Source organism: Paenibacillus sp. GM2FR, from assembly GCF_002803325.1.
Lineage (GTDB): Bacteria > Bacillota > Bacilli > Paenibacillales > Paenibacillaceae > Paenibacillus_AQ > Paenibacillus_AQ lautus.
On sequence record NZ_MKZM01000008.1, the window covers coordinates 1 to 57,671 of the forward strand.

Here is a 57,671-nt window from a genome sequence, read left to right on the forward strand (position 1 = left end):
AGCCCCCCTCAAGATGAGATTTCCCAACTAGTAAGACCCCTTGAAGACGACGAGGTAGATAGGTTGGAGGTGGAAGTGCAGCAATGCATGGAGCTGACCAATACTAATCGGTCGAGGGCTTATCCAAAACACCCCAAAAAGTGAAGCGAAGCTTTGAAGCAACGCGGAATACTTTCCGGGGATCCCGATAATACATTGGGGAAATGCTACGGATTCTAAAACACGCAAATTTCGTTTCGTATCTAGTTTTCAGGTGATCAAAACTGATTTGTAAGTGTACAAGCTATACTTGCAAGGAGGATGATCACGGCATTTGGCGATGCCGGATCCTGAATATACGTTTGGTGGCGATAGCGGAAGGGTTCCACGCGTACCCATACCGAACACGACCGTTAAGCCTTCCAGCGCCGATGGTACTTGGACCGAAGGGTCCCGGGAGAGTAGGACGTCGCCAAGCGAATACATATTCCCTGATAGCTCAGTTGGTAGAGCACTCGACTGTTAATCGAGTTGTCACAGGTTCGAGTCCTGTTCGGGGAGCCACTTATGGAGAGGTGTCCGAGTTGGCCGAAGGAGCACGATTGGAAATCGTGTAGGCGCCATAAGCGTCTCGAGGGTTCGAATCCCTCTCTCTCCGCCAGCAAGGACTTCATATATGGCCCGTTGGTCAAGGGGTTAAGACACCTCCCTTTCACGGAGGTAACAGGGGTTCGAATCCCCTACGGGTCACCACTAACATTATTCCAGACGGAGGCTTAGCTCAGCTGGGAGAGCATCTGCCTTACAAGCAGAGGGTCGGGGGTTCGATCCCCTCAGCCTCCACCATAATTATCCCCAAAAAGTGAAGCTCATGCTTCGCAGGTAATTCCGATTGCTTTTCGGGGAACTCATACAGGAAATTTTTATAATGACGCGGGGTGGAGCAGTTCGGTAGCTCGTCGGGCTCATAACCCGAAGGTCGTAGGTTCAAATCCTGCCCCCGCAACCAATTTATATCGCGGTAGCGATAATGCCTCATGGAACTGTGGTGTAGAGGCCTAACATGCCTGCCTGTCACGCAGGAGATCGCGGGTTCGAATCCCGTCAGTTCCGCCATTCTTATAAGCTTCAGGGATGAGAATCCATTACGGGTTCGTCGAAGCATCATCTTCGTTAGTCTAGACTTCGCAGTCTCGACCGAAGAGAGAGTATCCCGTCAGTTCCGCCATTCTTTACTCTTAGTAATAAGAGCCATTAGCTCAGTTGGTAGAGCACCTGACTTTTAATCAGGGTGTCGAAGGTTCGAGTCCTTCATGGCTCACCATCTTTACCAAGAGAACTTGAGACGGAATACATATTTCATTGCGGACGTGGCTCAGCGGTAGAGCATCGCCTTGCCAAGGCGAGGGTCGCGGGTTCGATTCCCGTCGTCCGCTCCATTTTGCGCCCTTAGCTCAGCTGGATAGAGCGTTTGACTACGAATCAAAAGGTCGGGAGTTCGAATCTCTCAGGGCGTGCCATTTTTCAATCAATTACTTACTCATTATGAAATTTCATTGTGCCGGTGTGGCGGAATTGGCAGACGCGCGCGACTCAAAATCGTGAGGGAAACCGTGGGGGTTCGAGTCCCTTCACCGGCATTAATTAACGGGATGTAGCTCAGCTTGGTAGAGCACCTGGTTTGGGACCAGGGGGTCGCATGTTCAAATCGTGTCATCCCGATTCGAATCGAAAGACTGCTTTCAGTGTAACTGAAGGCGGTCTTTCTTTGTTATGGTTTGAAAATGATGCTAATGGCAAAAGCGGAACTGAATAATTTGGCAGCTTCCCGGTCACAATATGAAAAACATTGAATAGAAGGGGATAACCTTGAGTGTTTTTCATTTCTTTAAGAAGCTGTTCAGAAAACGCTGGAGACGCTGGAGACGCGCGATTTGGTCCTGTGCGATCATTTTGATCGCAGGTATCATGATATGGTCCGGCCAGAATATAAAGGATCAGATGAAAAGGCTGCTCACTGCAGCATCCAACGAAACACCGCTGGCCGTAGAAACGATGCATTACTTGCAGATCGAGGATGAAAAGCAGGAAGAACGCAGACAGGATCAGAGGGAATTCATGCAGAAGCTGAATACCTCGAAGGGAAAGAAGCATGTTCATGTTCGCATCACTTATGTATGTGGCATCGAAGAGCAGGATATGGGAAAGCTTACGGCGGACGGTATTTATGAACTGATGAATAAAAATCCTTTATGGCAGGGACGATTGGATAACAAAGGCGAAGTCTGGCTGGAGCACGCCGTATCCGACCTTTCACCGACCTGTAAGAGGCAAGCCTATATGAGCATCGATTCCAACGGAAATTTAACGTTGTTTGATGGCCCGCCGGAGGAAGAGAAAGTGATGCGGACCTTCTTTCAGCTGGATGTCGGTTCGATGGAGTCCTCTTTGCCTAAAGATGTGATTCAACAGCTTGAAGAAGGTATTCGCATTCAAGATATGGAAGAGTATAACAGTGTTCTGTCAACTTTTAGCGACTATGCACGGGATATGGCTGAGAATGTCATGAGCCCGACCCCTTAGATCGTCCCATACTTGTCGCTTCGTGACCGAAGATGCTGCTGCCCGGAAATTGTCCGGGCAGTTTTTTTGCGTTCTACGGGTATGTCAGGGGTCTCAATATAGAGGATACGCAACTGGTGCTTAAAGGATCAAAGTTTTTCCTCAACAGAGGTCGATCTTTTGTTATAATGGGAGAACGATACATATGTTCGCTTCATCAGAGGAGAGATTGGTTTGCGTATTTTAGGGATCGACCCCGGGATCGCGATTGTAGGTTTCGGGTTTGTAGATAAGGTTGGAAGTAAAGTCACGCCTGTACAGTATGGCTGCATCCAGACGGAAGCCCATACACCGGATGAAGAGAGGCTGCAACACGTGTACGAAGGCATGCTGCAGCTCATTGATAAATATGAGCCTGAGGCCGTTGCTTTCGAGAAATTGTTTTTTAACCGCAACGTAACCACGGCGATGTCCGTATCCCAGGCCAGAGGGGTTCTCATCCTGGCTGCGGTCCAGCGCGGGCTCCCGATTGCAGAATATACGCCGATGCAGGTGAAGCAGGCGATTGTCGGCTATGGCAAGGCCGAGAAGAAACAGGTACAGGAGATGGTCAGGATGTTCCTGAAGCTGCAGAGCATTCCCAAACCGGACGATGTGGCGGATGCATTGGCTGTTGCGATTTGTCACGCTCATTCCTATACACTGAATTCCAAGTTAAATGAGGTATTGCGAAAATGATCGATTTTTTACGGGGACAGGTTGTCCACTTAGAGAGTGAATATATTGTATTGGATGTTCAAGGGGTAGGATATCGGGTGTTCTGCCCGAATCCGTATGCCTTTGCCAAAACTGAAGGAACCATCACGGTGTTTACCCATCATCATGTTCGGGAGGATGCCATCCTGTTGTTTGGATTTCCGACACGGGAGGAACAGAAGCTGTTCCGTAAACTGATCGAAGTCTCAGGAATCGGTCCGCGTGTGGCGCTCGGCATATTGGGCGGCGGATCTCCGGATCATGTAGTTTCCGCGATCTACCAGGAGAATGTATCCTTCTTAATCAAACTTCCCGGAATCGGTAAGAAAACGGCGCAGCGCATGATTCTGGACCTTAAGGACAAGCTTGAGGGATTCGGAAATGCAAGCATGATGACCGGTCTTTTTGCCATGCAGGAGCCTGAACCGGAAGCAGATGGCTCGGCGTGGTCTGAGGCACGTGAGGGATTGAAGGCTCTTGGTTATACGGATAGCGAGCTGGACAAGGTTTGGCTCAAGATTAAGGATTCTGCCGCAAGCGGTGAATCCGTCGATGTGCTGATGAAACGGGCACTGCAGCAGCTATACGCCGGTTAGAGGATCGCTGCAGGAGAGGAGTTTATTTAGATGGACGATCGAATTATTTCCGCCAATCTGATGATGGACGAACAGGCTGTCGAGCTTAGTCTGCGTCCACGCTATTTGGCTGAATATATAGGACAGAATCAAGTTAAGGAAAATCTCAAGGTATACATCGAAGCGGCAAAAATGCGAAACGAAGCGCTTGACCACGTGTTGTTGTACGGTCCTCCGGGACTTGGCAAAACGACGCTGGCGAATATTATCGCCAATGAGCTTGGCGTTAATCTCCGTACGACGTCCGGTCCGGCAATCGAGCGTCCGGGGGATCTGGCTGCGCTTCTCACCAATTTGCAGGAAGGAGATGTCCTGTTTATTGATGAGATCCATCGGCTGCACCGGACGGTAGAGGAAGTGATGTATCCAGCGATGGAGGATTTTGCGCTGGATATTATGATCGGGAAAGGGCCAAGCGCACGTTCGGTTCGTCTGGATCTGCCGCCGTTTACCTTAATTGGCGCCACTACCCGGGCTGGATTGCTCTCTGCGCCGCTAAGGGATCGTTTTGGTGTGGTAAGCCGCCTGGAGTTCTATACGGTCGACGAGCTGAGTTACATCGTGTCACGCAATGCCGATCTTTTGGGGATCGAGATCTTGGGAGAAGCAGCGGAAGAGATTGCCCTGAGATCGCGCGGGACGCCCCGCATTGCCAACCGCCTCTTGAAACGGGTGCGTGATTATGCCCAGGTTCGAGGAGATGGCATGATAACGCCAAGCATCGCTCAGGAAGCGCTGAAGATGCTGCAGATCGATCCGATGGGCCTGGACTTTATCGATCATAAAATGTTGAACGCCATGATCAAAAGCTTCCGCGGGGGACCTGTAGGCCTGGATACCATCGCGGCAACCATCGGAGAAGAAAGTCAAACCATTGAAGATGTATATGAACCGTATCTCCTGCAGATCGGTTTCTTGCAGCGTACACCCCGGGGACGGGTTGTGACGCCTACAGCTTATCAACATTTAGGTATTCCTTTCCCTGAGGATCGCCGTTAGATTATAGAATCATTACATTCATACCCAATCCTAATAGCTACAGGAGGAAAGACGTAAATGGATAGGAACTGGACGAAATCATTATTCGGTTGGACCACCAAGGGACTATTGTCACTGGCTGTTGCCGGGACCTTATGGAGCGCGCCTGCGGTACATGCGGCCGCTCCTTCATTAGACACGATTCGAGTTGCGATGTTTTTGGATTTGGGCAGTCAGTATAAATCGACAACCAATGCCGTTACGCTAAAATCCGCTGAGGCTCTGACGGCATCGCTGCTTGCATCCGGTGCTCAGCAGACTTTGATGAACATCCCTGCAAACCAGCAGGTCCGAATGAGTGTGGATACATACCGCGTCAAGGTGCTTGAGACCGCGGATTGGAAAACGGCTTCCGAAGCAGCGAAAAAACTGCAGGCGACGAATGACAAACCGATGCTGTTTGCGGACGGCAGTGTATACAAACTATATGCCGGTATGTACGGTACAGAGAAAGCGGCCGTGGAAGCGGCTGCGCGAACTGCGAAAACGGCGGCCGCTTATCTGAATGGTCAAAAGCCTTCCGTTAAAGGAGGACTGCATCTGTCTGCAGGATCATACGGATCGGAGGCCGAGGCGGAGTCTGTGCGTAAGACGTATGCAGATGCCGGTATGGATGCTTTCAATGTTGTGGTACCGAACGGAGGTGCATCCGCTTATGAGGTGTGGGTAGGCGAGGCTGCCAACACAGCCGATCTGACTGCAATCAAACTGGAAGCTGCTGCAATATCCGGTTCCCTCGTTGAACAGAATGGCACCACCCCGGGTCTGATTATGAGACGAGATGTAAGCCTGAACCTGGCGACTCCTCAAGAGTCACAGCATTATATGTTGTCGGGCGGTCAGTCCGTTCTGCGGGTGGAGGGGAGTTCAGGAGCCGGGACGAATGTGAAGGAACGATCGGATCGTTCGTATCGAGGCGCTTTGGAGATCGGACAAAAGAACGGTCAATTGTATCTTGTCAATGAACTGCCGTTCCAGCAGTACCTGTATTCCGTCGTTGGAGCCGAGGTGCCGTCTACTTGGGGGGCTGAAGCTCTGAAAGCCCAGGCTGTGGCAGCGCGCAGCTATGCGCTATTCCAAGGAAATAAGTTCGAAGTAGCTCATGTCGTGGACACAACGCTAAGCCAGGCCTATTACGGAACAGCCTATGAGTATCCGAGCATTATTCAGGCAGTGGATGCAACCGACGGCGAAGTGGTCATGAAGGACGGCAAAATCGTGGAAACCGTGTTTTCTTCCAATAGCGGAGGAATGACGGCAGACTCCACCGAGGTGTGGGGTAACCGTAACGATCTGTTTGCCGCGGTGGAAAGCCCTGGAGATTCCTCATCTCAAGCAGCGCTTAAATCCTGGTATCATGTACTTCTTCCGAGTGGCATTACAGGTTATGTACGTGAGGACAATGTGAAGGAAACCGGCAGCAAAACATCGGCAGGACTCCTGTATATGACCGTTACCGCCAAGGATACAAACGTACGTCCACTGCCATTGATCCAATCCAACGTTGAGCCTGTAGGCAAGATGAATCCGGGAGAAACAGCCGTCGTCCTTGAGAAAGTGGCGGAATCCAATAGCTATGACTGGGTTCGCGGTCCCTATACTTCGGATCAACTGCTGGCCTCTCTAAAAGGGAAAACCTCCAACAGTTTGCCTGCTTCCATTACTTCGCTGGATGTAACGGAGCGAGGCCCGTCTGGACGTGCCCTTACGGTGAAAGCCAACGGTCAAGTGCTGGACGTAAAATATCCGGATATGTTCCGCTCGGCTTTTAACGGTCTGCCAAGCACATTGTTTGATATTGAATCGACCGGAAGTTATACTGTATTGAGCGCGAATGGTGCGGTATCCACGGTTTCAAGCGGCCAAACGGTATCCGTCATCTCAGGGAGCGGTAACGGTAATGTCAAAGGTTCCGGTACCGTTGTGATGAATGGAACGGGAAAAGCCCGTGTGATTGAGAGCTCTTCCGGCTTTAAATTTACCGGTAAAGGCTTTGGTCACGGACTGGGCATGTCCCAATGGGGTGCCAAGGGAATGGCAGATGAAGGGTATGATTATAAGCAGATACTCCAACACTATTACCGCAACACGACTATTACGAAGGACTGACCGATATGAATGTGGATTTGTATGATTTTGAATTACCCGAACATTTAATTGCGCAGACACCGCTGCTGGATCGAAGTTCTTCCAGGCTTCTCACGCTTAACAAAGAGAGCGGACACATAAGCCACCAGACGTTTGCGGACATCATAGACAGCCTGAATCCGGGAGATACGCTCGTATTAAACGATACGAAGGTTATACCGGCCCGATTGTTTGGTGTAAAGGAAGACACCGGTGCGAAAGCAGAGGTCCTTCTGCTGAAAAATAGGGGACAAGACCGGTGGGAAGCACTTGTAAAACCCGGCAAGAAGCTGAAAAAAGGAAACATAATTTCCTTCGGTGACGGGAAATTAAAAGCTGTGATTGAGGAAGAAGGCGAGATGGGAGCTCGCACCTTATCCTTCTCGTATAAAGGGATTTTCCAAGAAATCCTGGATGAACTGGGGCAAATGCCACTCCCGCCATATATTAAGGAAAAGTTGGATGACCGTGATCGTTATCAGACGGTATACGCGAAGCATGAAGGGTCCGCAGCCGCCCCGACGGCGGGCCTGCACTTCACGGAAGCTCTCCTAGAACAGATCCGGGCCAAGGGAGTGGACATCGCCTTCATCACCCTGCACGTGGGATTGGGGACATTTCGTCCGATGTCCGTGGAACAGGTTGAGGATCATGTCATGCATGAAGAGTACTATTCCCTTTCCCAGGAAACCGCTGAGCTGCTGAATGAAACGAAGCGGCGCGGCGGCCGGGTTATCGCTGTAGGGACTACCTCTTGCAGAACGCTGGAGACGGTTGGATCGGAGCTGAACGGCGAGCCTCTGCGCGAGAGCAGCGGCTGGACAAGCATTTTCATATATCCCGGATATGCTTTTACCGTCGTGGATGCGCTGATTACGAATTTCCATCTGCCGAAATCCACGCTGGTTATGCTGGTCAGTGCGCTGGCCGGTCGCGAACACATTATGAAAGCGTACAAGGAAGCGGTTGATAAGGAATACCGATTCTTCAGCTTTGGCGACGCGATGTTTATCTATTAATTCGGAGGTTGGTTATCACAATGGCAGCAGCTGTTACTTATGAACATATTAAAACGTGTAAACAATCGGGCGCCAGGCTCGGCAGAGTGCACACTCCGCATGGCGTGATCGATACGCCGACATTCATGCCTGTGGGAACATTGGCAACCGTAAAAACCATGAGCCCGGAAGAGTTAAAAGCCATGGATGCCCATATTATTTTGAGCAACACCTATCACCTGTTCCTGCGTCCGGGACATGATATTGTGAAGGAAGCAGGCGGACTGCACAAATTCATGAACTGGGACCGGCCGATTTTGACCGATAGCGGCGGCTTCCAGGTATTCAGCTTGGCAGAAATGAGAAAAATATCGGAAGAAGGCGTACATTTCCGTTCCCACTTGAACGGAGATAAACTGTTTATTTCCCCGGAAGTTGCGATGGAGATTCAGAACGCGCTCGGATCTGATATTATGATGGCTTTTGATGAATGCCCGCCTTATCCTGCAGAGTATGAATACGTCAAACAATCCACCGAGCGGACCTCTCGCTGGGCTGAACGCTGCCTGAAGAGTCATGCCAGACCGGAAGACCAAGCGCTATTCGCCATCGTTCAGGGAGGCATGCATGAGGATCTGCGCCGTCAGAGCGCCCGTGATTTGACTTCCATGGATTTCCCGGGTTATGCTATTGGTGGACTTAGTGTGGGAGAATCGAAGCAGCTTATGTACGAAGTGCTGGATTACACGGTGCCCCTGCTGCCGAACAATAAACCTCGCTATTTGATGGGAGTCGGATCACCTGATGCGTTGATTGAGGGCTCGATTCGTGGTGTGGATATGTTCGATTGCGTGCTTCCGACGCGGATCGCTCGCAACGGGACAACGATGACAAGTCAAGGCCGTCTTGTCGTTCGAAATGCTCAATATGCCAGGGATTACGGACCGCTGGATCCGGAATGTGACTGCTACACTTGCCGTAACTACTCGCGTGCTTATCTGCGTCATCTGATTAAAAGTGATGAAACGTTTGGATTAAGATTGACGACGTATCATAACCTGCATTTCCTGCTCAATTTGATGCGTAACGTGCGTCAGAGTATTATGGAAGACCGTCTGCTTGATTTCCGCGATGAGTTTTTTGATAAGTACGGCCTTCATGATAATGAAAAAGGGTTCTAAAGCAAGTTCATGGCCATCATGATAAGTTGGTGAAAGGGGGGAAAGATATGTTTGGAACTTCATTTGATTTAGCAGCTGGTGCAGGTCAAGGCGGAGGCGGCATTTTAGGTTTGATTTTGCCGTTCGTTCTGATGTTTGTCATCTTTTATTTTCTGCTTATTCGTCCACAGCAGAAGAAACAGAAGACCAGGAACGCAATGCTTAGCGCCTTGTCAAAGGGCGATAAAGTGGTAACCATTGGAGGCCTTCACGGCACAATCGTGGAGATTACCGACGACATCGTGGTTTTGAAAGTGAACGATGTAACGAAGTTGACGTTCGATCGTAACTCTATCAGCCATAGTGTGAATGCGGATGCATCATGACGTTTCACCTACATATGGAATGTAATCGTCAAAACAAAGGCCGATTCCTTTTAGGAATCAGCCTTTGTTTTTTTTACATGATGTGAGATGCTCTGATGAGCATTAGAGCCTAAAATTATTTTTTTAAGTTGACCCCGAACATTCCCCCGATGGCGCCCCCAGCAAAAACCGTGGCAATCAACGTCAAATCTCCGAGAGATAAGGAACTATCCAAGGCAAGAAAGCCAATGACGAGCAGCGTAATGCCGTATATCAGCCCTGTCAGGCAGCCGTAATACCAACCTCTGTTTCCTGCACGCTTACCGCTGACACAACCACCGATAAAGGCTGCGATAGCATGTACGAGAAATGTGTAGAACGATAAATCATCTTCGGCCAGCCCGCTGCCCCATAGAAGCAGGGATAACGCCAACGCGCCAAGAAACATCCAGAAAAAAGAATACAATAATCCTGAAAGAATCGGATTGGTGATCCTGAAAGTGAATACTCGCCGGATCGGTTCCATGAATCATCCCCCTTAACTAATCTTGATCATTAAATTGTATGGCCAAGCCTGTACATATAGTACAAACTGAACATTTTGCTGCCGGTTTTGCATGATTTCCATTAATTAATCCGTTGTAATCGAATGGGAAAAGCTATAGCAGGTCAGAATAGCTGTACATGAGAATGTTCGACAAGCTAGGAGGGATTGTTTATGTCTCATATGACTATTCTGATTCTGCGGACCATTCTGATGTACGTGGTCATCTTTGTTACCATGAGAATCATGGGTAAACGGGAAATCGGAAAGCTGTCCATCTTCGATTTGGTCATATCCGTTATGATTGCAGAAATCGCCGTTTTTGTTCTTGAAGATGTCCATAAGCCGATTTGGGAGGGACTCGCTCCTATCGCCGTTTTGGTTGCCATACAGGTAGGTCTTGCTTACATCGGACTAAAAAATCGAAGTATACGGCTGTTTGCCGACGGAAAGCCAAGTGTATTGGTGTCCAGGGGCAGGCTGCACCGCAAAGAGATGGCAAGGCTTCGCTATAATCTGGATGATCTGATGCAGCAGCTCAGGGGCAAAGATATTGACAGTCTGGCGGATGTGGAATTTGCGATACTTGAAACATCTGGTCAGCTCACCGTGATTCCAAAAGATACGGGCAACAGCTCCAACAGCAGTTCGAATAGCTCTTCACGTTCTTCCAACACCTCAACTGCCAACAATTCTTCATCCACTTCATTCCAATCCGAAAATAACCCTACAGTCGTAGATATTCCTTACGATAAAATTACGTATGAAGGCCTGCCCATTCCGCTTATATTGGATGGAAAGGTGCAGGACGAGAATCTTGAGTTGATCCAAAAAACGCGGTTCTGGCTTAAGAACGAGATACAGAATTACGGTGCTAAGGATTTTAAAGATATTTTTCTATGCTCCATTGACCATAAAGGCCGGATTTACATTGATCGTAAAGACAGGATCTAACGGCGGCTGAATTTATTGAACCAGGGACCGATGACAGGCACACGCTCCAGATCCCGCGGCGTGACCAGCTTGGTCATAAAAATCATGATGAAATAGATCAGAATACCAACGGCGATGGAGGTCCAAAATTGCAGCCATGGCGCGGTCGAAAACGGAAGATGTTTGTACCCATAGAGGACGCAGGCACCCATAATGATCATAACGGCCCCGATTTTGACATAATCCAGCAGACGGAATCGAAAGCCGATCAGTCTCGATAGACTGAAACCGTGGAGTAATGTAACTGCAATGCTGTTTACGATAATGGCAATGACGGCCCCTTTTATGCCAAAGGCGGGATTGGATGCCAAATACACGATGAGGCTCATTTTGATGATCGCCCCGAATAACGTATTGAGCAGTGCCCGGCCCGGACGGTCCAGTGCTTGCAAAGCAGCTTGAAGCGGGGACTGCACATACAGGAACAAGGCAAACGGCGCCATGATTTTGAGCATATCGCTAATCTCCGCGTTGTCGTACAGGAGCAGGCATAATGGCTCAGCCAGAACAAACATAATGATGGCAAACGGAGCTCCGGAGACCAGAGCTAACCGAAGGGATTGATTCATACGTTTGTGGATCGTAGACCGATCATTACGGGCGGCTGCTTCCGAGAGTGAAGGTACCAGAGAGATGGCCAAAGAAACCGTCAATGCACCGGGCAGCAGCAGGAGGGGGATGATCATCCCTTGCAGTGCACCGTACTGGGCTGTGGCTACGGATGTCGCTATACCTGCCATGGCGAGACTGCGATTGGTCAGAATCGTCTCCAGCAGGTAGGAGAAGGAACCTACCATCTTGCCTCCCGTTACCGGCAATGCAATGCCGAGTAAACGTTTCAGGATGCCTTGATTCGATGGAGAGTCTTCTTTTGTTTTTTTTTCAGAAATGGGTTCTTGGGATTTGGGTAAAAGTTTGTTCGTTCGTCTTCCCTCGCCGGAATATTGCAGCAGCAGCGCGATCATGCCAATCAGTTCTCCTACGGCTGTTCCGAGCATGGCACCCGCCGCCCCATAAGCGATGCCTTTGGGCATCAGGAGATGCGCAAACCACAGCATGCAAATAATTCGGACAATCGTCTCGATCACGGAGGAGCTCGCGGAGGGAATCATGTTCTGTTTACCTTGGAAATATCCGCGGTAGACCGACGAAACGGCAATGATAATCATCATGGGTGTCATGCTGATAAAGGTTTGGTATACACGCTCGTCCGGCAAAAGCACGCCGGTTACCCAAGGGGCAAGGAGCAGACTGAGTCCCATAAAGAGGGTGCCTGCTGTAAGCGTCAGCATCAGGCTGACATGCAGAATTTGTTTGGAAGCATCCCTCTTCCCGGCACCTTCTGCTTCGGCAACCATTTTGGCGATGGCAAGCGGAATTCCTCCGGTAATGATCGTCACGAGCACGATAAAGAAGGGGTAGCCCAGTTGGTAAATTCCGACACCCTCGGGTCCAATGATCCGGGGGAGGGCGATCCGGGGGATAAAACCGAGTAGGCGGTTTAATATGCCGGCTGCAAGTAAAATCAGCGTTCCTTTAATAAATGATTGCTTGTTCACTGTCCATCCCACTCCCTGGTTAAGACTGAATACGGTGACACGACATGGCTATTCTTATGGATATGCCCTACCTGTCCCATCTGATGACTTTACTTTTTTTTCAGGACATGGTAGGAATAGAAGGAAAGCAATGTATCATGTCGAATGTAACTTAGGGACAACAGGGAGTCAGTGAGGAGGCCATATGCATGGAACTCGAGCAAATGAGCGAGGAAGAATTGATGAGCACCATTGAGATGGTATGCTTGAGCAAGGTTGAGGAAATGCATTTGATTGGGTACGAGTATGTGACGAGCGACGATATTTGGAACTGTGTCAGCAGCAAATATGAAAAGGAAGGCGTTCCCTCCCTCCACAAACTGGTCAATGACATTCTGTCCTTGAAGGCGACAGCGTTAATGAACTATATGACAATATCAGCATATAAGGGATCTTCTTTCGATTAATCGAAGAGGTCCCTTTTGCCTTGCGGATATAAGGGTTCATTCATAAGCCCGACAAATTATGATAAATTGACTGGGTTTTATGACATCGCTATAATAGGAATATTGAGTAAAAAGGGGGAACAAAGGACGGCATGAAGAGAATTATCAGTTTCGTCGGAACCGTACTCGTGATCACTGTTTTAATGGCCGTTACAACTCCAGGCTTGCTGAAAGACGTCCGTCTAGGTTTGGATCTTAAGGGTGGATTCGAAATCCTTTATGAAGCAGAGCCTTTGATGGAAGGGCAGCAAGTCACAAAAGAAGCACTGCAGGAAACCGCAAAGAGCTTGCAAAAGCGTGCGGATGCAATGGGAACATCAGAGCCTGAGGTTACGCCCGAAGGGACGAACCGAATTCGCTTAAAGGTGGCAGGCGTAACGGATGAGGCGGAAGTTCGAAAAACAATGAAAGAACCTGCGAACCTCACATTCCGAAGCAATGACGGCTGTAAAGAAGGCGAGGAGTTCTGTAAAATTGAGCTCCGCGGCGACGATTTCGTCGAGAACGGCGCATCGGTTGCCTATGACCAGCTTAATCAGCCTATGATAGATATTAAAGTGAAGGACAAAGGGAAGTTTGCTGAAATTACAGAACGTCTTCTCGGTCAAGAGCTGGCTATCTTCATGGACGACCAATTGCTGTCAGCTCCGACGGTACGGGCCGTATTAACCGACGGTACCGCACAAATTACGGGGAATTATTCGCTGGATGAAGCGAAGCAGATCCGGGATACGATTAATCTCGGTGCTCTGCCGCTGAAACTGGTTGAGAAGTACTCTCAGAGCGTAGGAGCTACGCTCGGTATGCAGTCTCTTACGAAAACGGTACAAGCAGGTCTTATCGCATCGGTTGCGATTCTGCTGTTCATGATTATTAGATATCGCGTACCGGGTTTGTTGGCAAGCTTTGCACTTATTTTGCATACATGGCTTCTCATTCTTATTTTCGTATGGGCTGACTTTACGCTGACGCTTCCAGGTATTGCGGCATTTATATTAGGTATTGGTATGGCGGTTGATGCTAATATCATCACCTATGAGCGCATTCGGGAAGAGATCAGAACGGGCAAGAGTGTTCCATCAGCTGTGAAAGCAGGCGGTAAGTCATCCCTGCGAGCGATTATGGACTCCAACTTGACAACGATACTCGTTGCCGCTGTTATGTTCGGATTTGGTACCGGCGCGGTTAAAGGTTTTGCGCTTGTATTGATTCTGGAGATCATCGTGAGTATTGCCACGAACGTTTATTTCTCCCGTTTCTTGCTCAATCTGCTTGTGAATATTGGTTGGGCCCGCAAACCGAGCCATTATGGCGTAAAGGAGCGTGACATTCGTGAGCTTTAAGAACTTTGATTTCGTAGGCAAAAGCAGATTTTTCTATATCCTATCCATTGCAATTACGATTCTGGGCTTGGTATTCCTCTTGACTCGTGGTCTTAACTACGGAGTTGATTTCCAATCCGGCTCGAACGTAGACATCTCACTCTCCAAGCCCTTGACTACGGAGCAGATTAATACCGTATTAAAAGAGGCTGGAATTGGTGAAGATGCGAGCGTTACTCCCGGTAATGACCGCGTCAATATTCGATTCAGCGAGGTGCTGACCGAGGATCAGGATCTGAAGCTCCGTTCCGGCATTGAGAAGCTGGATAATAAGGCAACCTTCGAGATCAATACGGTTGACCCCGAGATGGCCAATGAGCTTGGACGGAACGCCATTTATGCCGTGCTGCTCTCCTGTATCGGGATTATTATCTATGTCAGCATCCGCTTTGAATGGCGATTTGCGATTGCAGCGATCGTAGCGCTGCTGCATGATGCATTTGTTGTCATCAGTATCTTCTCCATCCTTGGATTAGAGGTGGATCTAACATTCATTATCGCCGTTCTGACCATTATCGGTTATTCAATAAACGATACGATCGTTATCTTTGACCGGATCAGAGAGAACTTGAGATTTGCCAAGATTAAGAGAGTCTCGGATCTTAAGGATCTGGTTAACAAAAGTTTGTCCCAGACGATTGGACGTTCGATCTATACGGCATTGTCTGTATTCATCGCTGCTTTCTTCATGCTCCTGCTTGGCGGCGAGTCGATACAGATGTTCTCGCTGGCCATCTGTATCGGGTTGGCATTCGGCGCGTACTCTTCGATCTTTATCGCAAGTCCGTTGTGGCTTATCCTTAAAGGGCGCAATGCCGGCAATAAACCAAATTCACCGAAGCCAAGCAAAGATAAGATTGAAATCTAATTCAGCCGCTGTTGGCGTAGCAGTCTAGATAGCAGAGGATCCTATACAAGTGGAAAGCCGCGTCGCAGGCGACGCGGCTTTCTAAAGTTAACAGTACGATTAGCACAGGATCGATAGTGACATTGAGGGGGGCCTCAAGTGAGCAATGAACGTTTGAATCATACGGAGACTGTCCTTTGGACAGGCATTGTAACGGATTTTGCATTGGCCTTGTGCAAAGGGATCGTCGGTTATTTATCCGGCAGCAAGGCTCTAATCGGAGATGCTCTACATTCTGCGGCGAATGCCGTAACTTTATTGGTGGACCGTTTGCCAAGCCTGGGTATATTCGGAAGTAAAAGCTCCATTCGGGACAAACGGAATGTTTCGGACACGACGGAGCCCGTGATCTCGATTCTATTTGCCGTTTTATTGATCATGGGCGGTATTCAAATTGCGGTATCCGCGATTCAGACCATGGCATCAGGCGACTTGGAGCCGCCAACCAAATCGGCACTGCTTGCGGTCTTCATCTCACTCGCGGTGAATGAAGCGGTGTTTCAGTACCAATGCCGGCAGATAAAAAGGAACAATGACCCCCGGTACGAGTTGCTGTCCGCTGATCATCGATTTGCCCTGTACTCTTCGCTTACGGTATTGATCGGCGTGTCACTAGCGATGGGTGGCTCCTACTTTGAATGGACTCCCCTGCTCTACATGGATTCGGTTGCGGCTCTGATTGTGGCTTGTCTCGTGGTCCGCAAAGGGTATATACTAATCGTTCATTCCGTCTATGGAACGCTCGTGGAAGAGAAGCGGCATGAGCACGAAGCCGAATTCATGGATACGATTCAGCGAGTGCATGGCGTGATCACGATCGAGGAACTGAAGGTACAAGAATACGGACAGATCCGTCATGTGAACATTGAAGTGAAAGTTACCGTGAATCCGCGGACGTCCGTATTGGAGGCTCAAGAAATTGCCGAGCGAATCCGGAAGCTGTTAACTCATCGTTTTATTCAGGTTACGGATGCCAAGGTTCACGTTGTACCCTATGAACCGGGTTATCCATATAAATCGAACTATGACTTGATGGATAACGATATGCCGACACTTCCGCAGTAGCGTCTGGAGCTAATAGGTATAAGACAGCAGGAAAAAGGCAGGAAAAGGAAGGTGAGTCCCTGTGCTGTATTCCAAATATGAATGGAGAATACGCTCGGCAGAGTCATCGATCACCGATAGGCTGGCCCAGGATCTGTCGCTGCCACCCATGGTGGCTTCCCTCATGGCGTCACGGGGGATACAATCAGCCGAGGATGGACGGAGATTTCTATATGGAACGTTTGAGCTGACGCATGACCCTTATCTTATGCAGGGGATGCAGGAGGCTGTACCGCGTATTCGTAAAGCGCTGGAGGATCGGGAGCATATTCTAATCTATGGCGATTATGATGCAGACGGGGTTTCCAGCACGTCATTGATGATTCATCTGATGCGTCACTTGGGCGCATCTTATGATATTTATATACCTCACCGATCCAATGAAGGTTATGGCTTACATAATCACGCGCTGGATTGGGCCCATCAGCAAGGGGTCAGTCTGGTCATTACCGTCGATACCGGGATTAGCGCAGTCGAGCAAATTGCGTATGCGAACAGCCTTGGCATCGACGTGATTGTTACGGACCATCATGAGCCGCCTGAAGTGCTGCCAGAAGCTTACGCGCTGATCAACCCGAAAATCCCTACATGCCCTTATCCCTTTAAGGGGCTGGCAGGCGTAGGCGTGGCTTATAAGCTGGCACAGGCTCTCGTTGGAGAACCGCCGGAGGAATGGTTACAGATTGTTTCAATCGGGACCATTGCTGACTTGATGCCGCTCACGGGGGAGAATCGGGTGCTTGTGAAGCATGGGATTGAATCGATGCGGAATACGAGGTATGAAGGCATTCGATGCCTGCTTGAGGTGTCAGGGATCCATGTGGAGCAGGTGACAGCCGTTAATGTGGCATTCTCCATGGCACCCCGGATTAACGCCAGTGGCCGTCTGGATCATGCAGGACGTGCCGTAACGCTGCTTACAACAGAACACCGGGAAGAGGCGGAGCGGCTTGCCTGGGAATTGGATGGGCTGAACAAGGATCGGCAGCAAGTGGTCGAAAACATCGTCCAGGAAGCGCTTGGCATGGTTCAAAACCGTTGGAGAGGACAGGAGGTTCCTCCTGTCATCGTATTGGCGGGTGAAGGCTGGAACGTTGGCGTGGTTGGCATCGTGGCTTCCAAAATACTGGAGCGATTCTACAGGCCTGTCGTTATCCTCGGGATTGATCCCGAGACGGGGAACTGTAAAGGTTCCGCCCGATCGATTCCTGGATTCGATATTTATGCGGCTCTGCACTCCTGCAAGGACGTCATGGACCATTTTGGCGGTCATCCATCTGCAGCGGGCATGAGCCTCCATCGGGATCGCTTGGAGGAATTTGAACAGGGACTTCATCGATATGCGGAAGAAGCACTCGAAGAAGAACATTTAATTGCAACCTGTGAAGCGGACCTGGAGGCCAGCTTGTCGGATGTATCGGTGCCCGTTATTGAACAGATCGAACAGTTAGGTCCATTTGGTATGGCCAATGCCGTACCGAAGATCGTCTTTCGGGATGTTGTCATCAAGGACGTCCGCAAAATTGGCAAAGAGGGGAAACATTTGAAGCTTCGTTTGCAGCAGAAGCGGGAGGTTATCGATGCAATCTCATTCGGCTGGGGACATCTTGCCGATATTTTGCCGGTGGGATCGGTTGTGGATGTGCTTGGCGAGCTTTCCGTGAATGAATGGAACGGGAGCCGTAAAGTACAGCTTATGATTCAGGATATCTGCGCACCTTATCAACAGGTGTTTGATTACCGCGGGATCAAAGAACCGTTACAGGAAATTCAGCGGTGGAGAGCCGAGCTGGAGCCGCATCTGCGTTGCCCGGCAATCCGTTCGGCAGTGGTGTACGCAAAAGATTCACATCCGGAAATAAAAAGTCAATTGTATGATATGTGCCTTTGGGTATATGATAGGAATGCTGGCATCATGCCGGAAAATGATATTGCTGAGAGCAGTCAAGAAGATATTTCCGTTTTGTTTGTACTGGATGTACCGGAAACGGCTGAACAACTGGATGCATTCATGTCAGCCTTCCATTCCGTTCCCAATATATTCATGCTGCATCCGACCCGGAACCAGCGTGATCGGCTGCAAATTCCGGACCGCGAACAGTTTAAAAAGCTGTATGTTTTACTTGCCGGAATGACGTCCGCTCCCATGTCGGAGAATGAGGTTGTAACACGTCTGCAGAAGCAGACGTCCTTGTCCACACGCATGCTGCTGAAAGTACTGGATGTGTTTGAGGAATTGGCGTTCATCCAGCGCGTCCAGGGACAGATAACCTTCATACAGAAGCCGGAGAAAAAACCGCTGGACGCTTCCCGTCACTTCCGTGAACTAAGCGATTTGGCGGATATGGAGCAGCATCTGCTGCATGCTGGTACGGAACAATTAACCCAATGGATGATGTCCCGCACAAAAGGCGTATCTTAACCGCAACTATACAGGAGGAGATTATTTTGGATTTTAAAGATTATATTCGTGTCGTTCCCGATTTTCCGCAGGCGGGGATCAGCTTCAAAGATATTACTACACTGCTGAAGAATGGTGAGGTGTATCGCAAAGCCATCGAAGAATTGAAGGTCTTGGTATCCGATCTCAAAATTGATGTGATAGCTGGTCCCGAAGCCCGTGGATTTGTCGTGGGTGCTCCGCTGGCTTATGCGCTTGGAGTAGGATTCGCGCCCATTCGCAAAAGCGGAAAGCTTCCCTACGAAACGATCGAAGTGGGATATGACCTCGAATATGGTAAAGATCGCTTGGCGATGCATACCGATGCGATCGAGAAGGGGCAAAATGTATTGATAGCGGATGATCTTCTTGCAACAGGCGGTACGATTGCGACTTCGGTTAACCTCATCCGTCAATTGGGCGGAAACGTCGTTGGAGCTGCATTCATGATCGAGCTGGCTGATCTCAATGGCCGTTCGAAGCTGGATGGAATCGATGTATTTACATTGATGCAATACGAGTAAACGACAAAATGCTTCCCGATTTTCCCGGGAAATAAAAATCGCCCTGAGCAACCAGCTCAGGGCGATTTTTAATTTGTGATAAGGTTGTTAGTTTCAATCCGGCGTTTTTTCTACGAGGGGCTCATCATTTTTTTCATTGGAGAGCCCGGTAATTTCGAAGACTTTGAAGAGGAGAGCCATGAGGACACCTACGATGGTTGCCAAGGCCATACCCTTCAGCTCGACGGTACCGATTTTCAAGGTTACACCGCTAATCCCTGTTACCAGTACCAGCGTAGCTAGGATCATGTTGCTTGCTTTGGAGAAATCGACCTTTTGCTCAACAAAGATCCGAAGACCGGAAGCCGCGATAACCCCGAACAACAACAGAGATACGCCGCCCATTACAGGTGTAGGAATGTTCGCTACAACGGCGGAGAACGTTCCTGAGAAGGAGAGTATAATCGCAATAATGGCTGCTCCGGCAATTACGAATACCGAGTATACCCTAGTGAGTGCCATGACCCCGATATTTTCACCATAGGTGGTATTAGGGGTGGAGCCAACGAAGCCGGACAGAATGGTGGATATACCGTTACCGAGCAGGGAACGATGCAGGCCAGGGTCTTTGGAGAGGTCTTTGCCTACAATATTGCTGGTTACAAGCAAATGCCCAATGTGCTCCACGATAACAACGATAGCAACCGGAATAATGGTGAATATTGCTGCGACATCAAATACTGGGGTTGTCAGCTCCGGAGCCGACAGGAAATTCGCGTTCGCAATTTTCTCCGTGTCCACGACACCAAGAGCAAAAGAGAGAGCATAACCGACAACGATTCCGATCAGAATGTGAATGATTTTGGCGAAACCGCGGAACAGGATGGACCCGAGTACGGTGACACCAAGTGTCACGAGTGAAATCGTAATGATTTTTGGATCAATGGATTGCCCCTCTTCTGGTAAAAAACCTGCCATGCCAGCAGCAACCGGAACAAGCTCAAGCCCGATCATGGCAATAATGGCACCCATGACCGCAGGCGGGAATACGAAGTCGATCCATTTGGTACCTGCATATTTAACGATGAGAGCTACGAGACAGAAGATGATACCGGTAACGATAAAGGCTCCTAAAGCTTTGCCATAGTTGGCTTCCGGATTTTTGGCCAGTACGATCAGAACCGGTGATATAAAGGCGAAGCTGGATCCCAAGTAAGCCGGAATTTTTCCTTTACATAAGAAAATGTAGAGCAGTGTACCAATACCGTTCATCAGCAGGATCATGCCGGGATCCACACCAAAAAGGTTCGGTACAAGCACCGTACTTCCGAACATGGCGAACAAATGCTGCAGGCTCAGAAGGAACCCGGGGCCAAACGGAAGTTTCTCATCTACTTGAATTTCACGTTGCAAACCATTTCACTCCTCTTAGGACTTTAAATATAGGACCGTTCGCGTACGATCTTTAATAGATTAAATACAATCGTTCGTTTTTTCAACAATAATTTTTACAGTTCGTCAAAATATTCAATTCATGCCAAGTTTTGATGTCTCCGCGATGGAAACGGGCATACTATAAGTGTCTGAACGCTCGACATGTTGACGTATAACGTCACAAGCGTCATAATGATAGGAAAACAATCACGAGGGAACCTGCACGTTTTGACAAGGGCGGGTTCCATTTTATATAGAAAGGGAAGAGAAGGACTCCAAAATGGGCATAGAGCGATTACTCGAAAAGGCCAGCGCCTATACAAAAGAACCCGATCTTCTCCGCATCCAGGAAGCTTATGAATTTGCGGAGCAAGCCCACCACGGACAAGTGCGGAAATCGGGAGAACCTTATATTCTTCATCCGCTTGCGGTTGCAGACATCGTGGTGAATATGCAGATGGACACGTTGTCTATTATTGCTGCGTTGCTTCATGATGTCGTTGAGGATACAACCGTATCGCTCGAGCAGATCCGTGAGCGCTTCGGGGATACCTGTGCACTGCTGGTGGATGGTTTAACGAAACTCGAACGTATCCAATTCCGATCCAAAGAAGAGCAGCAGAACGAAAATTATCGTAAAATGTTTATCGCGATGGCACGGGACATCCGGGTGATCGTGATTAAGCTGGCGGACCGGCTTCATAATATGCGCACTCTTAAGTATCAGTCCGAGGAAAGCCAGCGCCGTATTTCATATGAAACGCTAGAGATCTTCTGCCCGATCGCCCATCGTCTAGGTATTTCCGCGATCAAGTGGGAGATGGAGGATATTGCGCTTCGTTACTTGAATCCGCAGCAGTATTACCGCATTGCGAATTTGATGCACAAGAAGCGGGCTGAACGAGAGCAGTATATCGACAATGTCATAGTCTGTATCCGTGAGAAGCTTGACGAGATGGGCATACAAGCCGACTTATCCGGCAGACCGAAGCATATCTACAGCGTGTTTAAGAAAATGACGGTCAAGAACAAACAATTCAACGAAATTTATGATCTCCTTGCGATCCGCATTATTGTGGACAATATTAAGGATTGTTATGCTACGCTGGGGATCATCCACACCCTGTGGAAGCCGATGCCTGGCCGTTTCAAAGATTATATCGCCATGCCAAAAACGAATATGTATCAATCCCTTCACACGACGGTGGTTGGACCGAACGGGGAACCGACGGAGGTTCAGATCCGGACCTGGGAGATGCATCGTACGGCGGAGTACGGTATTGCGGCACACTGGTCCTATAAAGAAGGTTCCGCAGGCAACGGAGGCAGCTTCGATAATAAGATGACGTTCTTCCGTGAAATATTGGAGCTGCAGCATGAGACGAAGGATGCCTCGGAGTTTGTAGAATCTTTGAAGATGGACTTTTTCTCTGATTTGGTCTTTGTGTTTACGCCAAAAGGCGAAGTGATCGAGCTGCCCTCAGGCTCCGTCCCTCTCGATTTTGCTTACCGAATTCATACTGAAGTAGGAAACCGCACCATTGGTGCGAAGGTCAACGGCAGAATTGTTCCGCTGGATCATCAGCTCAAGACCGGAGACATTGTGGAAATTTTAACATCGAAACATTCATACGGTCCTAGCCAGGACTGGTTGAAGATTGCCCAATCCTCGCATGCCCGCAGTAAGATCAAGCAATGGTTCAAGAAAGAGAAGCGGGAAGAGAACGTGGAGAAGGGGCGCGAGATGCTGGAGCGCGAGATCAAGCGCCTCGGTCTTGATGTGTCCGAGTGGACGACCGATGATAAATTAATGGAGGCGGCCAAGAAATTTGCCTTTAATGATATCGAGGATATGTTATCCGCGGTTGGCTTCGGCGGGATCACGGCCGCTCAAATCTGCACCAAAGTGACCGAGAAGCTCCGTAAGGAGCAGGAGGAAGCGAATCAGCTTGAATTGACCTCCGAGATGAAGGAAATCAAGCCGGCGGAGAAACGAAGCCGTCCGACTAACGGCGTTCGCGTTAAGGGGATTGATAATCTGCTTGTGCGTTTTGCGAGATGCTGCAATCCCGTTCCCGGCGATGATATTGTCGGTTACGTTACCCGCGGACGCGGGGTATCGGTCCATCGTTCGGATTGTGCCAATCTGCCATCCATGGGTGAAGGCGAAGATGCCGCGCGCGTGATTGAAGTGGAGTGGGAAACGGCCGTTGAGGCTAATTACAGCGTCGATATCGAAGTGACGGGCCATGATCGTAACGGACTGTTAAATGAAGTTCTTCAGGCGGTGTCAGAGAGCAAGACGAATATTTCCGCTGTGACCGGCCGATCTGATAAGAACAAAATGGCGATGATCCACATGACGATTTTGATCCGCAATACGGATCACCTCCATTCCGTTGTGGAACGAATCAAGCGGGTGAAGGATGTTTATACCGTTCATCGAATCATGCAGTAATGGCTATGACGGCACGCTTGCGTGGTTAACGGACACCGGGGCTCATGGACATGGATAGTCTCGGATATTAAACGAATGGGCGGTCTGTTATCCTGCGGGAGACAGGCCGTTTTATTTTAAGATATCAGAGTATAGACTTCGGAGGCTCTGCTGCCTGATATCGCAAGAAAAACTACCGCTAAACGCGGTCTGTCTTCTTAGAGAGTACATTGATAGACATTTTTCTTATGGAAATGAAGGAGCTAAACCAATGAGAGTGGTTATTCAAAGATGTAAGCATGCGCAAGTCACGGTTGACAATGAAATCGTTGGCAAGATTGAAGCGGGATTGATGGTGCTGGTTGGTGTTACGCACGAGGATGAGGAGAAGGATGCCAAATACCTTGCCGAGAAGGTTGCAGGGCTGCGGATTTTTGAGGATGAGGATGGAAAAATGAATTTTAGCGTCCAGGACGTGGGCGGAGCCATTCTGTCGGTATCCCAGTTTACGCTCTATGGCGACACCCGCAAGGGAAAACGTCCGAACTTCATGGCCGCCGCCAAACCGGATGAAGCGAATGCATTGTACGAATCCTTTAACCGCGAGCTCTTAGCGAAGGGATTGCAGGTTGAGACCGGGATATTCGGAGCCATGATGGACGTGTCGCTAACCAATTGGGGACCGGTAACCCTGATCATTGACAGCAGATCATAAACGGTTAAATAGGCGGGCAGCATGCATCATATTGGAGAGTTGGGGCATCCTGAGTGGATAATCGCTTGTTAGGTATTCACACTTAAAAAGGAGTCGTGTTCGTTATGCGTCAACCTCCCAAATTTTCGATATGGAGCAGTTTGCCTACGATGGTCTCCGGAGACATTAGGGAAGCAGCGAGCACAGAACGCATGGTTACGGCTTCGGAAGATCCTGTACAACTCATTAGCATAAAGGGAAATATGCGGAAGCAGCTGCCGAGATCGTAGAGCTAAATAGGATAGTGAGTCACTTCTGGTGACGACGTAGCAGAGCCTGAGAACATTTCAGGCCTTTTTTTATTTCACTCTAAACCGGGAGTTCTTACAGTCCTTGTAATGCCCATGTACTGTACCTGAACGGTGTAGATCGTAGGACTTCCGTCCATTCCGCTGTTATAAAAAGGACATTCCAGGGTAATAACAAATCGAGGACGATCATGAAAGGAGACATGCCAGATGAGTAAAGTTGCATTTCTACTAGCTGACCAATTCGAAGATTCCGAGATGAAAACTCCTTATGATGCCGTGAAGGAAGCGGGGCATCAAGCTGATATTATTGGATTGAAACAAGGACAAGAGGTAAAGGGTAAACAAGGCAAGGCATCGTATACAACGGATAAAGCCATAGCCGACGTCAATATAAACGATTATGATGCGGTGGTTATTCCAGGCGGCTCTTCTCCGGAAAATTTGCGTCTGGATTCCCATATATTGCAGTTTGTTGCATCAGCGGACAAGGCAGGCAAACCGATTGCCTCGATATGCCACGGTCCGCAAATTCTGGCAAGTGCCGACCTGCTGAAGGGACGCACGATTACTTCCTATCCTCCGCTTCAAGATGACATGGTAAATGCCGGCGCAAACTTTAAGGATGAGGAAGTCGTCGTGGACCGCAACTTCATTACTTCCCGGACGCCGAAAGACGAGCCAGCCTTCGTGCGCGAGCTGTTAAAGGCACTGTAAGTGGATAGCAGCTGCAAGCTGCAATGGTTGTCCATGTTATACCGGTCTTTCAAACAAGAGGGTTGAAAAAAAGGAGGAATGGACATGTCTAGACAAATTCAAGCTTATTTCAGAACAGAAGACGACGCGGAAGGCGCAAGGACAAAGCTGTTAACGTACAACACGGAGCAGTTGGAGGTGGGACAGCTTCTGGATCCGGTTCGAGGTGGAGGGAATATCCTCGTGCCGCTGGTGCCATGGGGTAATTCCGGCACGGGTGGAGCGACCGCAGGGGCTACAACGATGGGAGCTCCCGGCGGAGTCGTCGGGGCTCCCGGGGTTATCGTGGGCTCCCGGGATGCCAATGCCAGCCGCGATATAGCGCAAGATCGGCCGCACGGCGATGACACGCTGGGCGACACATGGCGCGAAGCGGACGTGACCGACCGGGACTATGATGATCTGAGATATACGCTGTCCGTTAAGGTAAGGGACGAGGATTACGATCAGATCGTGCATGATTTGCGGGCGAATAACGCTTATGTGGAGCGATTTGATTAATTAGCGAAGAAGCCGGCAGCGTTATCCCCTTATTGAAGATAAAAGATATTCATTCTCGTGGGGCCGCGTATCCCTGGGAACGAAAAAGGGCTGTTCCGCTGCTGGAGCAGCCCTTTCATGGTTTTAATAGTAAAAGCGCTTTCTCGCTTGTAACATAACTGTAATGTTTGTTCAATGTTCCTTTAATATTCCCTGTTTATAATAACAGCATGACCCCCTTTTTTATATAATATATGTTTTGGACCTACAACGTGGTTTGTAGGTTTTTTTCTTTTTTCGGGGAAATTCAACAAAGTTTCTTGACTTTAGTGTGGCAGTTCATTAGAATCTAAAAATATAATGTTTTGGGTATACTATATTTATGAATAACAGATTTCATGACGGGAACAAGTACTCCATCCCCACAAGACCAGAGAAGAATCCCTTTGGCTGTAAGGATTCGCTTGATGAGTGGACGAATGACCTCCCCGAGAACAGACGGCGAAGCAAGCACCGGTTACCCGGTGGGATAGACAGTAGCCGAACTGCGCGGCCGGGCGTTAAACGGATGAAGCGGATGGTTGAACGCACTGTAGGGTGTGTCAACGCCGGAATGTGGGTGGTACCACGGGTGATTATATGATATCTCTCGTCCCTGTTGTCTTAGAACAACGGGGCGGGAGATTTTTTAGTTTTCACGACGTATTGCGAAATGACTCCCTAGGAGTTTTTCCATAGTTAGTTCTAAGTGATGAACCAGATCAAGGTAAGGGACATGTTCAAAAGGTGAAGATGTCATAGGACGTGGAGGGATGAAGATGGCAAACGAGAAATTCGAGAAACCAACAGGCACGCAGGACATCCTGCCAGGTGCCGTCGAGAAATGGCAGTTTATCGAGGAGAAGGCACGCGATTTGTGCCGGAGATACAACTATCGCGAAATCCGCACACCGATCTTTGAACAGACCGAGTTGTTCGAACGCGGGGTGGGCGAAACCACCGACATCGTAGAGAAGGAAATGTATACGTTCAAGGATAAAGGGGATCGCAGCATGACCCTTCGTCCAGAAGGAACGGCAGGCGTCGTCCGGGCTTACGTGCAAAACAAGCTGTATGGGGAGCCTGACGTCACGAAGCTGTATTACATGGGTCCCATGTTCCGCTACGAGCGTCCACAGGCTGGACGTTACCGTCAGTTCCATCAGTTCGGCGTCGAGGTGTTCGGGACGGCAGATCCGGCTATCGATGCCGAGGTGATTGCGCTGGGATACAGCTTCTACAAGGAGCTTGGGCTGAATGGGGTAAAAGCAGAGATTAACTCTGTAGGGACGCCTGAGGTACGGGCGGCTTACCGCAGTGCGCTGCTTGCTTTCCTGGAACCGATGAAAGAGAACCTCTGCTCGGATTGCCAGTCGCGCATGGAACGCAACCCGCTGCGCGTGTTGGATTGCAAGAAGGACCAAGGGAAGTTCGGTGATGCGCCTTCGATCCTGGACAGCCTGGACGAGGAATGCAGCACGCACTTTGAGAAAGTGAAAGGGTATTTGGACGCTATGGGCATCGAGTATGAGATCAATCCAAGACTTGTTCGGGGATTGGACTATTATACGCATACCGCATTTGAATTCAAGGCCCAGGGCATCGGCGCGATTGATACGGTAGGCGGCGGCGGACGGTTCAACGGACTGGTCGATCAGATTGGCGGACCGGATCAGCCTGGCATCGGGTTCGGGATTGGTCTTGAGCGAATCCAATTGATTCTGGAGCATCAAGGGGTCAATCTGTCGGCCGCCAAACCGCTGGATGTCTATCTGGTGGCGCTGGGTGAAGCTGCCGAGCAGGAAGTGGCAAAATTGATCTATGAACTGCGGAGCAAAGGGGTAGCTGCTGAACGCGATTACCTCGGCCGGAAAATGAAAGCCCAGATGAAATCCGCCGACCGTTTGCAAGCTCGTTATACCGCCATTTTGGGTGAAGACGAACTGGCACGAGGAGAAATTGCCCTCAAGTCGATGGAGACCGGCGAGCAGCGTACGGTGAGATTGGATCGTCTGGTTCAAGAATTGGTTTAATCGTCGCATGAAGCGACTTCATTATATTAAAGGGGAATGATAAACGATGAAAAGGACGCATCATTGCGGTCACCTGACAACCGCGAACATTGGAGAAACTGTAACACTGAACGGCTGGGTACAGACCCGCCGCGACTTGGGCGGCGTGCTGTTCATCGATCTTCGCGATCGCAGCGGCATCATGCAAATCGTATTTAACCCGGATTTCTCCGGCGAGGCTTTGGCCGTCGCTGATAAGGTCCGCAGCGAGTTCGTGGTGGCCGTATCCGGTAAAGTCGTAAAACGTGATCCTGAAACGTTCAACCCGAACCTGCCGACTGGCGAAATCGAAGTCCAAGTGACAAGCATTGAAGTGCTGAATGCAGCCAAAACACCTCCGTTCTTTATCGAAGACGGCGTGGAGGTGGATGAGCAGCTTCGCTTGAAATATCGCTATCTCGACCTGCGCCGTCCAGAGATGCAAAAAACGCTGATGCTGCGCTCCAAAGCATCGAAAATATTCCGCGACTTCCTCGATGACGAAGGCTTTGTGGATGTGGAAACGCCAATTCTGACCAAGAGCTCGCCGGAAGGCGCACGCGACTATCTCGTACCGAGCCGCGTACACGCAGGTGAATTCTTTGCCCTTCCGCAATCTCCGCAAATTTACAAGCAGCTCCTCATGGTGAGCGGGCTTGAGCGTTACTACCAAATCGCACGCTGCTTCCGTGATGAAGACTTGCGTGCTGACCGTCAGCCTGAGTTTACCCAGGTCGACATCGAGACGTCCTTCATGGAACGCGACGATCTCCTTAACATGATGGAGCAGCTGATGGTGAAGTTGTTCAAGGAAACCATCGGCGTTGAACTTGCAACGCCATTCCAGCGTATCAGTTATGCCGATGCGATGGGCAAATACGGCTCCGACAAGCCGGATCTTCGCTTCGGTTTGGAATTGATCGAAATGAACGATATCGTTGCAAGCAGCGGCGTTAAAGTATTCTCTTCCGTCATTGAAAAAGGCGGCGAAGTGAAATGCTTGAACGCTAAAGGCTGCGGGACTTGGACACGTAAGGAAATTGACGATTTGGGGCCATACGCAGCCCGTTACGGAGCGAAGGGTCTTGCCTGGATTCAAGTGAAAGAAGGCGAATTTAAGGGGCCTATCGTGAAATTCTTCAGCGAACAGGAAATTGAAGCGGTAAGAGAACGTACGGGTGCCGAAGACGGCGACTTGCTGTTGTTCTCCGCAGACAATAAAAAAGTGGTTGCCGATGTCCTAGGCGCGCTCCGCTTGAAAATCGGACGTCAGCTTGGCCTGATCAACGACAACGAATACAAGTTTGCTTGGGTGCTGGACTTCCCGCTGTTCAGTTATGATGAAGAAGCGAAACGCTATGTGGCCGAGCATCATCCGTTCACCCGTCCAAAAGACGAAGATCTGGAATTGATGGATACGGATCCGCTTGCCGTACGCGCAGAAGCATATGACATCGTTCTGAATGGATACGAAGTAGGCGGCGGTTCCATGCGGATTTACAAACGCGAGATCCAAGAGAAAATGTTTGCGGCTCTTGGTATGTCGCCGGAAGTGGCGCACGACAAATTCGGCTATCTTATGGACGCATTTGAGTACGGCACTCCTCCGCACGGCGGAATCGCCTTCGGGTTGGACCGTTTGGTGATGCTGCTTGCCGGACGCACCAACCTGCGTGAAACGATTGCGTTCCCGAAAACGGCAAGCGCAACGGATCTGTTGATGGACGCTCCTTCCCAGGTGGACGGAGGACAACTGGAGCAGCTGCATATCAAACTCGCCAAGAAGCCGGGCGACGAGAAATAATAAGCCTGTTGTTCTTGAAAAAGGAGGTTGCTTGAATTATGCTGCACCAATTTTCCCGTACGGAATTAGCCATAGGGCCTGAAGGCCTTGAAGTCATGAAGAACAGCACCGTGGCGGTGCTCGGTATCGGCGGCGTGGGCGCCATTGCGGTGGAGGCCCTCGCCCGTACCGGGGTCGGCCGTATCATTCTGATCGACAAAGACGTGGTGGATATCACCAACATCAATCGGCAGATACATGCGTTAACGACCACGGTAGGTCAGAAGAAAGCGGATCTGATGGTGGATCGGGTTAAACTGATCAATCCGGAATGTGAAGCGATTGCCCTGAACATGTTCTACACTGAAGAAACGTATGAAGAGTTGTTTAAATTCGAACTGGATTATGTGATTGATGCATCGGATACGATTATTTATAAAGTGCACCTGATCAAGGAATGCCTGCGGCGCGGTATTCCGATCATCTCCAGCATGGGGGCAGCCAACAAAATGGACCCCACGAAGTTCCAGGTAGCCGACATCTCCAAAACCTCCATGGACCCGATTGCCCGTATTGTACGCACCAAGCTGCGCAAAGATGGCATCAAGAAAGGGGTCAAGGTCGTATTCTCTCTAGAGGAGCCGATGAAACCCCGCCAGGACGTTACGGAGAAGATCGTACCCGAGAACGCCCCTGAAATCCGGAAGGCGAAGCAGCCGCCGGCAAGCAATGCCTTCGTTCCGCCCGTGGCCGGACTTATTATGGTCAGCGTGACGGTGAAAGAACTGCTCGAAAAAGGCGGCGTCTCGTTGTAACAGGCATCTAGACAAACTCAAGCTCGGATCGAGAAAACGATAGACAAACGGAAGGCAGGGAGAAACAGCCTTTCGGCAAAGGTTAGCGTGGTTAAAAAAACGCAGTGTCCCAAGCAAGGGACGCTGCGTTTTTTTATGGTCATTAACGAAACGATTATGATGGCAAGCCGGCACCATGGGATTCCGATGACAGAGCTTTGCTAGTATATCCGGGCCAGGTGTGCTACAATGGAACTCCTTTTTGTGTCAGGGCCCTTAAAGCCAGACTTTCGATGCGAAAAAAATATGTTTCTTAGGAGGTAACTGAAAGTGTCAGAATCTTTTCAAAGTGCCTATCAAGAAGAAGAGTCAAGGCTAAACGAGGTTATCGTTGAAATTGACCGTCAGCTTGAACGTTTGCGCGGGATTCCGGTATACACGGGCCATGATTTTACGGAGCAGGTGCTCGAAGCGGGGCGTGAAGAGAAACGGCAGGCCCTCGCCAAAAGTTTGCCGGAGCCTTACTTCGGGAGGCTGGATTTTCAGGAGAGCGGAACGGGAGCGAAAAAACCGCTCTACATCGGGAAGATCGGCTTCGATAAGGAAGATGCCGGGGATCACCCGATGGTGATTGATTGGCGAGCTCCGGTTGCGAGTCTTTTTTATTCGTTTACCGGCGGTACCGACCCGGCTTCGTTCGAAGCACCCGAAGGAATCATCGAGGGGCTAGTGTATTTAAAACGCAACGTCGTGATCCGAAAGCAAATTTTGGAACGGGTATCGGATACGTACAATCGGGAAAGCGGCGGGCCTGCGGTATCCGATGAGTTCTTGGTTTACCGTCTCGGGGAGAACAAGGATAACCGGCTGCGGGACATCGTGTCCACGATTCAGGCCGAGCAGGACAAAATTATCCGGGCAGCCAAAAACACCGCCCTCATCATCCAAGGGGTGGCGGGAAGCGGAAAAACGACGGTGGCACTGCATCGGCTGGCTTATTTGCTCTATCAGTACAAAGAGCAGGTAACCGCGGAGAAAATGATCATATTCGCGCCCAACCTGATGTTTCTGGATTACATATCCGACGTGCTGCCGGAGCTCGGAGTCGGTGATATACAGCAGCGGACCTTTGGCGATTGGGCAGCGGAGCTGCTCGATATTCAGCTCGCTTCGGACGATCATACCCACACGCTTCATCAATGGTTCGAGACGGAGCCGGGTCAGGGGACACCGGATATTGACGATAATGTCAGCGGGCGCTATAAAGGCTCATTGAGACTGATGGAGATCATCCGGCGCTGCGTGGTGGCTATCGAATCCGAAGCTCTCCCGGACGGGGACTTCTCTCCATGGGAGGGGGCCGTTCTGAAACAGGAGACGATCGCGGAATGGTTCTACCAGGAATATAAACCATACCCATTAGCAAAACGGAAGGAACGGCTGCTGGCCAGATTGCACCGCTGGGTCGAGATGGAACTGAAGAAATCGCCATCAGCGGTCTTGATGAAAGAACGAAAGAAAAAAGCGGCTCAACGAGAAAAGGCTTATGCAAACCGATGGCCTAAATTTGAGCCGGTCTCACTATATAAACAATTGTTTGGGGCGGTTAAGGCAACCGGATCGTGGTTTGAAGAGCTATCCGCTCTGATTCCGCCCGAGGTGCTCGCCGCAACGCGTAAAGATTTGAAGAAGAACGTGGTCCGCGAAGAGGATTTGCCTGCCTTGCTGTATTTCCACTGTTTATTGAATGATATTACCGGAGAGCAGCGTTTTGACCATATCGTTATTGATGAGGCTCAGGATTTCTCGCCATTCCAGGTGGCTGTGCTGGACCTGTTCGTCAGAGGACATTCCTTCACTATATTAGGTGATTTGTCGCAGGGCATTCATGCCTATCGCGGCGTTCATGCGTGGGAAGAGATGAGCTCCCTGTTCAAGGAAGAGGAGACAGCCTATTTTGCCTTGACACGCAGTTATCGCTCCACGATGGAGATTATCGAATTTGCGAACGGCATTTTGGAGAAGGGGGTTAGCAGTGATCTGCTCGCCGTACCCGTATTCCGAAGCGGCGATGCCGTTCGCTTGATTCCTTATGATTCGGCGAAATCCAGAACGAGAGATTTGGAACGGGCGATGGAGGCACTCATCGCTAAGGAATATCGGACGGTCGCTATACTCACTCGGACCTTGCGAGAAGCGCAAGAGCTGCATGAGGGGTTAAGTTCGAAATGGCCGGAGCTGAACCTGATTGATGGCAGCAAAGGAACGTATCAGGGCGGTTATTCCGTGCTTCCTGTTTATTTGTCCAAGGGGCTTGAGTTCGATGCGGTTGTGGTGGCGGATGCAGATCAGGCGCATTACGCGGAGAAAGCTTGGGATGCCAAGCTGATGTATGTGGGATGTACGCGGGCACTGCATGAGCTGTGGCTGCTGCATGGGGAGCCGCTGCCTTCGTATATCATGACGGAGACCTCAGAAATTACGGCCAGCGGCTGGCCTGCGGAGTAAGGTGAGATGGTGTTACTAACGAAGTAACGTTAAGCGTGAAGAGGAAAGAACGGAAAATGTCCCGTGGGGTGGTACATGTCGGCATGTGCTTGTCTCTGCGGGTCATTTTGTTGTGCTTGTGCCTAACCAAGCATTTGGTAGGAAGAGCCCAGATTTTCGATAAACCGGATCAAAGTCCATACAGCGAGGATGGAACCTGCAGTTGCCAGGATGATGAAGAGTGTCATTTTTCGCATAGGCTTTCGTTTCAATTCAATAGCCTCCCTTCGTGCGTGGTATTCGAGTGATACGTTTATAATGAAACCTCGTCCTCTTCCTCATTTCGGATGCCCTGCTTATATTCATAGAGAATGATGGATGAACGAGTGAAGGCATAAAGGCCGACCAGGAACTGCAAGATGAGGATGGCATACAGCAGGTTAATCGCGAGTCTCTCATCGTCGAGGTATTCGGGCCCAAAGATCTCTTTTAATAGATTGTTATGGTTAACATGGGTATAGAGTCCAAGTAAACTGATCCCCATATTGATAGCCCCGTTTGATAAATTACGTTTGGACTTCTTGCGAGTTGTCATAGCCACTCTCCTTGGATAAGGATTCTCTATAGTCTCCTATAATATTGAACGCTCTGGAAAGATAAAAGTTGGTTATCATGTTAAACGAGCAGCGAATATCGATGGATTATTCGAATCACCAGATTGGATCTCATAGGCTAGCTACAGGCATAACGAAATCGAATATGGTATGATAGAGGCTGACGGATTTGATTGAAACCGGCTATCTTTGCATTGATATCAGACAAGGAAGTGTAGCAATGGATTTATTCAGTATCGGGCGTGAAGGGGACCGTGATTCCCGGCTGCTGGCCGATCGGATGCGCCCTTCGTCGCTGGATGAATATATAGGACAAGAACACATTATCGGTCCGGGCAAGCTGCTTAGACGGGCCATAGAGGCAGACCAGGTTTCTTCCATTTTATTGTACGGGCCGCCGGGATGCGGCAAAACAACGCTGGCCCATATTATCTCACAGCAAACGAAGGGGTACTTCGTTCGGCTGAATGCGGTGGAAGCCTCGGTTAAGGACGTGAGGGAAGTCATCGAGCAAGCCCAAAGCAACCGCAGCCTGTACGGCACCAAAACGATCCTGTTTCTGGATGAGGTTCACCGCTTTAACAGCTCAAGACAGGACGCGCTGCTGCCTGCCGTGGAGAACGGGACGATTATATTTATCGGCGCGACGACAGAGAACCCCTTTCATTACGTAAATGGGGCCTTGATGAGCCGTTCAACCTTGTTCCAGCTTGAGCCGCTGACTAAGAACCATTCCATGATCGCCATGTTGCGCGCGCTATCCGACCCAGATAAAGGTCTTGGCTTCATGGATCTCCAGGCCGATGAGGAAGCATTGGAGCATATTGCAACCATGGCGAACGGGGATATCCGGCGTGCACTGAATGCGCTTGAGCTGGCGGCGATGACGACCCCGCCTGATGCAGGCGGTACGGTTCATATTACGCTCGAAGTGGCCGAGGAATCGATCCGCAAGCCGCTCGTCAAGGCGGACGAGTCCACGCAGTATGACGTGCTATCCGCCTTTCATAAGAGCATTCGAGGTTCCAGCGATGCGGCCTTGTTCTGGTTCTTGTATGCGGTCGAAAAGCTGGGGATGGACCCGATGGTGTTCATCCGCCGTTTGATTGCTGCCAGCAGCGAGGATATCGGACTTGCCAATCCGCAAGCGATGGTGCAGGCGGTGAGTGCACTTGATGCCTACCGGAACAACGGGTGGCCGGAAGCCAAGCTTAACATTGCCCAGGCCATCCTGTTTGCGGTGGAGAGCCCGAAATCCGATGGCGTTGTGTCAGCCATATCCCGGGCGATGTCCGCCATGGATGAAGTGAAATCGGCAGAGGTTCCGCTTCATCTGCGTGATGCGCATTACTCGGGGGCGGTGAAGCTGGGACATGTCGGCTATAAGTATCCGCACGATTATCCGGGCCATTACGTCAAGCAGGAATATTTGCCGAAGGAGCTCTCCCGCCGGGTGTTCTATCAGGCGACGGAGCAGGGGAACGAAGCCAAGATCGCACATAATCAGCGATTACGACGCGAAGAATAGGGTCGTATTAACATGAATGGTAACTACGGCCGCGCAAATGGGGGAAATGAATGATGAAAACAGGGAAACAACGGTTTGCCATCCTGCTGCTGTCCGTCGGCATGGTGCTGAGCGGCTGCTCGGGAAAAAGCGCTTCGGAACAGGTCTCCAATGGACAGGCCGAGGCCGTGCATGAGCATGGGCATCAGACCCAGCTGTCCAATGGGGATATCCAGGAGGCGACGGCCTCGATAGACGAGCTGCCTGCCTTTTTGAAGAGCCAGACCAGCGAGCTCCAAACGATCTATGCATTATCCGCCCAGGTGAGTGATGTCCTGAAATATATTCCTTGTTATTGCGGCTGCGGGGACAGTGCCGGTCATGAGAGCAACCTGAACTGTTTTATTGATGAGATTCAGGAGGACGGCAGCGTGGTGTGGGACGATCATGGCACCCGCTGCGGGGTTTGCTTGGACATTGCCGTGGAATCTGCCAAAATGAGCAGCGAGGGCAAGAGTCTGATGGAGATTCGGATCGCAATCGACGAAAAATACAGCACAGGTTATGCTAAGCCGACACCAACCCCGATGCCGCCTGCCGAAAGTTAATCCTACTGCAGCTAAACCAAGAGGCACCCGATGTGATCGATATGATCGCTCGAGTGCCTTTTTGCTGTTGGGTATCAGGCCCTTCTTGGATGTTTTCAGGAATCGCCTGATCCGTTTCTCGGATTAATAAGCGTGATCTATCTCACAGCATTAAACTATATATGGATGTAAATTAATAAAATAAAACTATATATAGTATGTTGATGAGATGTAGACGAGGAGTTGATTATATTCATGAAAGTTATGAAGAGAGACGGATGCCTGGTGAATTTTGAGATAAGCCGGATCGTGGAGGCGGTGGATAAAGCATTTATTGCGGTTGAGGGTGCTTCCCGCAAGGAAGCCTCCTTGCGGATTGGGGATGAGGTTGCTCATGCCACCGCGGGTATGGAACAGGTGAGCGTGGAGGAAATTCAGGATATCGTTGTCGAGCATTTGCAAAGTACAGGATACGCAAAGGTGGCGTCAGCTTATCAACATTACAGGGAAACCCGTGATCTGGAGCGGATGCGGCGGGGAGAACTCTACAAGATCAGCAGGGATGTGATTGGGGTAACGAATCTGGATCTGCTCCGGGAGAATGCAAATCTGAACGGAGAATCCTTCAGTGGAAAAATGAGTCGGATCGGCTCCGAGTACGCCAAATGGATGGCAAGCAAATTCATCCTGCCTGGAGAACTCATGAGAGCGGTGAGGGATGGCTATGTGTACGTGCACGACCTGGACCAGTATGCACTCGGAACGACGAACTGCATTTTCATCCCATTTGACCGTCTATTGGCCAAGGGCTTCAATACCGGTAACGGATCGGTCAGGCCGCCGCAGAGCATCATGACCGCGATGGCGCTGGTGGCCATCATCTTTCAATCCCAGCAGAACAGTCAATTCGGCGGCGTGTCCGGAAATAAAATCGATTGGGATCTAGCGCCGTATGTCGGCAAATCGTTTCGTCGGCATTTCCGCAAAGGGCTTGCCTACTTCGGGGAAGCGGAGCATGGAGAGGATTGGTCATATGAACGAGCTCTTCAGGATAACGAAATATACATAGACAATGGGCTACTGAAGGACATGTACCCGACAATATATCACTACGCATATAACGAAACGGTAAATGAAGTAAAGCAGGCTGCGGAATCCCTGATCCATAATTTAAACACGATGAGCAGCCGGGCCGGCGGGCAAATTCCCTTTACATCGCTGAACTACGGCATGTGCACGTCAACCGAAGGTAGGCTGGTATCCCACGCTTTGCTGGATGCCACGATGAAAGGGCTCGGCGGCGGCGAGACGCCGATATTTCCGCAGCATATTTTTCAGTGCAAGCAAGGGGTTAACCAGGCGCAAGGGGAGCCCAATTACGATCTGTTCCTGAAAGCCGTTGAGTGCTCCAGCCGCAGGCTCTACCCGAATTTTGTCAATGTGGATGCGTCGTTTAATCTGGTCTACTATAACCCGGACGAGCCAGACACGATTATTGCCACCATGGGCTGCCGGACACGGACAATTTCAGACCGGTTCGGGCGAAACCGCCTGAGCGGCAAAGGCAACTTATCCTTTAATACGATCAATCTGGTTCGTCTCGGCATTGAGCATGGCATCATCGAAGGGAAACGGGATATGCCTGACCTGAATCTCTTCTATGAGCAGCTGGATCAGTATATGACCATTGCGGTAGAGGGTTTGATTCACCGTTACGAGCTGCAGGCCGACCAACCGGCCAAAGCGTCGGATTTTATGATGCGGGAAGGCGTGTGGGAAGGCGGCGAAACCCTGGCCCCGGAGGACAAGGTACGCGAACTGATTAAGCACGGTACCCTGGCGCTTGGATTTATCGGGCTGGCCGAATGCCTGAAGGCGTTGACCGGACTGCATCACGGAGAGGATGAGAACAGTCGCGTTCTGGGAATTGAGATCATCCGGCATATGCGCCAGTTTTGCGATGCAGCCAGTGAAAGATATAACCTGAACATCACGTTGTTTGCCACGCCGGCAGAAGGGTTGTCCGGAAAATTCACGAAGCTGGACCGGCAAACCTTCGGCGTGATCGAGGGTGTGACAGACCGCGAATATTATACGAACTCGTTTCATATTCCGGTGTACTATCCGATGGCAGCGTACCGCAAAATCCGTTCCGAAGCTCCTTTCCATGAGCTGTGTAATGCAGGAGCGATTTCGTATGTGGAGCTGGACGGCAACGCAAGGCAGAATACGGCTGCTTTTCAGGACATCGTGAAGTTTGCGCTGAAGCAGAACATTGGATATTTCTCTGTAAACCATCCCGTCGACCGTTGTCCGGCATGCAACTACGAAGGGATTATCGGAAGTGCTTGCCCTGGATGCGGCGCCTTGGAGGCGGATGGAAACTTCCAGCGGCTGCGGAGAGTGACGGGATACTTAACGGGCAATTATACCGAGCGCTTCAATTCGGCCAAGCAGGCTGAGGTCAGGGATCGGGTGAAGCATCTGTGAATGTGTGCGGATACATCCCCGAGAGCATCAATGAAGGTCCGGGACTTCGGGCAGTTCTATTCGTGAGCGGCTGCCGTCATGCGTGCGCCGGATGTTTTAATACAGATTCCTGGGACTTTGAAGCGGGGGAGCCGTTTACAGAAGAGTTGTCCGCGTCCATCCTGCAGGATATCATCGACAACCCCTTGCTGGATGGCGTGACCTTATGCGGTGGAGACCCGTTCTTCTCGCCGGAGGAATGCACGGTATTTGTACGCAAGCTCAGGACCCTCTGTCCCGGGAAAAGTGTATGGGCCTACACGGGCTTCACCTTTGAAGCGCTGCTGAGGCAGCCGAAGCTGCGCGAATTGGCGATGCAGTGCGATGTAATCGTGGATGGCAAATTCCAGCTGGAGTTAAGGGATGTCTCGCTTCCCTTTCGAGGCAGCTCCAATCAGCGTTTCATTGACGTAGCCGTCAGCCTAGAACGGGGAGAAACGGTAGAATATGTTCTTCGCTAGCAGGTAAAAAAAGAGCACACACTTTACGGATTCTTCCGTGTTAAGTGTGTGCTCTTTTCGTTCAGGCCAGCGGATTAATATGGAACTTTATCCGCCGTTTCGATCGTTCCTCCGCCAAGGCAGTCGTCCCCTTGGTAGAAGACAACGGCTTGTCCCGGCGTGATTGCTTTTTGCGGCTTCGCAAAAGCGACATGAACGGTTCCGTCTTCGCGCGGAGTTATCGTAACTTCCTGATCCGGCTGACGGTAGCGGAATTTCGCGGTGCAGGTGTAGGCGTCTTTGGGCATAGCGTCTTGTCCTGCAATCCAGTTGATTCCGGAGGCAACGAGTCCGGTTGAATACAAACTCGGATGATCGCCTTGAACAACGTACAGAATATTGTTAGTTAAATGTTTGTCGGCAACAAACCAAGGCTCTCCGGAGCCTGATCCGCCGATTCCGAGACCTTGGCGTTGTCCCAGCGTGTAGTACATCAAACCATCATGACGGCCCTTCACTTCGCCGGTGACAATGTCCACCATATCGCCGGATTGGGCGGGGAGGTATTGTCCAAGAAATTCCTTAAAATTCCGTTCGCCGATGAAGCAAACGCCGGTGCTGTCTTTTTTCTTGGCGGTATACAGTCCGGCTTCTTCGGCGAGTCGGCGGACCTCCGGTTTCGGCAGATGCCCGATCGGGAACATCGCCTTGGAGAGCTGCTCTTGGCTCAGCGCATTGAGGAAGTAGGTTTGATCCTTGTTGCTGTCGACGCCGCGCAGCAACCGGTACTGTCCGTCTTCCTCGATGACGCGGGCGTAATGGCCGGTAGCCACGTAGTCGGCTCCCAGATCCATAGCCTTGTTCAGAAATTCGCCGAATTTGATTTCACGGTTGCACATGACATCGGGGTTCGGCGTTCTCCCGGCTTTATATTCATCGAGGAAATAGGAAAATACTTTATCAAAGTATTCCTTCTCGAAATTGACGGTATAGTAGGGAATGTCGAGCTGCTCGCACACGCGGCGCACGTCTTCAGCGTCCGCTTCAGCTGTGCAGTAGCCAAGCTCATCGGTATCATCCCAGTTTTTCATAAAGATGCCGATCACTTCATAGCCCTGCTGTTTGAGCAGGAGCGCTGTTACGGAGGAGTCGACTCCTCCCGACATGCCGACAACGATACGAGTGTTATGTTTTTCTTTTGACATCGTTATCACCATTTTCATATTGAATTGTGCCCATGGAGGTATTTTAACATATTGGAACAAGGTTCACACGTTTCATTTTGTCCACTCAGGGTGAACATTTTTCAGGTTTCCGATTGGAATATTACCCATTGAGGTTCAGGATATGTTACCATAAGCTGAGGGTAATGATCGGAATACGGAGAAAAACACAGGATAAGCTGCTTCACGCCTGGATTACGCCGTATTTGTCGCTCACCCGCCACCTACAATTCATGTACAGGATGGACATAATATACAAATTGCCGAAAGAGGTGTCACCTTTGAAGATATCAACAAAAGGAAGATACGGATTAACGATTATGATGGAGCTGGCCGCCAGGTTTGGGGAAGGGCCGACTTCGCTGAAGAGCATTGCTGAGAAGAACCAGCTGTCGGAACATTATCTTGAGCAGCTGATCGCACCGCTGCGGAATGCGGGTCTGGTCAAAAGCATCCGCGGCGCATACGGAGGATATATCCTTTCCCGTGATCCGGCATCCATAACGGCTGGAGATGTCATCCGCGTCCTGGAAGGACCGATATCCCCTGTGGATTTCACGGAAGAGGATGATCCGGCGAAGCGGGATCTATGGCTTCGTATCCGCGACAGCATCGCTGAAGTGCTGGATTCCACGACGCTGGACTATCTGATCAACTATCAGGAACAGTCTGCTGCAGACAACTATATGTTCTACATTTAAGGGTGACGACGGATATGAGATCAGTATATTTGGATCACGCCGCCTCAACCCCGGTACATCCGGAGGTTGCCGAGCGGATGATGAATGTGATGACAAGCCAATACGGCAATGCTTCAAGCGTTCACGCTTTTGGACGGGAAGCGAAGAAGATCGTTAACGGGGCGCGTGATCGAATTGCGTCCCTTTTAGGATGCCAATCGGACGAGCTGGTGTTCACCGCAGGCGGAACCGAGAGCGATAATCTGGCTATATTTGGATTGCTGGAATCGCTTGGCGTGAAGGGCAAGCATGTGATTACGTCGGCGGTTGAACACCATGCGGTGCTTCATACATGTCATGAGCTGGAACGGCGGGGCTGCGAGGTTACCTATGTCCCCGTCGACTCTACTGGGCGTGTCTCTGTGGAGGACATTGCGGGCGCGATTCAGGACAACACGGTGCTGGTCACCATCATGTATGGCAACAATGAAGTAGGCACCGTTCAGCCGATTTTCGAAATCGGCGAGCTCTGCCGCAGCCGGGACATCGTATTCCATACCGATGCTGTTCAGGCATTGGGATCGGAACCGATCAACTGCCGCGAGCTGCCGGTGGATATGTGGAGTTTTTCCGCCCACAAAATCAACGGGCCCCAGGGCGTCGGTGCCTTGGTTGTCCGCAGAGGACTCAGCGTATCTCCACGTCTGTTCGGAGGGCTCCAGGAGAAGAAACGTCGTGCCGGAACAGAGAATATGGCTGGAATCGCCGGTTTTACGGCAGCAGTGGAATGGACCGTTAAGAATATGGAGGCGCGGACCCAGCATTATCGTGAGCTGAGATCGACGCTGCTTGAAGGGCTTCGTCAGGAGATTGGCGAGGATGCTTTTGTGATCAACGGAAATTCGGAACATTACCTACCTCACATCCTAAATATCAGCTTTCCCGGTGCCAATACGGAGACGATGCTGATGAACCTCGATATGGAAGGAATTGCGGCGGCAAGCGGCTCGGCTTGTACGTCGGGATCTCTGGAAATATCCCATGTACTCCAAGCAATGAAACTTTCTGATCCTGTTTTGCGCTCCGCGATTCGTTTTAGTTTCGGTTTGGGTAATACTACTCAAGAAATGGAGTACACTGCCCAAAAAATTGGAACCATCCTTAATCGGTTACGTAAATAGATGTTAAGGGATTTCTCCTTCTAGGGAATAGGGGGTATGCGTTCGTCCATTTCATCCTTGGAAATGGCCCGTCAGGCTAACGAAATTTTGACCGGCGGCTGATTTCAAACCATGAAGGATGAGGAGGTGTCCACTGTATATGAAACTTCAAGAAATGATTGGACTGGCTGTATTCGACGTGGAGAACGGTAAGGAAATCGGCAAAATCCACGATTTTATACTAGATGAGAACTGGTTGATTACCGGGTTGGAGCTGGAAGGCAAGGCTTTGTTTTCCTCGCATGTGAAAAGCGTCTCATGGGAAGATATCGTAGCGTACGGGGAAGATGCCGTCATGATCCGGAGCCAAGAGGCCGTCCGCAAGCTGGGCGCCAATGATATACCGCTTACGTACCTTTTGGGCAAGCGCAAACTGAAAGAGATGCAGGTCTTGACAGAGGATGGTGTCCTGCTCGGGCGTATATCGGATGTTTATTTTGAGCAGGAACAGGGCAATACAATACTAGGGTTGGAAATATCCGATGGATTTGTCTCGGATTTGATCGAAGGTCGCAAATGGCTGCCTTGCACAGCGGAAATGGCTATCGGCGAAAGTGCCGTCATGGTACCTCCGATGAGCGAACAGCGTCTGGAAAAAGCCATTAATTCTGTGAACGGATAGGGTGAGGTAGGATGAAATGTCCAAACTGTAGTTCCAAAGATATCGGAAAAATCGGCTCCCACCAGTTTTATTGCTGGGGTTGCTTTATCGAATTGACAGTCAACGGGGAGAAAATGTCCGTATACCAGGTAGAAGAGGACGGCACACTCAGCTCGCTGGATGATTTGTTCTTCGGTGATGACATGCAGCCGGATTTCCCTCCTATGCACGCGTCTTCCTAAAGAACGCGTACATATTGTAAGATAACGACTCCTTGCTGAAGGCCTGTACGGCTGAAGCAGCAGGAGTCTTTTTCATTTTGGCCGGCGGAAATGTTAGTTTATTTCTGGAAGCTTGTACATATACTACAGGGTAGCTTTCGAAAAAGGAGGGTGCCTGTGTGGAACAGCTGACCGAGAACAAATGGTTTCGATTGTTGGTATGGTTAATGCTTGGACTCATCTCTCTTTACTTTGTCTGGCTGCTGCGTCCGCTGTTTCTGGATGTCTATCGATTTCTCAAGGCTGTCCTGGCGCCATTTCTGGTTGCCATGATCATATCTTATGTGTTGAATCCGGTTGTATGCATGCTCTCCGACCGCAAAGTTCCGCGGAGCATGGCGGTGCTGCTCATCTATGCCGTCTTTCTGACGTCGCTCGCCGTCATTCTAATTAACATGATTCCGATGCTGATCCGGCAACTGGAGGAGCTCAACGAGCACCTGCCTGAATTAACGATGAATGCCCAAAGTCTGATGACCAATCTGGACAGCAGGCTCCTGCCTCCGGGAGTAAGGACAGGCGTCAACAGCTGGTTCTTGCAGATGGAATCGAGGTTGGCCGGGGGAATCTCGGATTTCATGGACAATATCGGCAACATGATTAATATTCTGTTTAACGTGTTAATTGTTCCTTTCTTGATCTTCTACATATTAAAAGATTTTGAGGTGTTCCAGCGGACCGCCGTATCCTATCTGCCGCGGAGCCGCCGGAAGTCGATTGTCACGCTGCTTAAAGAGATTGACATGGCCCTTGGAAATTATGTCCGCGGACAATTCCTGGTATGCTTAATCATCGGCGTACTGGCTTATGTGGGGTATATGATCGTGGGCATGCCGTACGCACTGCTGCTGGCAAGCATCGTGGCGGTGTTTAACATCATTCCGTATTTGGGTCCCTTTCTCGGGGCGGCTCCAGCAATTGTGATGGCATCCACGATTTCCTGGAAGATGGTGCTGCTGGTGGTGGTGGTTAATATGATCTGCCAGACGCTGGAAAGCAACATCATTTCACCCCAAGTGGTGGGGAAAAAGCTGCATATGCATCCGCTCCTGATCATTTTTGCACTCCTTGTCGGCGGTCAGCTCGCAGGAACCGTGGGCTTGATTTTGGCTGTTCCCGTCTTTGCCGTCATCAAAGTGCTGCTGCAGCATTTTTTCGCTTATTATGTCAGAAGGAAATCCGGCTGAGGGCTCCAGTCTGTAGTCGCAATGTTCATGCATTGACAGATAGTTTCACCCTATATATACTTGAAATGATAAACCTATAACCGTAGAAATCGATGAGAAAATCGAGTAGGCTTTGCGTACCTTGCCCAGAGAACAGGTTCCTGCCCGGAGAATTTCCGGCTGGCTGCGAGAACCTGGAAGTGAACCTTAGCCGAATGCTAATTTTTGAGTGTGATTCAAATTCACCGGGTGGCTCCCGTTATCCAGCTGTTACGAGGCGATCGTCACATATGCTTTTCCAGGGGAACCCTGCTGGAGGATGAATGGACGATAACCAGGGTGGTACCGCGAGAACATCGTCCCTGAATTCAATTCAGGGGCGTTTTTTGTGTTCGGAGCCAAGTGATCCGGGCCCTATATTATGACTGGAGGAAGTGTAGAGATGAAAGCTAGTGAAATCCGTTCCAAATGGCTAGAGTTTTTTGCAGAGAAAGGCCACAATATTGAGCCAAGTGCATCGCTTGTTCCGCACAATGACCCGTCCCTGCTCTGGATTAATGCAGGCATGGCTCCGCTCAAAGCTTATTTTGACGGGCGTGTGAAGCCGGAAAATCCGAGAATTGCGAACTCGCAGAAATGCATTCGGACCAATGATATTGAGAATGTCGGCAAAACCCGTCGTCACCATACATTTTTCGAAATGTTAGGCAACTTCTCCATCGGGGATTACTTTAAGGAAGAGGTTATCACCTGGGCTTGGGAATTCCTGACGGACAAGAAATGGATCGGATTCGATCCGGAGAAGCTGTCCGTTACTGTGTATCCGGAAGACGAGGAAGCCTACAAATTGTGGAACGAAAAAATCGGTCTCCCGAAGGAACGCATCATTAAGCTGCAGGATAACTTCTGGGATATCGGCGAAGGACCGTGCGGACCTTGTACCGAGATTTTCTATGATCGTGGAGAAGGATACGACACGGATGCTCCGGAATCCGAAATGTTTCCTGGCGGTGAGAATGAACGCTGGCTCGAAGTATGGAACCTTGTATTTTCCCAGTTCAACCACAACAAGGACGGCAGCTACACACCGCTTCCGAACAAGAACATAGATACGGGTGCGGGGCTCGAGCGCTTTGCTTCCATCCTGCAAAACGTGGCGTCCAACTTCGATACCGACCTGTTCCAGCCGATCATCCAGAAGACGGCAGAGCTTGCCGGCGTTAAATACAATGAGAAGACGGAATACGATATCGCGCTGAAAGTCATTGCAGATCATATCCGTACGGTTGCATTTGCAGTTGGCGATGGCGTGCTGCCTTCCAACGAAGGACGCGGCTATGTCATCCGTCGTTTGCTCCGCCGTGCGGTTCGTTACGGAAAGGTGCTCGGGCTGGACAAACCATTCATGTACACTTTGACCGGAACCGTAGGCGATATTATGGGCGTATACTACCCAGAGGTCGTTGAGAAGCGCGCCTTTATCGAAAAGGTCATTGCAACGGAAGAAGAACAGTTCCACAAAACGCTCTCTGACGGCTTGAACATTTTGGCTGACGTCAGCGCAGAAGCGAAGAAGCAGGGCAAATCGGTAATCAGCGGCAGCGACGCCTTCAAATTGTATGATACGTATGGCTTCCCGTTTGATTTAACGGAGGATTATGCGTCCGAACACGGATTGACCGTGGACCGTGAAGGCTTTGATGCCGCGATGAAGGAACAGCGTGACCGTGCGCGTGCGGCTCGTCATGAAACGGAAAGCATGAAGGTCCAAGGCGGCGTTCTTTCCGATTATACGGTTAAAAGTGAATTTGTTGGATATAATGACACCGTCAGCGAGGCTAAAGTGCTCGCCATTGTTTCCGGTGACAGCTTCGCAGACAGCGTCAGTGAAGGCGAGACTTGTCAGGTCATTCTGGACGTGACCCCGTTCTATGCCGAAAGCGGCGGCCAGGTCAGCGATCAGGGGATTTTGGAAGGCGGATCCGTTCGTGCCAGAGTGGAAGGTCTCTTCAAGGCTCCGCATGGACAGCATGTGCATTTCGTAACCGTGGAGCTCGGCGAGCTTAAAGTGGGCGATACGGTCAAGGCGCAGGTGGACTCCGCCATGCGCAATGATATTGTCAAGAACCATACAGCCACACATCTTTTGCATAAAGCTTTGAAGGAAGTGCTGGGCGATCATGTCAATCAGGCAGGTTCCCTTGTTGAACCACAGCGTCTGCGCTTCGACTTCTCCCACTTCGGCAGCATTACGCAGGAGGAGCTCGCCGATATTGAGCGCCGCGTGAATGAACAGGTATGGAAGAGCATTCCGGTCGTTATCGAGCGCAAGGCCATTGACGAAGCGAAGGCGATGGGTGCCATGGCATTGTTCGGCGAGAAATACGGGGACATCGTCCGTGTTGTCCAGGTCGGGGATTACAGCATTGAGCTGTGCGGCGGATGCCATGTAGGCAATACCTCCCAGATCGGAATCTTCAAGCTGCTTGGAGAGAGCGGCATCGGCTCCGGCGTTCGCCGCATTGAAGCCGTAACGGGACGCTACGCTTATGAGCATCTGGAGGGGCAAATGGACCTGCTCAAGCAAGCCGCCGGCTTGTTGAAGAGCAATCTTGCAGACGTACCGAAGCGGATCGAGGGCCTGAACCAACAGGTGAAGGATCTTGCCCGGGAGAACGAGTCCCTGCAAGGCAAACTGGGAGCGATTGAGGCTAGCCAGTTGACCGATAAAGTGAAGCAGGTCGGGAACACGTCGCTGCTTGCAGCTGAAGTACAGGCTGGCAGCATGGACGGACTCCGCGGCATTGCTGACGAATTGAAGGGCAAGCTGCCGGAGACCATCCTGGTGCTCGGCTCCAAAGCGGGCGACAAGGTGAATTTCGTCGTAGCCGTTCCGCAGGACCTGGTGAAGCAGGGCTATCATGCCGGCAAGCTTGTGAAAGAAGTGGCTTCGATATGCGGCGGAGGCGGCGGAGGCCGTCCGGATATGGCGCAAGCCGGAGGTAAGGATGCTTCCAAACTAGCCCAGGCGCTGCAGCATGCTGAGGATCTCATAGCCCAGGGCGTGTAACAGATTTGTCCAGATTGTGTACAGCAAGCCATAGTAAGCGGGATCCAACATTTTGCTGTACACAATCCTGAATTTTTTGGAACACTCTCTAAATATTTCGCTTTCGATTTCCGTAGAGACTTAGGATTATGTTATGATATAACTAGATCAAGCTGGTAAATATTTATTCGACGAAGCATGGTAAACATGTTCTTTGAAGAAGCGAGGTGTGTCACACATGGACTCCATGGATAAGACAGTCAAGTTCAATGTAAAAGGTGATGAAAAGGAGGCTTCCGCCCAGGACATTCTACTTTCGGTATACGATTCGCTGGTAGAGAAGGAATACAATCCGATTAACCAAATCGTAGGGTATCTTTTGTCCGGGGATCCCGCTTATATACCTCGGCACAATAATGCCAGAAGTTTGATCCGGAAAAAAGAGCGAGATGAATTGATTGAAGAACTGGTCCGGTTCTATTTAGCCAGTCACCGTTAGGAGCACACAGGGATGAAGAAGATCATGGGATTAGATTACGGGGACCGCAGAATCGGTGTTGCCATAAGCGACGCGTTCGGATGGACGGCCCAAGGGGTTGAAGTTATCGAGCGCCGCCGTGATGAAGGCGAACTGGACAGAATTGCCACCCTCGTCAAAGACAACGAGGTCGGTGAAATTGTGGTCGGCTTGCCTAAAAATATGAACGGCACGATTGGTCCGCGGGGCGAAATCTGCATGGAATTCGCAAGTACATTGCGAGAGTCCCTATCCTTACCCGTTCACCTTTGGGATGAACGGCTATCAACAGTATCCGCTGAAAGGACATTGCTTGAAGCCGATGTCAGCCGAAAGAAGCGAAAACAGGTTGTAGATAAAATGGCGGCAAGCTTGATTTTGCAAAACTACTTGGATTCTAAAAGGTAAAGGTGAGGGTGATTACAATGGCTAATGAGCATATTGGTATGGAAGAAGAACCGGAAATTATTTATATTCCCGACGATGAAGGCAACGAGGAAGAATTCGAAGTCATCATGAAATTCGAAGTGGATGGCTCGGATGCTAAATATATGATGGTCGTACCAAGGGAGTCTGCCGACGAAGAGACAGACGAGGTCTACGCCTTCCGTTATGAGGAAGACGGAGACGACTTGAAATTGTTTATGATTGAAGACGATGAAGAATGGGCCATTGTTGAAGAAACCTTCAATACGCTCGTGGAAGAGCTGGACGGGAGAGACGAATGATGTCTGATTTTTCGGTTGAGAATATCGTATGGACCCAAGTACTTAAGGAAGCATTCGGTGAGAGTGTAGAGCTTGAGGACGATAAAGGCCATATCGAGGTTTATGATATTGCCGCCGAATTTGAAGTGGATGGTCAAGGGTATGCCATTCTGGTTCAGCCGGATCGAACCGATGAGGAGTACGAGGTGCTCCGTATCGTCAAGGGCGAGGACGGCGGATTGCAGCTGGCAACCATTGATGACGACGAGGAATGGGAGAATGTGTCGGAGCTTTATGATGAGCTGACGTTTCCCGAAGGAGACGAGGATTAAGTTCTCTCCTGCAGGAGCACATGCTTAATTTTCAAATGAAAGTTCAGGAAGGGGCGGAGCTGTCCGCCCCTTTTGGTGTGAAGGGATGAGTAGATTGAAGAAACTGGCAATAGCAGTATTGGTCCTGATCCTAGTTGCGGGCGGGGCCGTATTCTACGTATGGAATGGTTTACAGCCCGTTCAAAGCTCGGAAACTCCTGTCGAATTCACCGTGGAGTCCGGCATGAGCACGTCCTCTATCGCCAATCTGCTTGAGGAAAAGGGACTGATCAAGAATGCCCTTATACTTAAAGGTTATTTAAAGCTTAGCGGGGAAGGAAGCCGTCTGATGGCAGGGACCTATGAGGCAACCCCAGGCACTCCGTTCAAGGAACTGTTATCGAAGATGAACAAAGGCGAAGTGAAGCCCGAGGAGATGGTTCGTTTCACGATCCCTGAGGGGTATACGATCCTTCAGATGGCAGAGACCATCGCGAAAGAGAGCGGAATCGATGAGAAGGAATTTCTGAAGGTTGTGGATCAGCCTACCGGCTGGGATGTTCCGATTGCGGGAGAAATTCCCCAAGAAGCACATCTCAGGCATCATCTCGAGGGATACTTGTTCCCTGCGACCTATGAATTGCCGAAGAAGGATATCACGGCAAAAGGCATTGTCGAAACGATGCTGAAAGAAACGGAGAAACGTTTGGCCGATATTCCGGGTTGGGAGAGTCAATTGGAGGCTCGCGGCGTAACGTTCCATGAACTCATGACCATCGCTTCACTGGTGGAGCGCGAAGTGGTTGCAGATCAGGAGCGCGCCCTGGTGGCCGGCGTTATTTATAATCGATTGGAAGAGGATATGAGGCTGGAAATCGATGCCACGGTTCAATATCTGTTAGATAAACCGAAGGAACGATTGCTTTATGCTGACCTGGAGGTTGAGAGCCCATATAACACGTATCGTCAAAAGGGTTTGCCGCCCGGTCCCATCTCAAGCCCGAGCCTGGAATCCATTCAGGCTGCCCTGAATCCGGAGAAATCCGATTATTTGTTCTATGTGACAAAGAAAGACGGTACACAAGAGCATCTGTTTGCCAAAACGTATAAAGAGCATTTGAAGAATATCGAGACCAGCAAGAAGATGGCACAACAATAATATCACGTGTTGAGCAAGTCCCCTGATACGCTGGTGACAAGGAACAGATCCAGCTGTACTCAGAAGAGTCTTGTTGTACAACCTCTAACTAGGGAGGAATTTTTAAATGAGTATCAAACCTGAATTATTAGCGGCAGCCGGGTCCGTGGCTGATGCTGCTGCTTACCTGAAAGCGGGAGCCGATGCACTGCTTGTCGGCGAGGATCGATTCGGCATGAGATTGCCTGGCAGTCTGACATTGGACGAAATAACGCAAGTTGTACAGCTTGCACACGAACGAGGAAGTAAAGTATACGTAAGCTTGAACAATTTGATGACGAATGATTTGCTGCCCGAGCTCCCCGCCTATGTTAAGGCGCTCGGAGAAATCGGCGTTGATGCGGTGGAATTTAACGATCCCTCCGTGCTCACTACCGTAAAAGAGCTGGCTCCACAGGTAAAACTTCATTGGAATGCAGAAATGACCGCCACCAACTATTCAACGGCCAATTATTGGGGAAGCAAAGGCGCCTCCCGGGTTATTCTTGCGCGTGAATTAAATATGGACGAGGTAACGGACATGAAGCCGCAGCTTCAGCTGGAAGCACAGGTTCAGGTTCATGGCATGACCAACATCTATCATTCCAAGCGGCGCCTGGTGAACAGCTATATGCAGCAGCAGGGCAGACCCGTGAATGAAGGCAGCCTTGGCAAGGAGCGCGGTTTGTTTCTCATTGAAGCTGAGCGTCAAGAAGAGAAGTATCCGATCTATGAGGATATCAACGGAACCCATATTATGAGTTCGGAGGATATTTGCATTCTGGAGGATTTGCATCTGTTAATGGCAGCAGGCATGGACAGCTTTAAGGTGGAGACGCTGCTGAAGCCGCGGCATTACAATGAGCTGGTGATTCGAACCTATCGTCAAGCGATTGATTTATATGCTGCAGATGCTTCCACTTATGCATTCCAGGAAGAGTGGATGGACGGAATCCGTGCGATTCAGGATCCGGAACGTGAATTGTCGTTTGGATTTTTCTATAAGGAACAAGTTTATTAAGGAGTGGACAGCATGGAAGCAATGGCACAGCCAAAATACAAGGGCAAACGCTATCGCCTGGACAAGCCGGAATTGCTCGCCCCGGCTGGTAATTTGGAAAAATTGAAATTTGCGGTGCATTATGGCGCCGATGCAGTTTATATTGGGGGGCAGAAATACGGCCTTCGTTCAAATGCAGACAACTTCAGCTTTGAAGAAATGAAAGAAGGCGTGGAGTTCGCCAAGAAATACGGCGCCAAAGTTTTTGTGGCCACCAACATCTATGCGCATAATGAGGACATTGAGGGAATTGAATCCTACCTGCGAAGTTTGGAGGAAGCAGGCATTGCGGCAATCATCGCTGCAGATCCGGCTATTATTGAGGTGGCTAAACGTGCTGCGCCCAAGCTCGAAGTTCATCTGAGCACACAGCAATCCACACTTAATTGGCAGGCCGTGAAGTTCTGGAAGGACGAAGGATTGCCGCGGGTCGTACTGGGACGCGAGGCGAGCCTGGAGGAGATCGCAGCGATTAAAGAGCATGTCGACATTGAGATCGAGGCCTTTATCCATGGCGCGATGTGCTCTTCGTTTTCCGGTCGCTGCGTGTTGTCCAATCATTTTACGGATCGTGATTCCAACCGGGGCGGATGCTGCCAATCCTGCCGTTGGAAATACGATTTGTTTGTAGATGAAAGAGAAGAGCAAGGCCAGTGGGTATCGGAAGAGCAGCAGTTGATGGAGCAGCCGGCCCCTGCACCCTCCCCATTCCAACCGGGCGTTACGCAAATCCCGCTGTTCCAGCCGGAGGACAACCAGTTTACGATGGGGTCGAAGGATCTCTGCATGCTCGAGCATATTCCGGATCTGATTGAGGTGGGAATCGACAGCTTCAAGATTGAAGGACGGATGAAATCGATCCATTACGTAGCGACTGTGGTCAATGTATATCGACAGGCCATTGATTCCTATATGGCTGACCCTGATCAATATGTATTGAAGCCGGAATGGATTGAGGAAATCAATAAAGCGGCCAACCGACCGCTGAATACCGGATTTTTCTATGATACACCGGACCATGAGGATCATATCTATGAACCCGAAGAGAAGGCGGTTCCTTATGACTTCGCCGGATTGGTGATGGAGTATGATGAGAAATCGGGAACGGCCGTCATTCAGCAGCGGAACCACTTTAAGCCCGGGGATGAAATCGAGTTTTTCGGACCGGAAGGAACCTTCTTTAAGCAGGCAGTTGGTCCTATCGGAGATGAGAATGGCAATGAACTCGATGCAGCTCGTCATCCTTTGCAGCTTATTCGCATGAAGGTGGATCAGCCGGTGCGTCACTTTGATATGATGAGAAAACGTAAAGGGTAATAAAAATACAGTTCTTAAGAACTACACAATTGAGAATCCGGGTCTGTGGATGGACCTCGGATTCTTTTTGTTTGTAAAAAAATTAGGGATTAGGAATTATTTTTTTGCGAAAAGCCAAAGGAAAACACCTCCAATTGTCGAAATAAAGAGTAACGAATACGTTTCAAGGGATTGGACCGACGTATTAATAATATGATTGTGGTAGGTGAACAGCTAATGTCAGAAGTTGAGCAGCATGATAAGAAACCGAAGAAGGACAAGAAGCCCGGAGGAATCAAAGAGAAAAAGAAAAAACCTTCGGCATCAACAGGGATACATACTGCCAAGTCGTTTTTTTCAAACGTGGGAACGGCTATAGGCCGGATGCCGATGAACCCGGCGAAATCCGTCGGTATCCGGTTGTTCCTGATCTTTTTGTCAGCGATTGTATTTTTTGTGATCGTCTTGGGTTATCTGTCGTACGATAAGGCGAAGAGCACGATTGAGAAGAATGCTGCGAACGGCAATCAGCAGACGATCATTCAAACCTCTGAGAAAATCGACATCATTCTGGAGAAGTATGAGAATGCCGGTAGACAAATCTTCTATGACATTGAATTGCAGAAGTTATTGTCGGAGTACACGGATAAAAAATTAAGCGATTACGATTCGTTTACGGTGGAACGCAGCATTCGGGATAAACTATCCAATCAGATCACATCGGATTCGTCGATCAGAGCCATATATCTGATTCCTACCAAGGGAGAGAAGATCATATCGGCAGGTCAGGCCTCGGAATCCTCCAAAACCGTCCTTGAGCAAAGCTGGTATACCGAGCTGAAGGAAGGCGACAAGAAGATTATGTGGCTGCCAACGATGCAGAACAGCGGAGCTCCATATTTCACGATTGCCCGTTCTTTGGGGTCTATGAATGATCTAACTTCAACGTATGTGGTTATGTTTGAACTTAACGCCTCGGTGCTGGATACGCAGCTGAAGGGAATCAACCTGGGCGAGAACGGCCAACTGCAATTGATCAGTCCGGAAGGCATCGTTGTTTCCTCCAGCGAGTCCTCCATTGTGGGTTCGGAAACTGCTTGGACGTTTGCGAAGGAGTTTCCGGCCGACACCAAAACGGATGACGTAAGAACGAAGGATGAGCAAGGAAGAAATGTGCTGGCGGTTTATAATACGCTGAACACCAACGATTGGAAGCTCGTAGGTTCTGTCCAAACCAGCGAGCTCACAAAGGATGCGTCCAGCATACTGGTCATCACGCTTATCGTGGCTGCCATCGACGTTATCTTTGCCATTCTGATCGGGATTTGGATGGTAAGAATGATTGCCCGTCCGTTAGGCAAGCTTAACCTGTTGATGAAGGAAGGCGCCAAAGGCAACTTGAATGTTCGTACAGACCATAAGAGTCAGGATGAAATCGGTCAGCTCTCCGCAAGCTTTAACGATATGATGGAGCAGATCACCGGACTCGTGCAGCAAACGAGCAATACCGCTCAGGAAGTGCTTAGAACGGCAACCGAGTTAAGCGATGCCTCGAAGAAGACGGCTATTTCCGCCAAAGAAATTGCCGTAGCTACCGAGGAAATTGCCAACGGTGCCAGCAGTCTGGCGGTAGAAGCCGAACGCGGCAGCGATCTGACCAACAACATCTCGAAGCAGATGCAAATGGTCGTTTCAGCCAACGAAGAGATGGGCAAATCGGCCCGTCACGTGGAAAGCGCGAGTGAGCTTGGAACGAAGCATTTGAGTGACTTGCTGGATAAGACCCATCAGACCGAGGATATGACCCGCTCGATGATGCATAAGGTCGATGGCTTGAAGGAGACGACTTCATCGGTTGTCAAAGTGCTTGACGTACTTCAGAACATTACGAAGCAAACGAATATCCTCTCATTGAATGCAACAATCGAAGCAGCCCGAGCAGGGGCGGCTGGCAGAGGCTTTATGGTCGTGGCCGATGAAATCCGTCAGTTGGCAGACCAATCCAGACAATCCATCGATATGGTCAGCCAGATTACCGATCGCATCATGACCGAGATGAATGAGACCGTGCAGGTGTTGCTGGATGCGAACCCACTCTTCAAAGGACAGATGAATGCTGTTAAGGAAACGAACGATATCTTCGTATCCGTTCAGCAGCAGATGGTCGACTTTATCGAGTCCTTGGATTCGGTAACGCATTCGATTGATGAACTGAATGAATCTCAGAATGTACTTTCGGAAGCGATGAGTAATGTGAGCGCGGTAGCCGAGGAATCCTCTGCAACTTCGGAAGAGGTGGCTTCTCTCTCCACAGAGCAGCAAAGCGTCAGCAGTCAGCTGGTTAATCTATCATCGCAGCTGGAGAATGTATCGAATGAACTGAAAGAGACCTTGTCTCGTTTTAGACTGTAAGATTGATTGCATAATTCAAAGGCTGTTCCATCAGTTTAAGCTGATGGGGCAGCCTTTTTTTCAGATTACAGAATGTATAAGCTTTCAGCGAAGCCAAAGCCATTCTGTATTCGCATTTATGGGTTGGGGGCCTCGCAAAGTATTTGGAATAAGCATAAGAAGCATTGGCTCCACTTTGCGCGGCTATTTCGATACCGGATAAAAATAACTTTCAGAGGAAATGATAGCAAAGAATATGGTTGAAGGAGTCGAGGTCACTTGAATACAAGGCAGCCTGGTCACACACCTGAATTCCTGTCAACGAATCTTAAGGAAAACCTGAAAACATTTAGCTTGTTACTCAACGATCCTAGCGACCTCACCACGAAAGTGCTGCAGGTTGGAGGGAGCACTTATACCTCTGCTATTGTCAGCCTCGAGGGGTTATCTGATCCATTGTTGATTAAGGAGCAGATTATCCAGCCGATCCAGCATAATCAGGAACTCTCCCAGGAATCCATGATGAATACTCATATGATGCTCCATGAGATTGAGAACCGGATGATATCTCCGCAGATCACCAACCGAACGAGACGCTGGGATGAAGTCATTCCAGTCATACTGTCGGGCGATACGGTTCTCATGTTGGAGGGGACGGATGAGGTCTTACTGATCAAGAGCCGGAAGTGGCCGGCACGCAGTATTGAGGAGCCTCAAACGGAAGCGCTGGTTCGCGGTCCGAGAGTAGGATTCACGGAGAGTATCTACACCAACATCTCCTTGCTGCGAAGACATATTCGTGAGCCTAATCTGACGATCGAGCCCCACACCATCGGCAGGCGGTCGAATCAGTCACTTGCGGTCGTCTATATGAAAGGGCTGACGAATCCGGATCTGATCAAAGAAGTTAACCGCAGGCTGAAGTCACTGGATCTTGATTATGCCCCTGAATCGGGGACGGTTGAGCAATGGATTGAAGACAGCTTTTTATCGCCGTTTCCTCAGATTCTGAATACCGAACGACCTGATAAAGTGACATCAGCATTGCTGCAGGGAAAAGTTGCGATTTTGCTGGATGGTACCCCCTTTGCGCTTCTTCTTCCTTTTACTTTCGTTTCTCTGTTACATTCCCCCGAAGATTATTATGAACGATGGAGTATTGGCTCGCTAATACGTTTGCTGCGCCTTGCGGCTATCGGAATTACCTTGTTTCTACCCGCGCTGTATATTGCCATTCTGTCTTTTCATCCTGGGATGATCCCATTTAAGCTCGTATTCTCGATTGCTGCTTCTCGGGAAGGGGTACCCTTTCCTGCGGTGATCGAAGCCTTACTGATGGAGGTTACACTGGAATTGCTGCGTGAAGCGGGAATCCGCCTACCCAAGCCGATAGGTCAGACGATTGGCATTGTCGGTGGACTTGTAATAGGCGAGGCTGCGGTTCAGGCGGGGATCGTGAGCCCGATTATGGTTATCATTGTGGCTCTGACAGCGATATCGTCTTTTGCCATTCCGTCATACAGCGCAGGCATATCTTTTCGAATGCTGCGCTTTGCGATCATGATTGCTGCAAGCTTTCTGGGACTGTATGGGATTGTGCTGACCTTTATCATGATCTGTATCCACTTGATGAGGCTGCATAGCTTTGGAATCCCATATCTGAGCCCCGTTGCTCCCTCTGTTCAGCACGATTGGAAGGATATGTTCATCCGCGTGCCGGTGACTTGGCTTACGCGCAGACCTTTATTTATGAAGCCCCAAGACATCCATCGGGCAAAAAAGCGGTGATTCGAAATGAACCATAACCAACTAAGTAATCAAACGATTGGCAGTAAAGAGATAGTATATTCAGTTAGCAATATGTTGATAGGGCTCGGGATCCTTACGCTCCCTAATACGATTGCAAGGAATACCCTTTTCTCGGATGGCTGGATGTCGATCATGCTCGGCGGCATGATCGCTCTTGGATTTGCATGGGCGATCGGGACGTTGGCTTCGAGGTTTCCCGGTAAAAATTATCATGCGATGGCAACGATCATCATGAATCGAAAAGCAGCCCATGTGGTGACGCTGCTGATCAGTCTTTACCTCTTGTTGTTTGTCAGTTATCAAGTGCGCGGGGTATCCACAATCACGAGACTATATCTATTTGATAACACGCCAGAGGAAATCATCGGTTTGGTTTACTTACTAGTGCTCATCTACGCTGTCGCGGGGCCAAGCATCGCTTTGCTGCGCTTGAATCTGATTTTTTTCCCCATCGTTGTATCGATCATGCTGCTCATCGTTTTCTTGAATCTCGGAAGTTTAAACGTGCATTATCTGTTACCTGTGTTTAAAACCGATTGGAGAAAAATCGTTATCACTTCAAAGGATACGGTATTCTCCTATTTAGGGCTGGAGATCATGCTGTTCTATAACATTTACGTTGTTAGGAAAAGCAAGCTTCTCGGTTCCATCTTCCGGGGGGTATTGATACCCATCTTGATCTACTTCATTATTTTCGTTTTTGTCATTGGCGTTTTTGGACCGATGGTGGTCTCCAATACGCTGTATCCGTTAGCCGAATTGGCTAAAGAGGTTGAGGTCCCTGGAGGGATATTTGAACGGTTTGAATTTTTCTTTTTTGTCATCTGGCTGATGACGTTATTCAGCACGAATGCGATGGCGTTTGATGTAGCTTTACTGGCACTGGAATCCGTGTTCCCTAAATATCGTAGATTTACGATGATCCTTGTTATAGCACCGATCCTGTTCATCCTCGGTTTATTGCCAAGCACACTTCGAGAGCTCAATGTATTTGCCGAATGGATCAGTTATATGGGAATTGGATTCGCTTGGGTGCTTCCGGCTCTGCTGCTTTTGGTGGCCATGGTTCGGGGGGTGAAGGGTGATGGCTAGCATGCTTCGGATCCTCATCGTGTTCATGCTGGTGTGGCCTATCGCAGGCTGCTGGGACCGCATAGAAATTGAGGAGCGTGGATTTGTAGTAGGTACTGCCCTTGATGCAGCAGAGGGTGGACAAATTAAGCTTACATTTCAAATTGTCGTGCCTACGCAGATGAAAGGGTCCAGCGGCCAGAAGAATGAGGGAGGAAGCCCTTTTATCAATCTGTCCGCAACGGCGGACAGCGTATTCAAGGCGGCGCGGAAGATGTCGAATGAGATCAGCCGCTCTCCTTATCTTGCCCATAACCAAGTAATCATCATCTCGGAGGGGCTGGTTGGAACGGAGCACGTAGGTGATGTACTGGATTTATTCGTCAGGGATCCGGAGAACCGAAGAGCTTCCAATATTATGGTTGCTCATGGAGAGGCAAGCAAGATACTGGAGATCCATTCGAAAATTGAAACCTTGCCCGTGCAATACATTCGTTCAACGCAAGAGAATAAAGACAAGAGTGAATCCATCACGCCTCCTACCAATATTGGGGAGCTGCATAATTTTCTGTTATCCAAGTCCAGTTATGCACTACCCAAGGTTTCCATCACGGAAGATGACAGAATATCCACCA

The 57,671-nt window shown here is 49.9% G+C and carries 50 protein-coding genes, 11 tRNA genes and 2 rRNA genes (1 of these 63 running past the window's edge); 57 read left to right on the forward strand and 6 right to left on the reverse strand.

Going from position 1 to position 57,671, the window contains the following annotated elements:
* The 21 genes from PAEVO_RS00080 to yajC all read left to right on the forward strand — a co-directional run.
* Positions 1-127 (forward strand): 23S ribosomal RNA (locus PAEVO_RS00080); the annotation flags it as partial.
* Between the two features lie 213 nt (positions 128-340).
* Positions 341-457 (forward strand): 5S ribosomal RNA (gene rrf / locus PAEVO_RS00085).
* Positions 458-467: 10 nt separating this feature from the next.
* A tRNA-Asn gene (locus PAEVO_RS00090) sits at positions 468-543 on the forward strand.
* Positions 544-548: 5 nt separating this feature from the next.
* A tRNA-Ser gene (locus tag PAEVO_RS00095) sits at positions 549-640 on the forward strand.
* Between the two features lie 17 nt (positions 641-657).
* Positions 658-732 (forward strand) — tRNA-Glu (locus tag PAEVO_RS00100).
* A gap of 17 nt (positions 733-749) precedes the next feature.
* A tRNA-Val gene (locus PAEVO_RS00105) sits at positions 750-825 on the forward strand.
* 86 nt (positions 826-911) lie between these two features.
* Positions 912-988: transfer RNA gene (locus tag PAEVO_RS00110), tRNA-Met, on the forward strand.
* A gap of 30 nt (positions 989-1,018) precedes the next feature.
* Positions 1,019-1,095 (forward strand) — tRNA-Asp (locus PAEVO_RS00115).
* 132 nt (positions 1,096-1,227) lie between these two features.
* Positions 1,228-1,303 (forward strand) — tRNA-Lys (locus tag PAEVO_RS00120).
* A gap of 40 nt (positions 1,304-1,343) precedes the next feature.
* Positions 1,344-1,418 (forward strand) — tRNA-Gly (locus tag PAEVO_RS00125).
* A gap of 4 nt (positions 1,419-1,422) precedes the next feature.
* A tRNA-Arg gene (locus PAEVO_RS00130) sits at positions 1,423-1,499 on the forward strand.
* A gap of 40 nt (positions 1,500-1,539) precedes the next feature.
* Positions 1,540-1,619 (forward strand) — tRNA-Leu (locus PAEVO_RS00135).
* 8 nt (positions 1,620-1,627) lie between these two features.
* Positions 1,628-1,701 (forward strand) — tRNA-Pro (locus tag PAEVO_RS00140).
* Between the two features lie 147 nt (positions 1,702-1,848).
* Positions 1,849-2,562 carry a BofC C-terminal domain-containing protein gene (locus tag PAEVO_RS00145; RefSeq protein ID WP_100535748.1) on the forward strand — a complete coding sequence of 238 codons (714 nt, stop codon included), beginning with the start codon at positions 1,849-1,851 and terminating at the stop codon, positions 2,560-2,562.
* 213 nt (positions 2,563-2,775) lie between these two features.
* Positions 2,776-3,279, forward strand: coding sequence for a crossover junction endodeoxyribonuclease RuvC (gene ruvC, locus PAEVO_RS00150; RefSeq protein WP_100535749.1), 504 nt, complete (start codon positions 2,776-2,778; stop codon positions 3,277-3,279).
* Positions 3,276-3,893: a Holliday junction branch migration protein RuvA gene (gene ruvA / locus PAEVO_RS00155; RefSeq protein ID WP_100535750.1), complete on the forward strand. Its 618-nt coding sequence runs from the start codon at positions 3,276-3,278 to the stop codon at positions 3,891-3,893. Before ruvC ends, ruvA begins: the two co-directional genes overlap by 4 nt.
* A gap of 30 nt (positions 3,894-3,923) precedes the next feature.
* Entirely contained in the window at positions 3,924-4,931 is a 1,008-nt protein-coding gene (gene ruvB, locus PAEVO_RS00160) for a Holliday junction branch migration DNA helicase RuvB (RefSeq protein ID WP_071222748.1), read from the forward strand.
* A gap of 57 nt (positions 4,932-4,988) precedes the next feature.
* Positions 4,989-7,079, forward strand: a complete 2,091-nt coding sequence (locus PAEVO_RS00165) for a SpoIID/LytB domain-containing protein (protein WP_100535751.1) — start codon at positions 4,989-4,991, stop codon at positions 7,077-7,079.
* 5 nt (positions 7,080-7,084) lie between these two features.
* Positions 7,085-8,116, forward strand: a complete 1,032-nt coding sequence (queA, locus tag PAEVO_RS00170; RefSeq protein WP_100535752.1) for a tRNA preQ1(34) S-adenosylmethionine ribosyltransferase-isomerase QueA — start codon at positions 7,085-7,087, stop codon at positions 8,114-8,116.
* A 20-nt stretch (positions 8,117-8,136) separates the two neighbouring features.
* Complete coding sequence (gene tgt / locus PAEVO_RS00175) at positions 8,137-9,276, forward strand: tRNA guanosine(34) transglycosylase Tgt (RefSeq protein ID WP_100535753.1); 1,140 nt, start codon at positions 8,137-8,139, stop codon at positions 9,274-9,276.
* 47 nt (positions 9,277-9,323) lie between these two features.
* Positions 9,324-9,641, forward strand: coding sequence for a preprotein translocase subunit YajC (gene yajC, locus PAEVO_RS00180; RefSeq protein ID WP_100535754.1), 318 nt, complete (start codon positions 9,324-9,326; stop codon positions 9,639-9,641).
* A 115-nt stretch (positions 9,642-9,756) separates the two neighbouring features.
* On the opposite strand, the gene PAEVO_RS00185 is transcribed toward yajC, so the two are convergent.
* Entirely contained in the window at positions 9,757-10,146 is a 390-nt protein-coding gene (locus PAEVO_RS00185) for a TIGR04086 family membrane protein (RefSeq protein WP_100535755.1), read from the reverse strand.
* Positions 10,147-10,338: 192 nt separating this feature from the next.
* Here PAEVO_RS00185 and PAEVO_RS00190 point away from each other — a divergent pair, with 192 nt between their 5' ends.
* A complete protein-coding gene (locus tag PAEVO_RS00190) occupies positions 10,339-11,118 on the forward strand; it encodes a YetF domain-containing protein (RefSeq protein ID WP_100535756.1) in 780 nt (259 codons plus the stop codon).
* Here the strand turns inward: PAEVO_RS00190 and spoVB are convergent.
* Positions 11,115-12,716 (reverse strand): stage V sporulation protein B, encoded by a 1,602-nt coding sequence (spoVB, locus tag PAEVO_RS00195; RefSeq protein WP_100535757.1) that lies wholly within the window; start codon positions 12,714-12,716, stop codon positions 11,115-11,117. The two genes, PAEVO_RS00190 and spoVB, sit on opposite strands and share 4 nt — an antisense overlap.
* 188 nt (positions 12,717-12,904) lie before the next feature.
* Here spoVB and PAEVO_RS00200 point away from each other — a divergent pair, with 188 nt between their 5' ends.
* The 6 genes from PAEVO_RS00200 to PAEVO_RS00225 all read left to right on the forward strand — a co-directional run bounded on the left by PAEVO_RS00200 (position 12,905) and on the right by PAEVO_RS00225 (position 19,558).
* Positions 12,905-13,162: a post-transcriptional regulator gene (locus PAEVO_RS00200; RefSeq protein ID WP_006208841.1), complete on the forward strand. Its 258-nt coding sequence runs from the start codon at positions 12,905-12,907 to the stop codon at positions 13,160-13,162.
* Between the two features lie 131 nt (positions 13,163-13,293).
* The gene (gene secD, locus PAEVO_RS00205) at positions 13,294-14,544 is read left to right on the forward strand and encodes a protein translocase subunit SecD (RefSeq protein ID WP_100535758.1); all 1,251 of its coding nucleotides are present in this window, start codon (positions 13,294-13,296) and stop codon (positions 14,542-14,544) included.
* On the forward strand, positions 14,534-15,451 hold the full coding sequence (gene secF / locus PAEVO_RS00210; RefSeq protein WP_100535759.1) for a protein translocase subunit SecF: 918 nt from the start codon (positions 14,534-14,536) through the stop codon (positions 15,449-15,451). Before secD ends, secF begins: the two co-directional genes overlap by 11 nt.
* A 138-nt stretch (positions 15,452-15,589) precedes the next feature.
* The gene (locus PAEVO_RS00215) at positions 15,590-16,555 is read left to right on the forward strand and encodes a cation diffusion facilitator family transporter (protein WP_100535760.1); all 966 of its coding nucleotides are present in this window, start codon (positions 15,590-15,592) and stop codon (positions 16,553-16,555) included.
* A gap of 61 nt (positions 16,556-16,616) precedes the next feature.
* A complete protein-coding gene (recJ, locus tag PAEVO_RS00220; protein WP_100535761.1) occupies positions 16,617-19,016 on the forward strand; it encodes a single-stranded-DNA-specific exonuclease RecJ in 2,400 nt (799 codons plus the stop codon).
* 26 nt (positions 19,017-19,042) lie between these two features.
* Complete coding sequence (locus tag PAEVO_RS00225) at positions 19,043-19,558, forward strand: adenine phosphoribosyltransferase (protein ID WP_100535762.1); 516 nt, start codon at positions 19,043-19,045, stop codon at positions 19,556-19,558.
* A gap of 93 nt (positions 19,559-19,651) precedes the next feature.
* On the opposite strand, the gene uraA is transcribed toward PAEVO_RS00225, so the two are convergent.
* Positions 19,652-20,950, reverse strand: a complete 1,299-nt coding sequence (gene uraA / locus PAEVO_RS00230; protein ID WP_100535763.1) for a uracil permease — start codon at positions 20,948-20,950, stop codon at positions 19,652-19,654.
* A gap of 301 nt (positions 20,951-21,251) precedes the next feature.
* On the opposite strand from uraA, the gene PAEVO_RS00235 reads away from it, so the two are divergent.
* From PAEVO_RS00235 to PAEVO_RS00270, 8 genes are all read left to right on the forward strand, one after another.
* On the forward strand, positions 21,252-23,429 hold the full coding sequence (locus PAEVO_RS00235; protein WP_100535764.1) for a RelA/SpoT family protein: 2,178 nt from the start codon (positions 21,252-21,254) through the stop codon (positions 23,427-23,429).
* 250 nt (positions 23,430-23,679) lie between these two features.
* Positions 23,680-24,123, forward strand: a complete 444-nt coding sequence (dtd, locus tag PAEVO_RS00240; protein ID WP_100535765.1) for a D-aminoacyl-tRNA deacylase — start codon at positions 23,680-23,682, stop codon at positions 24,121-24,123.
* A gap of 497 nt (positions 24,124-24,620) precedes the next feature.
* Positions 24,621-25,127, forward strand: a complete 507-nt coding sequence (locus tag PAEVO_RS00245) for a type 1 glutamine amidotransferase domain-containing protein (protein WP_100535766.1) — start codon at positions 24,621-24,623, stop codon at positions 25,125-25,127.
* An 84-nt stretch (positions 25,128-25,211) separates the two neighbouring features.
* Positions 25,212-25,667, forward strand: coding sequence for a hypothetical protein (locus tag PAEVO_RS00250; protein ID WP_100535767.1), 456 nt, complete (start codon positions 25,212-25,214; stop codon positions 25,665-25,667).
* Positions 25,668-26,464: 797 nt separating this feature from the next.
* Entirely contained in the window at positions 26,465-27,718 is a 1,254-nt protein-coding gene (gene hisS / locus PAEVO_RS00255; protein WP_100535768.1) for a histidine--tRNA ligase, read from the forward strand.
* A 46-nt stretch (positions 27,719-27,764) separates the two neighbouring features.
* Positions 27,765-29,540, forward strand: coding sequence for an aspartate--tRNA ligase (gene aspS / locus PAEVO_RS00260; RefSeq protein WP_100535769.1), 1,776 nt, complete (start codon positions 27,765-27,767; stop codon positions 29,538-29,540).
* Positions 29,541-29,578: 38 nt separating this feature from the next.
* Positions 29,579-30,334 (forward strand): tRNA threonylcarbamoyladenosine dehydratase, encoded by a 756-nt coding sequence (locus tag PAEVO_RS00265; RefSeq protein ID WP_100535770.1) that lies wholly within the window; start codon positions 29,579-29,581, stop codon positions 30,332-30,334.
* A gap of 309 nt (positions 30,335-30,643) precedes the next feature.
* Positions 30,644-32,821 carry a HelD family protein gene (locus PAEVO_RS00270; protein WP_100535771.1) on the forward strand — a complete coding sequence of 726 codons (2,178 nt, stop codon included), beginning with the start codon at positions 30,644-30,646 and terminating at the stop codon, positions 32,819-32,821.
* Positions 32,822-32,943: 122 nt separating this feature from the next.
* Here PAEVO_RS00270 and PAEVO_RS34565 read toward each other — a convergent pair whose 3' ends face one another.
* Complete coding sequence (locus PAEVO_RS34565) at positions 32,944-33,072, reverse strand: hypothetical protein (RefSeq protein WP_272868173.1); 129 nt, start codon at positions 33,070-33,072, stop codon at positions 32,944-32,946.
* 41 nt (positions 33,073-33,113) lie between these two features.
* Positions 33,114-33,395 carry a hypothetical protein gene (locus PAEVO_RS00275; protein ID WP_100535772.1) on the reverse strand — a complete coding sequence of 94 codons (282 nt, stop codon included), beginning with the start codon at positions 33,393-33,395 and terminating at the stop codon, positions 33,114-33,116.
* Positions 33,396-33,634: 239 nt separating this feature from the next.
* Between PAEVO_RS00275 and PAEVO_RS00280 the strand changes: the two genes are divergently transcribed.
* The 4 genes from PAEVO_RS00280 to nrdG all read left to right on the forward strand — a co-directional run bounded on the left by PAEVO_RS00280 (position 33,635) and on the right by nrdG (position 38,498).
* Positions 33,635-34,942, forward strand: coding sequence for a replication-associated recombination protein A (locus tag PAEVO_RS00280; RefSeq protein ID WP_100539272.1), 1,308 nt, complete (start codon positions 33,635-33,637; stop codon positions 34,940-34,942).
* A gap of 50 nt (positions 34,943-34,992) precedes the next feature.
* Positions 34,993-35,529 carry a PCYCGC motif-containing (lipo)protein gene (locus PAEVO_RS00285; RefSeq protein WP_100535773.1) on the forward strand — a complete coding sequence of 179 codons (537 nt, stop codon included), beginning with the start codon at positions 34,993-34,995 and terminating at the stop codon, positions 35,527-35,529.
* 234 nt (positions 35,530-35,763) lie between these two features.
* Complete coding sequence (locus PAEVO_RS00290) at positions 35,764-37,998, forward strand: anaerobic ribonucleoside triphosphate reductase (protein WP_100535774.1); 2,235 nt, start codon at positions 35,764-35,766, stop codon at positions 37,996-37,998.
* Entirely contained in the window at positions 37,995-38,498 is a 504-nt protein-coding gene (gene nrdG, locus PAEVO_RS00295) for an anaerobic ribonucleoside-triphosphate reductase activating protein (protein WP_100535775.1), read from the forward strand. The genes PAEVO_RS00290 and nrdG overlap by 4 nt, the downstream gene beginning before the upstream one ends.
* A gap of 74 nt (positions 38,499-38,572) precedes the next feature.
* Here the strand turns inward: nrdG and mnmA are convergent, their stop codons facing one another.
* Positions 38,573-39,682 (reverse strand): tRNA 2-thiouridine(34) synthase MnmA, encoded by a 1,110-nt coding sequence (mnmA, locus tag PAEVO_RS00300; RefSeq protein ID WP_165789595.1) that lies wholly within the window; start codon positions 39,680-39,682, stop codon positions 38,573-38,575.
* 299 nt (positions 39,683-39,981) lie between these two features.
* Between mnmA and cymR the strand changes: the two genes are divergently transcribed.
* From cymR to PAEVO_RS00385, 17 genes are all read left to right on the forward strand, one after another.
* A complete protein-coding gene (cymR, locus tag PAEVO_RS00305) occupies positions 39,982-40,401 on the forward strand; it encodes a cysteine metabolism transcriptional regulator CymR (protein WP_071222772.1) in 420 nt (139 codons plus the stop codon).
* Between the two features lie 14 nt (positions 40,402-40,415).
* On the forward strand, positions 40,416-41,561 hold the full coding sequence (locus PAEVO_RS00310; RefSeq protein WP_100535776.1) for a cysteine desulfurase family protein: 1,146 nt from the start codon (positions 40,416-40,418) through the stop codon (positions 41,559-41,561).
* Between the two features lie 139 nt (positions 41,562-41,700).
* A complete protein-coding gene (locus PAEVO_RS00315) occupies positions 41,701-42,222 on the forward strand; it encodes a PRC-barrel domain-containing protein (protein ID WP_009592754.1) in 522 nt (173 codons plus the stop codon).
* A gap of 11 nt (positions 42,223-42,233) precedes the next feature.
* Positions 42,234-42,443 (forward strand): hypothetical protein, encoded by a 210-nt coding sequence (locus tag PAEVO_RS00320; protein WP_100535777.1) that lies wholly within the window; start codon positions 42,234-42,236, stop codon positions 42,441-42,443.
* 158 nt (positions 42,444-42,601) lie between these two features.
* Complete coding sequence (locus tag PAEVO_RS00325; RefSeq protein ID WP_100535778.1) at positions 42,602-43,669, forward strand: AI-2E family transporter; 1,068 nt, start codon at positions 42,602-42,604, stop codon at positions 43,667-43,669.
* Between the two features lie 421 nt (positions 43,670-44,090).
* Positions 44,091-46,718: an alanine--tRNA ligase gene (gene alaS / locus PAEVO_RS00330; protein ID WP_100535779.1), complete on the forward strand. Its 2,628-nt coding sequence runs from the start codon at positions 44,091-44,093 to the stop codon at positions 46,716-46,718.
* A gap of 217 nt (positions 46,719-46,935) precedes the next feature.
* Positions 46,936-47,196: an IreB family regulatory phosphoprotein gene (locus PAEVO_RS00335; RefSeq protein WP_006208869.1), complete on the forward strand. Its 261-nt coding sequence runs from the start codon at positions 46,936-46,938 to the stop codon at positions 47,194-47,196.
* Between the two features lie 12 nt (positions 47,197-47,208).
* Positions 47,209-47,622, forward strand: a complete 414-nt coding sequence (gene ruvX / locus PAEVO_RS00340) for a Holliday junction resolvase RuvX (RefSeq protein ID WP_100535780.1) — start codon at positions 47,209-47,211, stop codon at positions 47,620-47,622.
* A gap of 17 nt (positions 47,623-47,639) precedes the next feature.
* The gene (locus PAEVO_RS00345) at positions 47,640-47,942 is read left to right on the forward strand and encodes a DUF1292 domain-containing protein (RefSeq protein WP_071222779.1); all 303 of its coding nucleotides are present in this window, start codon (positions 47,640-47,642) and stop codon (positions 47,940-47,942) included.
* On the forward strand, positions 47,942-48,253 hold the full coding sequence (locus PAEVO_RS00350; protein WP_174819256.1) for a DUF1292 domain-containing protein: 312 nt from the start codon (positions 47,942-47,944) through the stop codon (positions 48,251-48,253). Before PAEVO_RS00345 ends, PAEVO_RS00350 begins: the two co-directional genes overlap by 1 nt.
* A 94-nt stretch (positions 48,254-48,347) precedes the next feature.
* Positions 48,348-49,391: an endolytic transglycosylase MltG gene (gene mltG, locus PAEVO_RS00355; RefSeq protein ID WP_100535781.1), complete on the forward strand. Its 1,044-nt coding sequence runs from the start codon at positions 48,348-48,350 to the stop codon at positions 49,389-49,391.
* Between the two features lie 106 nt (positions 49,392-49,497).
* Entirely contained in the window at positions 49,498-50,430 is a 933-nt protein-coding gene (locus tag PAEVO_RS00360; RefSeq protein WP_100535782.1) for a peptidase U32 family protein, read from the forward strand.
* Positions 50,431-50,442: 12 nt separating this feature from the next.
* Complete coding sequence (locus PAEVO_RS00365; protein WP_100535783.1) at positions 50,443-51,786, forward strand: peptidase U32 family protein; 1,344 nt, start codon at positions 50,443-50,445, stop codon at positions 51,784-51,786.
* Between the two features lie 216 nt (positions 51,787-52,002).
* The gene (locus PAEVO_RS00370; RefSeq protein WP_100535784.1) at positions 52,003-54,177 is read left to right on the forward strand and encodes a methyl-accepting chemotaxis protein; all 2,175 of its coding nucleotides are present in this window, start codon (positions 52,003-52,005) and stop codon (positions 54,175-54,177) included.
* A gap of 258 nt (positions 54,178-54,435) precedes the next feature.
* On the forward strand, positions 54,436-55,944 hold the full coding sequence (locus tag PAEVO_RS00375) for a spore germination protein (RefSeq protein WP_100535785.1): 1,509 nt from the start codon (positions 54,436-54,438) through the stop codon (positions 55,942-55,944).
* A 6-nt stretch (positions 55,945-55,950) separates the two neighbouring features.
* Positions 55,951-57,057 (forward strand): GerAB/ArcD/ProY family transporter, encoded by a 1,107-nt coding sequence (locus PAEVO_RS00380; RefSeq protein ID WP_100535786.1) that lies wholly within the window; start codon positions 55,951-55,953, stop codon positions 57,055-57,057.
* Positions 57,050-57,671 carry the 5' portion of a Ger(x)C family spore germination protein gene (locus PAEVO_RS00385; protein ID WP_100535787.1) on the forward strand. It continues 530 nt past the right edge of the window, so 622 of the gene's 1,152 nt are visible here — the first part of the coding sequence; its start codon is at positions 57,050-57,052; its stop codon lies off the right edge, out of view. The genes PAEVO_RS00380 and PAEVO_RS00385 overlap by 8 nt, the downstream gene beginning before the upstream one ends.

What these genes read in the sequence shown, in the direction of transcription:
- ruvA (WP_100535750.1), top strand. Translation starts at nt 3,276, where the DNA reads ATGATCGATTTTTTACGGGGACAGGTTGTCCACTTAGAGAGTGAATAT.
- ruvB (WP_071222748.1), top strand. Translation starts at nt 3,924, where the DNA reads ATGGACGATCGAATTATTTCCGCCAATCTGATGATGGACGAACAGGCT.
- PAEVO_RS00165 (WP_100535751.1), top strand. Translation starts at nt 4,989, where the DNA reads ATGGATAGGAACTGGACGAAATCATTATTCGGTTGGACCACCAAGGGA.
- queA (WP_100535752.1), top strand. Translation starts at nt 7,085, where the DNA reads ATGAATGTGGATTTGTATGATTTTGAATTACCCGAACATTTAATTGCG.
- tgt (WP_100535753.1), top strand. Translation starts at nt 8,137, where the DNA reads ATGGCAGCAGCTGTTACTTATGAACATATTAAAACGTGTAAACAATCG.
- yajC (WP_100535754.1), top strand. Translation starts at nt 9,324, where the DNA reads ATGTTTGGAACTTCATTTGATTTAGCAGCTGGTGCAGGTCAAGGCGGA.
- PAEVO_RS00185 (WP_100535755.1), bottom strand. Translation starts at nt 10,146, where the DNA reads ATGGAACCGATCCGGCGAGTATTCACTTTCAGGATCACCAATCCGATT.
- PAEVO_RS00190 (WP_100535756.1), top strand. Translation starts at nt 10,339, where the DNA reads ATGTCTCATATGACTATTCTGATTCTGCGGACCATTCTGATGTACGTG.
- PAEVO_RS00200 (WP_006208841.1), top strand. Translation starts at nt 12,905, where the DNA reads ATGGAACTCGAGCAAATGAGCGAGGAAGAATTGATGAGCACCATTGAG.
- secD (WP_100535758.1), top strand. Translation starts at nt 13,294, where the DNA reads ATGAAGAGAATTATCAGTTTCGTCGGAACCGTACTCGTGATCACTGTT.
- PAEVO_RS00235 (WP_100535764.1), top strand. Translation starts at nt 21,252, where the DNA reads ATGGGCATAGAGCGATTACTCGAAAAGGCCAGCGCCTATACAAAAGAA.
- dtd (WP_100535765.1), top strand. Translation starts at nt 23,680, where the DNA reads ATGAGAGTGGTTATTCAAAGATGTAAGCATGCGCAAGTCACGGTTGAC.
- PAEVO_RS00245 (WP_100535766.1), top strand. Translation starts at nt 24,621, where the DNA reads ATGAGTAAAGTTGCATTTCTACTAGCTGACCAATTCGAAGATTCCGAG.
- PAEVO_RS00250 (WP_100535767.1), top strand. Translation starts at nt 25,212, where the DNA reads ATGTCTAGACAAATTCAAGCTTATTTCAGAACAGAAGACGACGCGGAA.
- hisS (WP_100535768.1), top strand. Translation starts at nt 26,465, where the DNA reads ATGGCAAACGAGAAATTCGAGAAACCAACAGGCACGCAGGACATCCTG.
- aspS (WP_100535769.1), top strand. Translation starts at nt 27,765, where the DNA reads ATGAAAAGGACGCATCATTGCGGTCACCTGACAACCGCGAACATTGGA.
- PAEVO_RS00265 (WP_100535770.1), top strand. Translation starts at nt 29,579, where the DNA reads ATGCTGCACCAATTTTCCCGTACGGAATTAGCCATAGGGCCTGAAGGC.
- PAEVO_RS00275 (WP_100535772.1), bottom strand. Translation starts at nt 33,395, where the DNA reads ATGACAACTCGCAAGAAGTCCAAACGTAATTTATCAAACGGGGCTATC.
- PAEVO_RS00280 (WP_100539272.1), top strand. Translation starts at nt 33,635, where the DNA reads ATGGATTTATTCAGTATCGGGCGTGAAGGGGACCGTGATTCCCGGCTG.
- PAEVO_RS00285 (WP_100535773.1), top strand. Translation starts at nt 34,993, where the DNA reads ATGATGAAAACAGGGAAACAACGGTTTGCCATCCTGCTGCTGTCCGTC.
- PAEVO_RS00290 (WP_100535774.1), top strand. Translation starts at nt 35,764, where the DNA reads ATGAAAGTTATGAAGAGAGACGGATGCCTGGTGAATTTTGAGATAAGC.
- mnmA (WP_165789595.1), bottom strand. Translation starts at nt 39,682, where the DNA reads ATGTCAAAAGAAAAACATAACACTCGTATCGTTGTCGGCATGTCGGGA.
- PAEVO_RS00310 (WP_100535776.1), top strand. Translation starts at nt 40,416, where the DNA reads ATGAGATCAGTATATTTGGATCACGCCGCCTCAACCCCGGTACATCCG.
- PAEVO_RS00315 (WP_009592754.1), top strand. Translation starts at nt 41,701, where the DNA reads ATGAAACTTCAAGAAATGATTGGACTGGCTGTATTCGACGTGGAGAAC.
- PAEVO_RS00320 (WP_100535777.1), top strand. Translation starts at nt 42,234, where the DNA reads ATGAAATGTCCAAACTGTAGTTCCAAAGATATCGGAAAAATCGGCTCC.
- alaS (WP_100535779.1), top strand. Translation starts at nt 44,091, where the DNA reads ATGAAAGCTAGTGAAATCCGTTCCAAATGGCTAGAGTTTTTTGCAGAG.
- PAEVO_RS00335 (WP_006208869.1), top strand. Translation starts at nt 46,936, where the DNA reads ATGGACTCCATGGATAAGACAGTCAAGTTCAATGTAAAAGGTGATGAA.
- ruvX (WP_100535780.1), top strand. Translation starts at nt 47,209, where the DNA reads ATGAAGAAGATCATGGGATTAGATTACGGGGACCGCAGAATCGGTGTT.
- PAEVO_RS00345 (WP_071222779.1), top strand. Translation starts at nt 47,640, where the DNA reads ATGGCTAATGAGCATATTGGTATGGAAGAAGAACCGGAAATTATTTAT.
- PAEVO_RS00350 (WP_174819256.1), top strand. Translation starts at nt 47,942, where the DNA reads ATGTCTGATTTTTCGGTTGAGAATATCGTATGGACCCAAGTACTTAAG.
- PAEVO_RS00360 (WP_100535782.1), top strand. Translation starts at nt 49,498, where the DNA reads ATGAGTATCAAACCTGAATTATTAGCGGCAGCCGGGTCCGTGGCTGAT.
- PAEVO_RS00365 (WP_100535783.1), top strand. Translation starts at nt 50,443, where the DNA reads ATGGAAGCAATGGCACAGCCAAAATACAAGGGCAAACGCTATCGCCTG.
- PAEVO_RS00370 (WP_100535784.1), top strand. Translation starts at nt 52,003, where the DNA reads ATGTCAGAAGTTGAGCAGCATGATAAGAAACCGAAGAAGGACAAGAAG.
- PAEVO_RS00380 (WP_100535786.1), top strand. Translation starts at nt 55,951, where the DNA reads ATGAACCATAACCAACTAAGTAATCAAACGATTGGCAGTAAAGAGATA.